This is a genomic window from Microbispora bryophytorum, from assembly GCF_043197435.1.
Classification (GTDB): Bacteria; Actinomycetota; Actinomycetes; order Streptosporangiales; family Streptosporangiaceae; genus Microbispora; species Microbispora bryophytorum.
Map to the genome: position 1 here is coordinate 1 of NZ_JBICTF010000010.1, position 57226 is coordinate 57226.

Below are 57226 nucleotides of genomic sequence, written 5' to 3' on the forward strand. Positions count from 1 at the left end.
TTAAGCCTGCCAGCGCCGATGGTACTGCACCGGGGACGGTGTGGGAGAGTAGGACGCCGCCGGACAATCTTTGTGAAGGGCCGCCCCTGTTGGGGCGGCCCTTCCGCGTTTCTGAGGCCATGTCCCTCATCACGCCGAAGCCCACGTTGGCGGGGTGCGAAAGCCCCTGTCGAGGCCCAGGCGGTGATGAGGCGCGCTAGGCTGGAAGTGCCGGGCCACCTCACGGGTGGCCTTCGTCGCATCGGACGAGAAACCAAGGCTGCGGCGGACGCGATCCCAGCGGACCTGCGGCGCAAACAACATGTCTTCCCTGGAACTCATCAGGTGTGGGGCGGATCCCCAATAGCGACATAAGCGGAAGACAGAGCCCTGCGGCCGGCGAACCGGACGCGGTGAGCAAGCAACAGAGGACAGAAGTGAACAGAGAAGACGGGCGCGACGGCGCGGGCCGTGGCGAAGACAACCGCGACGAGACCAGAAACCGGGCTGAGCGCACCGGAGGATCCCGCGGTAACGGAGGAAGCGGCGGCTTCGGCGGTCGCTATGGAGAGCGGCGAGAAGGCTCCCGCAGCGACCGGAGCGACCGCAGCGATCGAGGCGGCGAACGCCCGTTCCAGTCCGACAGGCGTGGCTACCGCGACCAGGGCGGATCGCCCGGGGCACGCTTCGGTGCGCGTGATCGCGGCGACAGGCCTTCCGGCTCCTACGGGGATCGGGACAGGCGCGACGGCTATCGTGACCGGGACGACCGCGGTCCCCGTCCCTTCGGTGGTGGGGATCGCGCGGGTGGCCGTACCGACGATCGCGGCGGATTCCGCGGCCGCGACGGGGGGCGGAGCTTCGAGCGCGGTGCTGAACGGCCGCGCGGAGCCGGCGGCTTCGAGGGACGCAGGGAAGCCGGGGCCTCCGAGGGACCTAAGGAGCGCGTCTATCAGGACCGGGACACCTTCCGCTCCGATCGGCCGCGCCGCCCCTACGGGGACCGTGACAGCTCCCGAGGCGGACAGGGCTCTCGGGATCGCGAGGAACGGGGCGGACGCCCGTTCCGCTCCGACGACCGCGGCGGTCGGCCGTCCGGCGACCGACGCACGGATCGTCGGGAAGGCGGGGGGTACGGAGATCGCCCGCAGCGGCGGGAAGGTGCCGGGTTCGGTGATCGCCCGCAGCGGCGGGAAGGCGGCGGGTACGGAGACCGCCCGCAGCGGCAGGGTGGCGGTTTCGGCGGGCGCTACGGCTCCCGCGAGCGCGACGGCCGTGAGGGCAGGGAGAATCGGGAGAGCCGGGAAGGGCGCTTTTCCGCGCCTCGGTACGATCGCGGCGATCGTGACGGGTCTGCGAGTCGCCCGCCGCGACCTGCGGACCAGGAGCGCGGCTACGGCCGCGACGACAGAGGCGGAAGCGGCTCCGAGCGCCAGGACCGTCCCCGGCGGCCGTACGGCGACCGAGGCGCCGACCGAGGTAGCGACAGGGGCGGCGATCGAGGCTTCCGCGGTGAGGAGCGGCCGCGGCGTTCGTTCGGCGACCGCGATGGCAGAGGCGACCGCGACGGCAGGAGCGGCGGGGACGACAGGCCCAGGCGCACTTACGGGGACCGGCAGAACGCTGGTGGCGACCGGGTCCGCGACCGGGACTCGTTCCGCGACGGGCCGAGCCGTACGTCGGGAGACCGGCCCGGGGGGTCTTTCCGGGACCGTGACGACAGGCGTCCGGGGCGCGACCGTGAAGAGGGAACTCGGACGTTCCGTGGGCGTGAGTCGGGCTCCGGCGACCGGCCGCGGCGCCAGTTCGGCAGCGATCGCGGTGCCCGGCCGTTCGGAAGGGACCGTGACGAGTCCAGGCCGTTCGGCGGCGACCGCGACGCGGCGCGTCCCTTCAGCCGCGACGAGCGGGGCGGCAGCCGTAGCCGCTACGGCAGGCCGGACGAGCCGAGCAGGCCGAGGCAGGAGGAGATTCCTCCGCTCGACCCGGACATCACGCCGGACGAACTGGACCGTGAGGCGCGTGCGGAGCTTCGCTCGTTGCCGAACGACCTGGCGGACCTCGTGGCCGGTCACCTCGTGGCGGCCGCCCGTGCGCTGAGCGCGGAGGATCCGGAGAAGGCCTACGAGCACGCCAAGGTGGCCCGCCGCTTCGCGGGCAGGATCGGCGTGGTCCGCGAGGCCACCGGGATCGCCGCCTATCACGCCGGTGAGTACGCCGAGGCGCTGGGCGACCTCCGGGCAGCGCGGCGGATCAGCGGCTCGGACGAGTACCTGCCGATCATGGCGGACTGCGAGCGCGGGCTCGGGCGGCCCGAGAAGGCTCTCGACCTCGTCCGGTCGCGGGAGGCCGAACGGCTGGACCGCGCGGGCAAGATCGAGCTGGCCATCGTGGAGTCCGGTGCCCGTCGCGACCTCGGCCAGCACGACGCCGCCGTGATCACGCTGCAGCGGGTCCCGGAGTTGCGCGACCCTCAGCCGAAGCCGTGGTCGGCACGCCTCGCCTTCGCGTACGCGGACGCCCTGGCCGACGCGGGGCACGAGGAAGCGGCGACCGACTGGTTCGCCCGTGCCATGGCGTTCGACGAGGACGGCGAGACCGATGCGGCCGAACGCTACGCCGAACTGACCGGCGGACTCATCGAGGATCTGGAGGAGAACTACGACGAGTCCGATGACGAGTCCAGTGACCTTCTGGACGACCTTCCCGACGACGACGAGGAAATCGACGACAAGGGCACTGTCGAGACGGCCAAGGACGAGACGGCCAAGGACGAGGACCAGGCGGACCTCTCCGGCGCCGCCCGCGATGAGGATCTCGCCGACGAGGATTTCTCTGACGCCGACCTCTCTGACGAGGACGATCTGACCGGGGATCGGGCGGACGGCGACGACGTGGGTGACGATGCCGTGGGTGACGACGCCGCGGGCGACGATGCGGCCGTGACGCCCTCGGCTGGTGAGGTGGCCGCACCAGCGGCACCTGTGGCAACGCCGGCATCGGGTCGCGAGGAGACACGCGACGCCGATGCGGGGGCCGAGCGACCTGCCGCCAAGAGCGCGCCGTCCTATGGCCCCGCGTTCATCGAGCCGAACTTCGGCGACGTGCTCGACGACCCCGAGGACGCCGAGGACACCGAGGATCCGGCGAAGCGCCAGCCCTGATGTCCCGGACGGGCGCCGCTTCGGCGGCGCCCGTTCACTTTTCCCGGGAGAAGCCGCGCCTCAGCACCGGGTCTTTCCGAGCGCTGGAAGTCAGCGCGGGGTGCGATCGAGCCAGTGCATGATGCCCGCGACGTTCGACGGCGCGCCGCTCAGCAGCTCGAACTGCTCGGCGGTGGCCTCGTCGGCACGTAGCGCGGCGTACCGCTCCCGCGTCCGGTCGCGCACCATGGCGACTGCGTGATCGAGGTCGAGTCCCTCGTCTCTGGCCCGTCTGGTGAGGTCCACCCAGATCCGGAGTTCCTCGGCCGACCGTTCGAGGGTCGAGGGCACGTCCTCCACCGGTCCGTAGTGGCTGAACAGCAGTCGCTGCGGTTTCAGGGCCGCGAACAGCCCGATCGAGTCGAGGGCGACGTCGAGGTCGAAGTCCGGCGGCGGCGTGGCGGGCCGCAGGTCTCCCGTCTCGGGCCGATACACGCCGGCGGCGTCGCCCACGTAAAGGTCGCCGGTGAGCGAGTCCAGCAGGCCGACGTGGTGTTTGGCGTGGCCGGGGGAGTAGTGGCTCGCCAGGGTGCGGCCGTTGCCCAAGGTGATCGTCCCGGTGTCGCCGAGGGCCCTGATGCGGGCCGCGTCGGTGGGCGCCAGAGCGCCGAACAGCACGTCGAGCTTGTCGCCCCAGACCATCTTGGCGCTCGCCATGAGCCGGGAGGGATCGGCGAGATGACGGGCGCCCTTCTCATGAACGACGATCTCCGCGGAGGGATAGAAGCTCGCGATGTCCCCCACGCCGCCGGCGTGATCCAGGTGGATGTGGGTGACCACGACGGTCGCGAGGTCGTCCGGTCCCACCCCGAGGGAGGACAGGGCGTCCCTGACCACGGGAGCCGAGGTCGAGGTGCCCGTCTCGACGAGGCAGGGGCGGTCGCCGAGGATCAGGTAGCCCGCGGTGATGCCGGAATAGCCCGCCATCCGCGTGTCGATCTCGTAGACGTCGCCCCCGAGTGGAGTCACGTTGTCCACAGCCCACCCCTGAAACTAGAACCGGTATTCACAGAATGGCATTCAGAGCCGCGCCGGCCCAACCCGGTCACGGATAGTGATCTCCACGGCAGAGAGGAGATCACATGCACTGCAACGAGGTGGTGCTGGCCGGGCGGCTGTCCATGGAGCCGGCACACCGGGAGCTGCCGAGCGGAGCCCTGCTGACGCGGTGGCGTCTCGCGGTCCGCCGGCCGGGAGGCCGCTCGGCCCGTCAGCGGTCGGACGCGATCGAGTGCGCGACGCTCGACGACGGCGTGCGCGACATGCTGGCCGGCTGGCGACTCGATGATCTGGTCCAGGTGGAAGGCGCGCTGCGCCGCCGCTGGTGGCGCGGTGGGAGCCGCTACGAGATCGAGGTCCGTACGGCACGCCGCGTCGAACCGGCCGCGCCTCGCGGCAGGCCGCGCAGGACAACGCCCCACGCCGGGGACGGCCCCGCCGCCGAGACCGGTCCGGCCGGTGACGCCGGTGAGGTCGCCGACGCTTGTTCGATCGACGAGAAGCCCTCCGGCGGTGAGGCGTCGTCCTGCGACCACCAGGACGACGCAGGCTCGACAGAGCCGGCGACGAGGTGATCAGACGAGGTGATCAGTCGAGGTGATCAGTCGGTGGCGAAGGTCCGCATGACCAGGCCCGTACGGGGCTTGGGGCCGAACGAGGTCGACTTGCGCGGCACCCGCTCACCCTGCGCGGCGACCGTGAGGACGTCCTCCGTGGACAGCGGATTCAGCAGCACCGCCGTCCCGCCGAGCCGGCGCGCCATGTCCACGGCGGCGAGCGGGTCGTGGTGCACGACCATCACCGACTGCTCGCTGTCGGTGATCCCCCATACCTTGGGCAGGAGGAACGTCGTGAGGACCGAGGTGTCGAGCATCCGCCACCGCGGGGACTGCCCGGCCGGCATGGCGCGCTCGACCTGCAGCGGGTCCGGATCCGTCAGCAGATGGGCGGGTCCCTCGCCGGCGAGCACGAAGGCGGGGCCGGTCGCGGTGGCGAGCCCCGCGAGGGCGTCCTCGACTAGGGGGAACTCCTGGGCCTGCCAGGCGCCCTTGGCCCGGGCGACGGCCTCCTGCAGGGGCAGCCCCGGGATGACGCGGTGGATGGCCCTGAGGTCGGGCGGGTAGACCGTGGAGTCGACCAGGTACGCCAGGCCGTAGTCCCAGGGGCCGGGACCCATGTGGTCCTTCCGCAGCGCCTCGTAGGTGGCGTAACGGTGGTGACCGTCGGCGATCAGCGCATGACGATCACGCAGGTCCTCCGCGACGGCTTCGATCTCGTGGGGGTCGGTCACCGCCCAGAGCCGGTGGTGCACGCCCTCACGGGTGCGGATGTCCACGAGCGGGAAACGCTGTGTCGCCACGTCGTCGACGAGCCGGGAGGCGGTGCCCCCGCCCTCGTACAACAGGAAGATCGGCTCGAAGTTGGCCTGCGTCGCCCTCATCAGAGCGAGCCGGTCGGCGACGGGCTCCGGCAGGACGTTTTCATGCGGAAGGATCGCGGGCGACCCGACCCCGACACCTCCGATCAGGCCCCGCTGCAGGAAGCCGACGCCGCTCTGCTCGTACACGTACAGGCCGGGCTGGGAGTCGACTGTCAGCACTCCGTCGGCGAGCCACTCGTGCAACGTGGCGCTCGCCTCGCCGTAGTGGCTGGTTCCGGGAAGGATCAGGCGCACCACGTTGTTCGGATGACGACTGAGCAGTTCCCGCAGTTCGTCAGGGAAGATGAGATCGTACGGCGGGGAGGTGACAGCGGCCAGATTGTCCACCGCGTAACGAACACCGTGGAACGGACGTATCACCAGTCCCGCCCGTTCAGAACTCTCCATACCGGGCATGTTGCCATAAGTGCCCGGACTCCCCGACGCTGCGGTGCCCGGTTGCTTGTGAAATCGGAGTGCAGGAGGGCTTACCCAATGATCGAAGGACGAAACGAGGCCTCTGCTTTTTCCAATGACCCGGGCGGTACGCCTTCCGGTGGCGTCTACGAGTGGTTCAAGCGTGGCACGAAGCTCCTTGAGGAGGGCAGTCCGGCCGCGGCGGCGGCGATCCTGGAGCATGCCGTACAGGCCGAGCCCGACTCGCCCAGCATCCGCGAGGCCCTCGCCCGGGCGCAGTTCAACTCGAAGCGCTACGACGAGGCCGCGGGCAGCTTCCGCTGGATCGTCGACGCCAATCCCGCCGAGGACTACGCCTACTTCGGTCTCGGCTTGTCACTGTGGCGCAGCGGAGACATCGAGGGAGCGCAGGAGCCCCTCGCGGTGGCGGTGGCGATGCGCCCCGACCTGCGGCACTACGTGTCCGCGCTGAAGCAGGTCAGGGCCACGCTACGGGCGAGGCAGGCGTGACCGTAGGTCATACTTCCGACATGCCAGAAACCACCGGCGTGCTCGTGGACGCCTACGACACGCTGCTGCTCGACCTCGACGGTGTCGTCTACCTCGGCAGACACGCGGTCCCCGGCGCGCCCGAGGCGCTGGTGAAAGCCGGGGACCAGGGCGTGCGGCTCGCGTTCGTGACGAACAACGCGTCCCGCACGCCGGGGGCGATCGCCCAGCACCTCCGCCACCTGGGCATTCCCGCCGCCCCGCAGGACGTGGTGACGTCCGCGCAGGCGGCGGCCCGGCTGGTCGCCGAGCACGTGCCGGGGGGCTCGGCCGTCCTCGTGGTGGGAGGCATGGGACTGCGGATGGCCCTGCGCGAGCACGGCCTGCGACCTGTGACCACGGCTCTGGACGCGCCGGCCGCCGTGGTGCAGGGCATCGCCGACAACCTGTCCTACGGGCTGTTGTGCGAAGGGGCGCTCGCCGTACGTCAGGGGGCATGGTTCGTCGCGGCCAACGCCGACACGACCATGCCCACGGGCCGGGGCGAGCAGCCCGGGAACGGGTCGATGAGCCGCGTGATCGCCACCGCGACCGGCGTCGAGCCCGTGGTCGCGGGCAAGCCCGAGCCGCCGCTGCACCGCGAGTCGATGATCCGCACCCGCGCCGAGAGGCCGCTGATCGTCGGTGACCGGCTCGACACCGACATCGAGGGCGCGACCCGGGCCGGTGTCGACAGCCTGCTCGTGCTGACCGGCGTCGCCACTCCTGCGGACGTGCTCACCGCCGCGCCCCATCACCGCCCCACCCACATCGCCGCCGACCTGTCCGGTCTGCACGTCCCCGTGATCCCCGTACGGCGTGGTTCGGGCGGCTGGACCTGCGGCGGGTGGACGGCAGCATGGCGGGACGGCGAACTCGTGCTCTCCGGGGAGGGCGACCCCGTCGAAGGGCTGCGCGCGGCGTGCGCAGCCACCTGGGAGGCGGCGGGGGACGGCCACGCGGACGAGGACGCGGTGAAGGGCGCTCTGGCGGCGCTCGGCCGCTGACCGGCGTGGTGGCAGCGTGACCGGGGCATTCGCGTCACCGTGCCGGACGGCGTCAGAGGCGGTGGGAAGCAGGCCCTCTTTCACGGCGCCGGACGGCTGCCGCGGCACCGGTGTCGTCCGCTCTCAGGGCTCGTTCGCCGATGCCCTTCGGCGCAGGTGAGCGTCCACCTGCTCGCGCACCGGAGCGTGATACCGGACCGTGAAACCGGACCGTGACGCTGGGACGGCGACACCGGCGTGACATCGGGACGGTGACACCGGTGTGACACCGGGACGGCCGCGACCGCCCGGTGACCGAGTTTCACCGTTTCGGGGCCCCGCCCACCGCGCGGCGGGTGGTCTCGCGCGGGTGCGTCGCGGATCCGGCGCGGCGGTCAGAGGAGCTTGCGAAGGCGCAGCAGATCGCCGAGGCTCGCGTCGATCTTGATCCGGCCGCTCAGGAGCGCGCGGCCCATGTCGAGTTCGCCGTTGACCATCGAGACCAGGTCCTCGCTCTTCAGCGTCAGCTTGACCTCGGCGGGCCGGCCGTCCTCCGGAGGCACCTCCTTGAAGGGGTCGAGCCCGCCCCGGTGGATGCGACCATAGAAGGTCGCGCCGAGATCGGAGATCCGGCAGGCCAGCCGGCGCTCGACCACGTGCTTGGCACGGTCCTCCTCGCTTATCTCGTCGAAGTGCTCGACGAGTTTGTCCAGCGCCGCCCGGCATTCCTCGACGGTCGCCATGCGCCTGCCCTTCTTCTCGCGGACCGTGTGCTCTCGCCGACCATGGGTGCTTGTGAACCGCGCCCGGACCACGGTCGGCGATGTGATTCCCCTCTAGCTACCGACAGTAGCTTTCCACGGGGGGGCTGCGCGAAATCCGCGTCGGGTCATGGAATGGTCACGGCACGCGTCCGGTGGTCCGCGAGTCGTAGATTTCGCAACAGATGGGACGGCGAGGGGCCATGGCCTCCCTCAGGCACCTGAAACGAGATCATGCGGGGGGCAAGGGCCGCGGTCCCCTGCGGAACGGCCAGGACCGCGCACGACCGTCGGTGGGGTCCGATAGCGTCGAGGCGACCGGCGTCGCAGGGGCTCGTGCGGGACCCGCGGCCCGGCCGCGTGTCGCCCGGCGACGCCCGGGACCCGGTCCGGCGACGCCCGGGACCCGGTCCGGCGAGAGCCGGGCCGAAGCCCCGGGCGAGCGTGCGCCCGCGCACGAGGAATCGTGGCAGGCAGGCAGGCGGCGCGGCAGGCAGGCGTGACGGGGCAGTTGATCGGAGCAGGAAGAGATCATGACGGACAGCGGGATCGCGGCCGGGGAACACCTCGCCTCGGGGGCCGGCGGCGTGCAGACCGTGTTGTCGCCTCTCGGACGGCTGGCTCATACGCCGGTGTCCGACCACGTGGACGTCTTCGAACAGGTCCTCGCCGGCCTCGAAGCGGTGCTCGCCTCCGTGGAGGATGCCGGCGGGCGGCAGCCCGAAGCCCACGGCGGCCAGGAGAGTGGCCGGTGAGCGTCACGGGAGCGGTCGCGGACGCCCCGAGCCGGGGGTCCGCGCAGCGCGGGACGGTGCGGGACGACGCGATGGTGCGGGGCGGCGCGATGGTGCGGGGCGGCGCGATGGTGCGGGGCGGCGCGATGTTGCAGGGCGGTGCGGCGGTGCAGGACGGCGTGGCGGTGCGGGCCCGATGAAGCGTGTCCGGCTGGACAGCGAGCTCGTGCGCCGCGGGCTCGCCCGGTCCAGAGAGCAGGCGGTCCAGCTCATCGAGGCGGGCCGGGTCAGCGTCGGAGGCCGGCTGGCGGGCAAGGCGGCCACGCAGGTGGACACGGCCGCCCCCATCGTGATCGCCGAGACGGCCGAGGGCCCCGACTACGTGTCCAGGGGCGCCCACAAGCTGCTCGGCGCGCTGCGCGCGTTCGAAGGGCTCCGCGTCGAGGGACGCCGGTGTCTCGACGCGGGCGCCTCGACCGGCGGCTTCACCGACGTGCTGCTCAGGAACGGCGCCGCCCACGTGCTCGCGGTCGACGTGGGATACGGCCAGCTCGCCTGGTCCCTGCGCACGGACGAGCGGGTCACGGTGATGGAGCGGGTCAACGTCCGCGACCTGACCCCGGAGATGGTGGGCGAGCCGCCGACGCTGATCGTCGGGGATCTGTCCTTCATCTCCCTCCGGCTCGTCCTCCCCTCGCTGGTGCGCTGCGCCGCCGAGACGGCCGAGTTCGCGATGCTGGTCAAGCCGCAGTTCGAGGTCGGCAGGGAGCGTGTGGGCGCGGGAGGCGTCGTCCGCGACCCGGTCCTGCGGGCGCAGGCGGTGCGGGACGTCGCGGCGGCGGCGGGCTCGCTGGGCCTGACGGTGAAGGGTGTGACGGCGAGCCCGCTGCCGGGGCCGTCGGGCAACGTGGAATACGTTGTGTGGCTCGGGAAGGGGCCGGGACACGATCCCGTTCCCGATGTGGACGCGGCCATCGACACGGCGGTCGCGCAGGGACCCCGGTGAGCGCGGGCGGCGAGGCGTGGAGACGATGAGCGCGATGAGCACGGGCGGCGCGGCGGGCGGCCGGGCGGACGCCAAGAGGACCGTCCTGGTGACGGCGCACACGGGCCGGGAGGCGGCGGTGCGCAGCGCCCGCCTGGTCATGGAACGGCTGATCGGGGAGGGCATCAACGTCCGGGTGCTCGACGAGGAGGCGGAGGAGCTCGGCTGCGCCCATGTCGAGGTGGTCCCGGAGCACGGGGCGGCGCTGGAGGAGGCCGAGCTGATCATCGTGCTGGGCGGTGACGGCACGTTGCTGCGCGCCGCCGAGCTGGCCCGCCAGGCCGCGGTGCCGCTCCTCGGCGTGAACCTGGGGCATGTGGGCTTCCTCGCCGAGGCGGAGGTGGAGGATCTGGCGTCCGTGGTGGACCTGGTGGTCGAGGGCCGCTACGAGGTCGAGGAGCGCATGACGATCGAGGTCATCGTGCGGCTGAACGGGTCGGTTCTCGCGCGGACCTGGGCGCTCAACGAGGCGTCGGTCGAGAAGAAGGACCGCATGCTGGAGGTCGTCGCGGAGATCGACGGCCGCCCGTTGTCGCGCTGGGGATGCGACGGCGTGATCTGCGCGACCCCCACCGGATCGACGGCGTACGCCTTCTCGGCCGGCGGGCCCGTCGTCTGGCCAGAGGTCGAGGCGCTGCTCCTGGTGCCCAACAGCGCCCACGCCCTGTTCGCCCGGCCGATGGTGGTGTCGCCGAAGTCCACGCTCGCGCTGGAGATCCTCCCCGACACCAGCGCCGGTGTGCTGTGGTGCGACGGCCGCCGCCGCTTCGACATCCCGCCCGGTGCCCGGGTGGAGGTCCGCAGGGGTGAGGTGCCCGTACGGCTGGCCCGCCTGCTCGGTGTGGAGACCACCGGGGCGCCCTTCACCGACCGCCTGGTCGCGAAGTTCGGCCTGCCGGTGCAGGGCTGGCGGGGCCGCGTACGCTCCGGCTGACCGGGTGCGGCGTCGCGATCCACAGCGGGTTGTGGCGGTTGGTGATGATATGCCGGATGAGCAGGGCTTTCGTGTCCACAGATTCTCGTTCGGGTCGCGATCCGGACACGCAGTCCTCGAAAATCTTGACGAGTTACGCGTAGGATCTCTGGCGAGTTCGGTCGGCAAACGGGAGGGACCAGTGCGGCCACGGGTCGAGGAGGTCCGCATCCAGGGGCTCGGCGTGATCGACGAGGCCGTGCTGGAGCTGTCGCCGGGATTCACCGTCGTCACGGGTGAGACGGGGGCCGGCAAGACGATGGTCGTCACCGGTCTCGGCCTGCTGTTCGGGGGGCGGGCCGACCCCGCCAGGGTCCGGCCGGGCGCCGACAAGGCGCTGATCGAGGGCACGCTCGTGATCGAGCCCGGGGGGCGCGTGGCCCAGCAGGTCGCCGACGTCGGTGGCGAGGTCGAGGACGGACAGCTCATCATCTCCCGGTCGGTCTCGGCGGAGGGCCGCTCCCGCGCCTGGCTGGGCGGCCGTGCCGTGCCGGTGGGCACGTTGACGTACATCGCCGACGACCTTGTGGCCGTGCATGGGCAGATGGACCAGCAGCGGCTGCTGCAGCCCGGCAGGCAGCGCGCGGCGCTCGACCGTTACGCCGGCGACGAGCTGGTCAAACCCCTGCGGGCCTACGAGCAGGCCTACAAGCGGCACAAGCAGGTGGGAGATCTGCTCCATGAGCTGACCGTCAAGGCCAGGGAGCGGGCGCAGGAGGCCGACGTGCTGCGGTTCGGCCTTGAGGAGATCGAGAAGGTCGAGCCCAGGCCGGGGGAGGATGCCGAGCTGAAGGAGGAGGCCGAGCGGCTCTCCCACGCCGACGCGCTGCGCACCGCCGCCACGACCGCGCACGCCGCGCTGCTCGGGGATCCGATGTCGAGCGCGCAGGACATGCAGGACGCCGTGTCGTTGCTCGGTCAGGCCAAGGCGGCCGTGGAGTCAGCACGCGACTTCGATCCCACGCTCGCCGGGCTCGCCGGCCGCCTGGCCGAAGCCGGTTACCTGGTCTCCGACGTGGCGACCGAGTTGGCCGCGTATGCCGAGTCGGTCGAGGCCGACCCGGCGCGGCTCGCCGCGGTGCAGGAGCGCAGGGCGGCGCTGAACGGGCTCATGCGCAAGTACGGCGAGGATGTCACGGCCGTCCTCGGCTGGGCGCAGCGGGCCGCCGAGAGGCTGTCGGAGCTCGACGGCGACGACGAGCGGATCGAGGAGCTGACGCGGGAACACGGCGAGCTCACCGAGCGGGTGGGTGAGCTGGCCGGTGAGGTGACGGCCATCCGCACCGTCGCCGCCGACCGGTTCGGCCAGGCGGTGACCGAGGAGATGACCGCGCTCGCCATGCCGCACGCGCGGGTCAGCGTGGCGATCACCGCCACCGACGGCTTCGGCCCGCACGGCGTGGACGAGGTCGAGCTTCGGCTGGCGTCCCACCCCGGCGCGCCGCCGCTGCCGCTGACCAAGGGCGCCTCCGGCGGTGAGCTGAGCCGGGTGATGCTGGCCATCGAGGTGGTCTTCGCCGGGGCCGACCCCGTTCCGACGTTCGTGTTCGACGAGGTCGACGCGGGCGTGGGCGGAAAGGCGGCCGTGGAGATCGGCAGGCGGCTGGCCAAGCTCGCGAGGACGGCGCAGGTCATCGTGGTCACCCACCTGCCGCAGGTGGCGGCCTTCGCCGACCAGCACCTCGTGGTCGAGAAGGCGAGCGACGGCAGGGTGGTCCGCAGCGGCGTCGTGACGCTCGACCAGGAGGGCCGCGAGCGGGAGTTGTCGCGGATGCTCGCGGGCCTGGAGGACTCCGAGCTCGGCCGGGCGCACGCCGCCGAGCTGCTGTCGATCGCCGCCGCCGACAAGGCCGCCTGGGAGAGGGCGTCCTCGGGAGCGGCCAAACGCCCGGGCCGCCGCGCGGCAGGCTGAGGGCCGCCCTGCGCCGCCGTGGAGTGCCCTGCGGGTCCGCACGCGCACGTACACTCGGCGGGGCGCGCGGGGGTGACGTTTGGAGCAGGGCGCGCCGGGAAGCAGTCAAGCCCTGGCATGCGGGGGCGGAGGAACGGGGGCGGACGGCGTCGCGGAAGATGTGCGTTGGCTCGGCTGCCCCCGGTCGTCGCACCTCGGCAACATCCCTGACTTGCAGTGACAAATCAGACGAGCCGTGGGGTGTGGAAGCGTGGCGGTCGCCGCCTCTGGCAGGATGGTCATGATGAAGGTCCCGAGCTTGAATGTTCCGGGCCTCCGCCGCAGGAAGGCCGACGGCCTTCCCGGGGTGACGGCAGTGGCGAGAATCGACAGGCGGACGAAGAGGCTGACCAAGCGCCTCAAGCCCGGGGAAATCGCGATTATCGATCACGTCGACATCGACCGGGTCAGCGGGGAGGCTCTCGTCGCGTGCGGCGTGGCGGCCGTGGTCAACGCCGCCGCGAGCATCAGCGGCCGCTATCCCAACCTCGGGCCGCAGATCCTGATCGACGCGGGCGTCCCCCTGATAGACAACGCGTCATCGGAGCTGTTCGAGCGGATCGCCGACGGTGACGTGATCCGCGTCCACGACGGCATGGTCTATCTCGACGAGGAACTGGTCGGCAAGGGGCAGCCGCAGGACGCCGAGAGCGTCGAGGCGGCGATGACCGAGGCCCGCGCGGGCCTCGCCGTCCAGATCGAGGCCTTCGCCGCGAACACCATGGAGTACGTCCGGCGCGAGCGGGATCTCCTGATCGACGGGGTCGGCGTGCCCGACATCCGCATCTCCCTGGAGAACCGCCATGTTCTCATCGTGGTGCGGGGTTACCACTACAAGGAGGACATCGCCACGCTCCGGCCGTACATCCGGGAGTACCGCCCTGTGCTGATCGGCGTGGACGGCGGTGCGGACGCGCTCCTGGAGGCCGGGTATGCGCCCGACATCATCGTGGGCGACTTCGACTCCGTCTCGGAGAAGGCGCTGTGCTGCGGCGCCGAACTGGTCGTCCACGCCTACCGCGACGGGCGGGCGCCGGGGCTCGAGCGGGTGCGCAAGCTGGGCCAGGAGGCGGTCGTGTTCCCCGCGACCGGGACGAGCGAGGACATCGCGATGCTCCTGGCGGACGACAAGGGCGCCACGCTGATCGTCGCGGTGGGCACCCACTGGACGCTCGACGAGTTCCTGGACAAGGGCAGGTCGGGCGCGGCGAGCACCTTCCTCACCCGCCTGCGAGTGGGCAGCAAGCTCGTGGACGCCAAGGGCGTGAGCAGGCTCTACCGCAGCCGGATCTCCACGCCTTCCCTGTTGCTGCTCGTGGCCACCACGCTGGTCACGATCGGCGTGGTCCTCTCGGTATCGCCGATCGGCCAGGTGTGGCTCAACGGCCTGCGCGTGGCCTGGAACGGCTTCATCTTCTGGCTGGTCGGACTCTTCTCGTGATCGATTTCCGTTATCACCTCGTCTCGATCGTGGCGATCTTCCTCGCGCTCACGGTCGGCATCGTGCTGGGCAGCACCGTGCTCGAGCCCACGTTCTTCAAGTCGGCCGAGGAGATGACCGCGTCGCTGCGGCAGGCCAACGAGAAGTACCTGACGCAGATCTCGGACCTGCGCACGCGGGAGGAGGGCGGCGACTCGCTTGTCACGAGCCACCTGCCCGACCTCGTGCGCGGCCAGCTCGCGGGGGAGCGCGTCGTGCTCGTCGAGGCTCCCGGCGCGTCGGCCGCCCTGCGCGACCCGGTCGAGAAGCTCGTCACGAGCGCGGGAGCCGCCTACACCGGCAGGATCAGCCTGACCGAGAAGTTCATCGACGGCGAGCAGGCGAGCGTGGTGGACGGGCTCGCCACCAACCTCGCCCCGGCCGGCGTCACCTTTCCCGACGGGGCCTCGCCGTACGACAAGGCCGCCGCGATGCTCGCCGGCGCGATCGTGACCAACGACCGCGCACAGGCGGGCCGGGCCAACCCCGCGGCCGCCGGCGTGCTGGAGGCGTTCCAGGCCGGCGACTTCCTGACCCTGAACGGCAACCCCGAGCAGCGCGCGACGATGGCCATCGTGCTCGCGCCGGCCCAGCCCTACGAGGGGGAGGACGCCGAACGTCAGACGAACGCGCTCGTCTCGGTCGCGGCCGGCCTCGACAGCGGCGCTCTCGGCACCGTCCTGGCCGGCACCGTCACCGCCTCCGCCAACGGCGGAGTCATCGGGGCGCTGCACGACACCGGCGGTGTGGCCTCGGCGGTCTCGACGGTCGACACCGTCGATTTCGCCGCGGGCCGTATCGTGGTGGTCTACGCTCTGCGGGAGCAACTGGCCGGCCGTTCGGGCGCGTACGGCGTCGGCAGCGGCGCGACGGCGTTCGAGCCCACGGTGACCGCGCCCAGCCAGACTCCCACTCCGGCGGCGAGCCGGGGCTGAGCCGCCGGTCGCCACCTCACGCCTGACGATTACGGAGAGAAGGGCAACAGCCGTGGCCAGACGTCCCCAGGCCGGCACCCGTGCCGCCGCGGCGCTCGGGGCCGCCGTCGGCGCCGCGCTCGGTGCGGCCGCCGCGCGTGCCGCCTTCGCCGCCTTCCGGCGCCGCCCGCCGATCGGCGACGAGAAGACCGCCGACGAGTACTGGACCCGGGTCAACCACCGGGGCGAGCCGGTCACGCTGCTGGAGGGCCCCGCGTTCGCCGCGGGCGCCGTCGCCGCCTCCGCCCTCGCCCCCGGCCTCCCGGTGCGCGCCCGCGCGGCCGCCGTGCTCGCCGGTGCGGGCAGCGGCGTCCTCGGCGCGTACGACGACCTGTTCGGCACGACCTCGTCCAAGGGGTTCAAGGGCCATCTGGCCGCGCTCGCGCGCGGCGAGGTGACCAGCGGTGCGGTCAAGATCCTCGGCATCGGCGCGACCGGGCTCGCCGCGGCGGCGCTCGCCCCCCATGAGGCTCGGAGCGGGAGTGTGGCGGCGCGGTCCTTCGACACGCTCGTCGACGGTGCGCTGATCGCCGGCAGCGCCAACCTGGCCAACCTGTTCGACCTGCGGCCCGGCCGCGCGATCAAGGTGGGGCTGCTGGCCGGGGTTCCCCTGCTGGCCGCCTCGATCGCCGCGCCGTACGGCCCGCGCTCCCGCCAGGCCGCCGCGCTGACCGCCGTCCCGCTGGGCGCGGCGGCGGCGCTGCTGCCCGAGGATCTGGGCGAGCGGGCGATGCTCGGCGACTCCGGGGCGAACGCGCTCGGCGCGCTGCTCGGCCTGGCGGCCACGGCCCGGCTGGGCAGGCCCGGCCGGATCGCCGCCCTCGGCGTCGTCGCGGCTCTCACCGCCGCCTCGGAGAAGGTCAGCTTCACCAAGGTCATCGCCGGGAACCCGGTGCTCAACCGCCTGGACATGCTCGGCCGCCGCGCTCCGCAGACCGTCCCCGGCACGCCGGGGTCGCGCGGGTGACCTGGACGACCAGGGCCGTGCGCGGAGGCGTACGGCACCCGCATGGATAAGCGTTATGGATAGGCGGCATGGTTAGACGGCTCGGGGCGGGGATCGCGGGGGCGGCGGTCCTCATCGGAGTCATCACGGTCCTGGCGCGGGTGACGGGCTTCGCCAAGCAGCTGGCGTTCGCCCGCACGGTCGGCACGAACTGCCTGGCGACCGCCTACTACACGGCCAACAACGTGCCGAACATCGTCTTCGAGGTCGTGGCGGGCGGCGCGCTCGCCGGGATGGTCGTCCCGGTGCTCGCCGGCGTAGCCGCCAGAGGGGACGGCGGGGCGCGCGCGGAGGTCGGCCGGATCGCCTCCGCGCTGCTGACCTGGATGGTCGTGCTGCTGGTGCCGCTCGCGGCGCTGACCGCGCTGGTCGCGGGGCCGCTCGCCCGGCTGCTCGTCGTCTTCGGGGCCGGAGAATGCGACGTCGGGCAGGTCGCCGCCGTCGCCGCGCGCATGCTGGTCGTCTTCGCGCCGCAGATCCCGTTGTATGGAATGGCCGTGGTGCTCTACGGCGTGCTGCAGGCCCATCGCCGCTTCTCGGGACCGGCGCTGGCGCCGCTGGTGTCGAGCGTGGTGGTCATCATCGCCTACCTGGCCTTCGGGCCGCTCAGCGGCGGTCACAAGGATCCTGCCACCGTGCCCGGACCGGCCGAGATCGCGCTGTCGGCGGGAACGACGCTCGGCGTGCTGGCTCTGGTCGTCACCGTGGTCGGGCCGGCCTTACGGCTCGGCCTGCGGTGGCGGCCCACGCTCCGCTTTCCGGAAGGCGTCGCCGTACAGGTGCGGCGGCTCGCCCTGGCCGGGCTGAGCGCGCTGGTCGCCCAGCAGGCCGCCGCGGCGATCCTGATCCCCGTCGCCAACCGCGTCGGCGGGGGCGTGCTGCCCGCCTACAACTACGCCTGGGCGATCTACCAGGTGCCGTACGCGGTGCTCGCGGTGCCCATCGCGACCAGCGCGTTCCCCGCGCTCGCCGCGCGGGCGCAGACCGAGGACGCGGGCGGGGACGAGGGCGGGGACGAGGGTGGGGACGAGGGTGGGGCCTTCGCGGCGCTGGCGGCGCGGACGACGCGCGCGGTCGTGCTGGTCTGCGGCCTGGCGGCCGGCGCGCTCGCCGCGGTCGCGGCGCCGGTCGCGCACGTCTTCCTCGCCCAGGCCGACACCGCGGTCGCCGCGGCGGAGTTCGCCCGGGGGATCGCGCTGTTCGCGCCGGGGCTCATCGGATACGGCCTGGTGGCCCACCTCAGCCGGGTGCTGTACGCCGCGGGACAGGGCAGGGCGGCGGCCCGGGGGCAGGTCGCCGGGTGGCTGGTCGTGGCTGTCGCCCAGGTGGCGCTCGCCCTCGTGCTGCCGGACGGCTGGGGTCTGGGCGGGCTCGCGCTCGGCCAGGCGGCCGGCATGACGGTGGGGGCCGGGCTGCTGCTGGCCTCGGTCGTGCGGGCACGAGGCGCGCGGGCCGCCCACGGCGTCTCGCGGGCCGCTCTGGCCGCCCTGCTGGGCGGGGGCGCGGGCTTCCTCGCGGGCGCGGCGGTCGCCCGGCTTCCCCTGTCGGGCGAGGGCCCGTGGGGCGGCCTCCTGACGGCCGCGCTGGCCGGTCTGGCGGCCCTGGTCGCGGGGGTCCTCGTCGCCGCACTCGTGGACCGCGGGGACCTGGCCGCCGCCCTGTCAGGAGTGCGGCGAGGGAGAGGTGCGAGCCCGGCGGACCCGCCGGCCGAGGAGGCGGTATGAGCGAGCGGATCGGTAGGAACTGCGGCTGGAGCGGCGCCGGATCGCCTGCCTCCGGCACGGCCGGACGCCGAGCCGGTGGCGAGGAGCAGGCATGAGTCGAATCGTGCTCGTGCTGGGGTCGAGCATGGGGGGCGTGGGGCGGCATGTGCGGATGCTCGCCGGCGGGCTCGTCACGCGGGGACACCGCGTGCTGGTCGCGGGTCCCGGTGGCACCGAGGAGGCTTTCTCCTTCACCGGCACCGGTGCGGGCTTCGCCGAGGTCGAGATCGCCGACCGGCCGCACCCCGCGCACGACCTGCGGACCGCACTGCGCCTGCGCGGGCTCGCCCGCGGCGCGGACGTCGTCCACGCCCACGGCCTGCGAGCCGGCGCGCTGGCCGCGCTCGCTCTCACGGGGTCGCGGGGCTGGCCGCGCCTCGTGGTCACTCTGCACAACGCGGTCACGGCGGGCGGCGCGATCGGCGTGGTCTACCGGCTGCTGGAGCGGATCGTCGCCCGGCGCGCGGACCGTGTCCTGGCCATCTCGCCGGACGTCGCGCAGCGCATGCGGGGCAGGGGCGCCCGGCGGGTGGACCTCGCGGTGGTGCCCGCGCCGCCGCTCGCCGAACCCGCCCGCCCGGCCGAGGACGTACGGGCCGAGATCGCCGCGCGGCTGTCCGGCACGGGGTGGTCCGGCGCGGGGTTGTCCAGCACGGGGTTGTCCAGCCCGGGGTTGTCCAGCACGGGACACGCGCCGCAGGCCGCGCAGGAGCGGCCGATCCTGCTGACGGTCGCCCGGCTGGCCCAGCAGAAGGGCCTGGAGACGCTGCTCGACGCGGCGGCCGGGCCCTACAAGGGGGATCCGGTCTTCGTGATCGCGGGCGACGGGCCGCTGCGCGAGGAGCTTCAGGCGCGCGTCGACGCCGAGGAACTGCCCGTGGTCCTGTACGGATGGGCCGAGCCGGCCGACCTGCTCCAGGTCGCGACGGCGGTGATCGTGCCCAGCAGATGGGAAGGGCAGCCGCTGAGCGTCCAGGAGGCGCTGCGGGCGGGCAGGCCGATCATCGCGACCCGGGTGGGCGGTGTGCCCGCGATGGTGGGCGAGGCGGCCCTGCTGGTGCCGCCGCAGGATCCCGGCGCGCTGAGCCGGGAGATCGGCCGTCTGCTCGGCGAGCCCGCCCTGGCCGCCCGCCTGGCGCAGGCGTCCGAACGCCGGGGCCGTGAGCTGCCCGACGAGGACGCGGCGCTGCGGGCGGTGCTCGCGGCGTACGGACTGGCGTCCTAGCGGCGCCCGGGGAGTGGCGGCGACAGGGGGTGGCGGCGGCAGGGGTGGCGGGAGGGTGCGACTGCCCTCCCGAGCCGGTGACACAAGGCCGTCGAGCCGGTGAGCCGTCGCCTGTTCTCGCCGATCAGCGCCGACGTTCCGGCAAGGATTAGGTGAGGCTAAGTCTGATCCATATACTGGACGGGTTGGGGGGGAGTATCCCTTCGCGGCGGTTCCGTCATCACGGTGTCAGCACCCGGGGCCGTCGGTCCGCCGTGCGCGTACGGGCGGGAGAGACCTCCGGCAGTGTGTTCAGCGCGCGCCGGAGGTAGTCGTGGTACATGCGCCCTTGTGGTTGTGGGCCCTGGTCATCGTGGGTCTCGTCGTTGTGGTCGCCATCGACCTGTTGATCGTCGATCGTGGTGAACCACGCGAGTTCTCCATGCGGCAGGCAGGCATCTGGGTGGGCTTCTACGTCTGCCTGGCCGTGTTGTTCGGCATCGGGTTAACGGTCTGGGCCGGTGCCGGAACAGGTGGCGAGTTCTTCGCGGGCTATCTGACGGAATACAGCCTCAGCGTCGACAACCTGTTCATCTTCTACATCATCATGACCCGCTTCGGGGTGCCCCGGATCTACCAGCACAAGGTCCTGCTGGTCGGTATCGTCCTCGCGCTCGTCATGCGCGGGATCTTCATCGCGATCGGGGCCGCCGCGCTGAGCCGCTTCGGCTGGCTGCTGTACGCGTTCGGGGCCTTCCTGGTCTACACGGCGTACACGCTGGTCCGGGACCACAACAGGCAGGACGAGGAGTTCAACGAGAACATCCTCCTGCGCTGGGCCCGGCGGGTCTTCCCGACCACCCCCGACTACGTCGGCTCCCGGGTGACCGTTCGGGTGGACGGCAAGCGCATGGTGACGCCCATGCTGATCGTGATGATCGCGATCGGCACCACGGATCTGCTGTTCGCCCTCGATTCGATCCCGGCCATCTTCGGCCTCACGAAGGCGGCCTTCATCGTGTTCTCCGCCAACGCGTTCGCCCTGATGGGGCTGCGTCAGCTCTACTTCCTGCTCGGCGGACTGCTGCAGCGGCTGGTCTACATCAGCTACGGATTGGCGTTCATCCTCGGTTTCATCGGGGTTAAGCTGATTCTTGAAGCACTTCATGAGAACGAGGTCTCCTGGGCCCCTCAGATCCCCATCTGGGTGTCGCTGGCGGTCATCGGCGTGACCATGGCCGTGACCACCGTCGCCAGTCTCATCAAGGCTCGTCGCGACGAGAGAACCATTAGTCCGGTGGAACCCTCCCAGACGGAGGCGTCTCAGGCCGAAGCCCCCCAGGGCTAGCAAAACGGGAACTCACCCTGTTTGCTTGTTCTCGTTGTGCCACGCATTGACTGCCGGATCGGTAATATCGATCGTTAGCTCGCATGCCGCTCCATAGTCGCCCGAAGAGTACAAAGGTCATCTGTGTCCAACGAATCGTTGCCCCGCGGCCCCGAATCCGGGCTCGCGGGAAGTGCCCGGGGCCGAGTCAGGCTCGCACGCGGCGTGTCCCCGTGGCTGGCTCCGACCGCCGCGGCGGCAGCCGCCACCGCCGTTCTCACCCGCAGGTCGCCCCGTTGGGCGCTGGCCGCGGCGCCGCTCGCCGCCCTCACCGGCGGGATGCTGTGGTTCTTCCGCGACCCCGAGCGGACGCTCGGCGAGGGCAGGCTCATCTCGCCCGCAGACGGTGTCGTGCAGAGCATCGACCCGTGGCCGGACGGCCGCACCCGGGTCGCGATCTTCATGAGCCCGCTGAACGTGCACGTCAACCGGGCGCCCGCGGCCGGCACGGTCACCGCGGTCGAGCACGTGCCCGGCGGCTTCGTGCCCGCGTTCAACAAGGACAGCGACAAGAACGAGCGCGTCGTGTGGCATTTCGACACCGCGCTCGGGGACATCGAGATGGTGCAGATCGCCGGCGCCGTCGCGCGCCGCATCGTGCCGTACCTGTTCGCGGGCGCGAAGGTCGTCCAGGGCGAGCGGGTGGGACTGATCCGTTTCGGCTCCCGGGTGGACGTCTACCTGCCCGAGGGCATCAGGCCGGCGGTCACCGTCGGCACCCGGACCGTCGCGGGGGTGACACGCCTTGACCACATCTGACCTCGGCGCCGAAGCCGCCTGGCCGGTGGAGGAGGTGGATGAGGAACCACGCGGGCCCGTCGGCAAGGCGTTCCGCCTGTCGGCCGCCGACTCCCTCTCGCTGGGCAACGCCCTCAGCGGCTTCCTCGCCGTCTGCGTGCTCGCCTGGTCGGCGATCAGCGACCTGCAGGCCAGCGGTAAGTTCGCCCCCGACCCGCGCTTCTTCGGCACGGCCGTGGTGCTGCTGCTCATCGGCGCGACCTGCGACCTGTTCGACGGCCTGGTGGCCAGGAAGTTCCGCGCGTCCGCGATGGGCGCCGAGCTGGACAACCTCGCCGACGTGATCAGCTTCGGCTTCGCGCCCGCCTTCATGGTGGTGATCTGGGCCGGCTTCTCCGGCAAGCTCCCGCTGTGGCTGGTGCTGTGCGCGGCCGGGTCCGTGCTGCTCGCCGGCGTCGTACGGCTGGCCCGGTTCGCCTGCGTGAAGACCAAGAGCGGCGACTTCATGGGCCTGCCGATCCCCATGGGCGCGATGACCGTGGTGTCGATCGTGCTGCTCTTCCAGCCGAACTACGTCACGCTCGCCGCCGTCTTCGCCGTGGCCTGGCTCATGGTCAGCCGGATCGAATACCCCAAGCCCAAGGGCAACCTGGCCGCCGTCGTGCTGGGCTGGATGCTGATCAACGTGGCCTGCCTGACGATCTGGGCGGCCGGTCTCGCGGGCGGTGACCAGCTCATCAAGGTGGGCGCCACGATGCAGATCGCGATCGTGTCCGCGATTCCGCTTCGCGTTCTCATGTTCAAAAAGCAGCAGCGCAGGGAACGACGCTCGGAGAACGCGGGCTGACGTCGTCGAACGGACAGGGCCCCGGTCGGCTGGGGCCCGTCATCTTGGGCCCGGCCAATGACGTGGAGAAAACGCCTAGTCCAATGGAGCCCTGGTCGCCATGCCTCGTGAGCACACCCGGACGTACTTCCTCGGCAAACTCGCCCGGGAGCTTGAGCTACGAGGGCTGGAGGCGTCCCTGCGCCCCGACCCGCCGTCGCTGAAGGTCCGCGACCCGGACGCGGCGCTGTTCACCGAGACCGTGGACTGCGTCGCGATGTCGGACGGCTGGTTCTACCGGTGGTCCTGGGGCGATGTGGTGGAGAGCGCGGAGGAGCCCGCTCTCGCGGCCGACCGCATCGTGAAGGTCTTCACCACCGGCGAGCCCCGGCCGCACCCTGCACTCGGCGACGCCTGACGGGTCGCACCCTGCACTTGGCGACGTCTGACGGGTCGCATCCTGCACTCGGCGACGCCTGACGCGTCGCACCTGCTCTCAGCGCCGTCTGACCGGTTCGGGTGTCACAGCCGGATCCACTCCGTCGCCGTGGTGACCTCGTCCAGAACGTCCGGGAGGGGGTCCACGCCCAGCCCCGGGCCGTCCGGCACGTCGAGGTGCCCGCCGTCCAGTTCGAACGGCGGGGTCACGTCGGTGTGGAAGTAGCGCCGGGAGGCGGAGGTGTCGCCCGGCAGCGTGAAGCCGGGCAGCGCGGCCAGCGCGACGTTGGCCGCCCGGCCGATCCCGGTCTCCAGCATGCCGCCGCACCACACCGCGACGCCGTGGGCGCGGCACAGGTCGTGGATGCGCCGGGCCTCCAGGTAACCGCCCACCCGCCCCGGCTTGATGTTGATCACGGAGCACGCGCCGAGGCTGATCGCCGCAGCCGCGTGGGCGGCGGACTCGATCGACTCGTCGAGGCAGATCGGCGTGCGGATCGACCGGGCGAGCCGGGCGTGCTGCACGAGGTCGTCGTCGGCGAGCGGCTGCTCGATCAGCAGCAGGTCGAAGTCGTCGAGCCGGGCCAGATGACGGGCGTCCGCGAAGGTGTAGGCCGCGTTGGCGTCCACCTGGAGCAGCAGGTCCTCCCCGAACCGCTCCCGGACCGCGCGCACCGGCGTCACGTCCCACCCCGGCTCGATCTTCAGCTTGACCCGTACGTACCCCTCCTCGACGTACGCACCGACCGTGTCGAGCAGCTCGGCCACCGAGCCCATGATGCCGACCGAGACGCCGCAGGGGACGCGGTCGCGGGTGGCGCCGAGGTAGCGGGCGAAGGACTCGCCGGTGGTCCGGAGTGACGCGTCGAGCACCGCGGCCTCCAACGCCGCCTTCGCCATCCGGTGGCCCTTGAACGGCGCGAGGGCGGGACCGACGGCCTGCGGGTTCGGCTCGCGGGGCAGCGCGGGGATCAGGAAGCGCCGCAGCACGTCGGCCGCCGCGTCCACGTACTCGGAGGAGTACAGGGGCTCGGCCATTGCCACGCACTCGCCCCAGCCCTCGGCCTGCGGCGTCACCACCCGCACCAGCAGGACGTCGCGGGTGGTCTCGGTGCCGAACGACGTCCGGAACGGCGCGACGAGCGGCATCGCGATCCGGCGCAGTTCGATTCCAGTGATCTCCATGAGGTGCCAGGGCTCCAGGGGAAGGACGATGTGCGCCGACCACTATACGGACGAAGTGCCGCGGTCCTCAGACCACCAGCCCGAGCAGGAGCACGCAGCAGAACGACACCACCGAGATGACCGCCTCCATGACCGACCAGCTCCTGATCGTCTCGCCGACGGACATCCCGAGATACTCCTTGACCAGCCAGAACCCGGCGTCGTTCACATGGGAGAAGAACAGCGACCCGGCGCCGATGGCGAGCACGAGCAGGGCGACGTGGGCGGGGGAGAGCCCGGCCGCCAGCGGCGCGGCGATCCCGGCGGCGGAGATCGTGGCCACCGTGGCGGAACCGGTGGCCAGCCGGATCCCGACGGCGATCAGCCAGCCAAGCACGAGCACGGGCACGTTCGCGCCCTGCGCGGCCTCGCCGATGACCTTCCCGACGCCCGAGTCGACCAGGGTCTGCTTGAATCCGCCGCCCGCGCCCACGATGAGCAGGATGCCGGCGATCGGCGGCAGCGAATCGGCGATCGCCGAGGAGATCCGGGCCCGGCCGAAGCCCGCGGCGCGGCCCAGCGTGAACATCGCGACGATCACGGCGATCAGCAGGGCGATCAGGGGAGTGCCGAGGACCTCGAACGCGGTGCGCACCGCGTGGCCCTCCGGCAGGACGATCTCCGCGACGGCCCGGCCCAGCATCAGCACGACCGGCAGCAGGATCGTGGCCACCGTGACGCCGAACCCCGGCCTGGGGTGGTCCGCGTCCCCCGGTTCCGCGTTCTCGGACTCTGGGGTCTGCTCGCGTTCGGGCCGCTCCGGCGGCGCCGGCCGCACCCACCGGGCGGCGAACCGGGCGAACAGCGGGCCGGACACGATCACGGTCGGGATGGCCACCAGCAGGCCCAGCCCGAGCGTGAGCCCGAGGTCCGCCTTGAGCGTGTCGATCGCGACCAGCGGCCCGGGATGCGGGGGCACCAGGCCGTGCAGGACGGACAGTCCCGCCAGTGCGGGGATGGCGATCAGCAGCAGCGGACGGCCGCCGCGCCGGGCCACCAGCAGGATGACGGGGATCAGCAGGACCAGCCCGATCTCGAAGAACATCGGCAGTCCGATGAGCACCGCGATGAGCGTCATCGCCCATGGCAGAGCCCGGTCGCCGCTGCGGCGCAGGATGCCGTCCACGATCTCCTCGGCCCCGCCCGAGTCGGCCAGCAGCTTGCCCAGCATCGCCCCGAGGGCGATGAGCACGCCGACGCCGGCCACGGTCGAGCCGAGCCCGGCGGAGAAGCTGTCGATCAGCTTCTCGGGGGCCATGCCGGCCCCCAGACCGAGCACGCCCGAGCCGAGCGCGAGGGCGAGGAACGGGTGGGTCCGCAGCTTCGTGATCAGCAGCACGATGACCGCGATGCCGGCCAGGGCGGCCACGATGAGGCGGGTGTCGTCGCCGCTCCACGCGGTCGTGCTCGCGAGGTGGGTCACGAGGGGGGTCATTCGGGGCTCCTCCGACGGTCCGTGCGGTAGCCGCTGCCCGGCAGGAGCTCCCCGAATCACGTGCGCCCGCCCACCGGATCAAGCGCCCCGGGGGGCGGGACACCGTCCGGGCGTGCGTCACGTCACCAGCCGCGGGCCTTCCACTCGGGCAGGTGCGGCCGCTCGGCGCCGAGCGTGGTGTCACGGCCGTGACCGGGATAGACCCACGTCTCGTCGGGAAGACGGTCGAAGATCCGGTCCACCACGTCCGTGAACAGCTGCTCGAACCGCGCCGGGTCCTTCTGGGTGTTGCCGACGCCGCCGGGGAACAGGGAGTCGCCGGTGAACAGGTGGCGGTCCTGATAGAGCAGCGCGATCGAGCCGGGGGTGTGGCCGCGCAGGTGGATGACGTCCAGCGTCACCACGCCGACCGTCACCCGGTCGCCGTGCCCGACCTCCCGTGTGATCGTCACCGGCAGCTCGGGGGCGTCGAGGGGATGGGCGAGGGTCTGCGCGCCGGTGGCGCGGGCGACTTCCACCAGAGCCCCCCAGTGGTCGCGGTGCCGGTGGGTGGTCACGATCGAGCTGATCGGCATGTCGCCGATGAGATCGAGGAGCCGCTCGGGCTCGGCCGCCGCGTCGATCAGCAGCCCATCGCCGGTCTCGGTGCAGCGGAGCAGGTAGGCGTTGTTGCCGAAGTCGCCGACCTCGATCTTCGAGATCGTCAAGCCCGGGACCTCGCGTACGTCGGCGGGCCCGCCCTTGGCGACGTTTCCGGTGTAGGTCATGATCGTTCCTCTCTAGTTGTCGGCGGGCGGCCAGGACGAGGGTGGTTCGGCGGGCAGCCCCGCCGGGGACGGCTTCGGCCAGGGCGGCGGGGACGGCAGTGTCCCGGCCTGCTGGAGGCGGCCCCGTGGGGAGGTGAGGCGCAGGCCCGCGCCGTCGGTCCTGCCCGCGAGCCAGGCGAGCAGCTCGCGCGGCGTGCCCTCCACGGCCGGGCCGTCGCTGAGGCCGGTCCACGTCCTCAGGACCCGGCCGGTGCCCGGGTCGAGGGCGACGACCTCGCCCACCGGGCACTCGTCGCCGAGCCAGAGCATCGTGTCGTACAGCTCTCGTCTCACGTACGTCTCGGGCCAGTCGGCCCATCCGTAGCCTGCCCCGAGGTCGGCGTGGTGCACCTCGACCTCCCTGAGCCGGCGGATCGGAACGTACCAGGCGGGGTGGTCGGGCGGGTTCATCCCCGAGACCGGCGCGGTCCATGCCTCGGCGGGCATCCGCCCGGCCGCCGCCGCGAACCGCTCCGCGCTGTCGCGCAGGTCGGCGAGCTGTTCGCCCGGCCGGCGGCCGGCGCCCGCCTCGATGCCGGCCTCGCGGGCCTGTGCCGACGCGTACTGCGGGGTGCGCACCCCCGTACGCGCCCAGGTCAGCAGGTTGACGTAGCTGTCGGCGTTGCGGGCGACGTGCGCGAGCACGTGTCCCCTCGTCCACCCGGGCAGCAGGGACGGCGCGCGGAGATCCTCGTCGGTGAGGCGGGCGGCGGTCGCGAGCAGGCGCTCGGTCGCCTCGGCCAGCTCCCGCTCGATCTCGTCGATGAAGGACATGGGAAGAATCATGGACCCTGAAGGCCCCGGCCGCCGTCCCCGTCACCCCGTGGGAAGAGGACGGTCCCCCCGGCGGTTGTATGAGCAGGGGTTTCGCGCGGATGCCGGGCGCGGGTTTGACGAAGCTCATACTCTGGTTCACGGAGCGTGTCCCACGATGCACGCGGGGCCGCCCTCTCCGGCCGCCGGACGATGCCCCCCGAAATTGTCGGTGGCTCTGGATAGCCTGCCCGTGCACCTCCATTCACCTCATCGACCTATCGGGACCACCGTGGCTGACCGCCTGATCGTGCGTGGCGCACGCGAACACAACCTCAAGGACGTCTCGCTCGACCTACCGCGAGACGCTCTGATCGTTTTCACCGGGCTCTCGGGCTCCGGCAAGTCCAGCCTGGCCTTCGACACGATCTTCGCCGAGGGACAGCGGCGATACGTGGAGTCCCTGTCCGCGTACGCCCGGCAGTTCCTGGGTCAGATGGACAAGCCCGACGTGGACTTCATCGAGGGCCTTTCCCCGGCCGTCTCCATCGACCAGAAGTCCACCAGCCGCAACCCCCGTTCGACCGTCGGCACGATCACCGAGGTCTACGACTACCTGCGTCTGCTCTGGGCGCGTATCGGCAAGCCGCACTGCCCGCAGTGCGGTCGCCCGATCGCCCGCCAGACACCGCAGCAGATCGTGGACCGTGTGCTCGAACTTGAGGAGGGCACCCGCTTCCAGGTGCTCGCCCCGATCATCCGCGGCCGCAAGGGCGAGTACGCCGAGCTGTTCCGCGAGCTGCAGACCAAGGGATACGCCCGCGCCCGGGTGGACGGCACGATCGTGCGGCTGGAGGAGCCGCCCACCCTCAAGAAGTACGAGAAGCACGACATCGAGGTGATCGTCGACCGGTTGTCGGTGAAGGAGAGCGCGCGGCGCAGGCTCACCGACTCGGTGGAGACCGCGCTGCAGCTGTCCGGCGGCACGATCACACTCGACTTCGTCGACCTTCCCGACGACGACCCCAACCGTGAGCGTTTCTACTCCGAGCACCTCTACTGCCCCTACGACGACCTGTCGTTCGAGGAGCTGGAGCCCCGGTCGTTCTCGTTCAACTCGCCCTTCGGCGCCTGCCCCGAGTGCACCGGCCTCGGCACCCGCATGGAGGTCGACCCCGACCTCCTCGTGCCCGACCCCGAGCGCACGCTGGGCGACGGCGCGATCAGCCCGTGGGCGAACGGCCACACCAGCGACTACTTCGTGCGGCTGCTGGAGGCGCTGGGCCATGCGCTCGGCTTCGACCTCGACACCCCGTGGGAGCGGCTGCCGAAGAAGGCGCAGAAGGCGATCCTGCACGGCCACGACGAGCAGGTCCACATCCGCTACAGCAACCGGTACGGCAGGCAGCGGTCCTACTACACCGAGTTCGAGGGTGTGATCCCCTGGGTCCAGCGCCGGCACGCCGAGTCGGAGAGCGACGCCAGCCGGGAGCGGTTCGAGGGCTTCATGCGCGAGGTGCCCTGCCCGGCCTGCAAGGGCCGCCGCCTCAAGCCGGTCTCGCTGGCCGTGACCGTCGGAGACGCCTCGATCGCCGAAATCTCGGGCATGTCGATCGCCGACTGCGCGAAGTTCCTGTCCGGCCTGCGGCTGTCCGAGCGGGACATGCACATCGCCGAGCGGGTGGTCAAGGAGATCAACGCCCGGCTGGGCTTCCTGCTCGACGTCGGCCTCGACTACCTCACGCTCGACCGCGCCGCCGGCACGCTGGCGGGCGGCGAGGCGCAGCGGATCCGGCTGGCCACCCAGATCGGCTCCGGCCTGGTCGGAGTGCTGTACGTGCTGGACGAGCCGTCGATCGGCCTGCACCAGCGCGACAACCAGCGCCTGCTGGAGACGCTGGTCCGGCTGCGCGACATGGGCAACACGCTGATCGTGGTCGAGCACGACGAGGACACGATCGCCGCCGCCGACTGGGTGGTCGACATCGGCCCCGGCGCGGGCGAGCACGGCGGCCAGGTCGTCGTGTCCGGCACCGTGCAGGACCTGCTCGCCAGCGAGGAGTCGCTGACCGGCGCGTACCTGTCGGGCCGCAAGGCGATCACCGCGCCGGAGGTCCGGCGCCCGCGGGACAAGAAGCGGCAGCTCGTCGTCAAGGGCGCCCGTGAGCACAACCTCAAGGGAGTGGACGTCGAGTTCCCGCTCGGCGTCTTCACGGCGGTCACCGGCGTTTCGGGGTCCGGCAAGTCGACGCTGGTCAACGACATCCTGTACGCCGCGCTGGCCAAGGAACTGAACGGCGCGAAGACCGTGCCAGGACGGCACTCCCGGGTCGTCGGCACCGACCTGGTGGACAAGGTCGTCCACGTCGACCAGTCGCCGATCGGCCGCACGCCGAGGTCCAACCCCGCGACGTACACGGGCGTCTTCGACCATGTGCGCAAGCTGTTCGCCGCCACGGCCGAGGCGAAGGTCCGCGGTTACCTGCAGGGCCGGTTCAGCTTCAACGTCAAGGGCGGGCGCTGCGAGGCGTGCTCCGGCGACGGCACCATCAAGATCGAGATGAACTTCCTCCCGGACGTCTACGTCCCCTGTGAGGTCTGCCACGGCGCCCGATACAACCGGGAGACGCTGGAGGTCCACTACAAGGGCAAGACGATCGCCGAGGTCCTCGACATGCCGATCGAGGAGGCGCTGGAGTTCTTCGAGGCGATCCCCGCCATCCGCCGTCACCTGCAGACCCTCAACGACGTCGGTCTCGGCTACGTACGGCTCGGCCAGCCCGCGACCACGCTGTCCGGCGGCGAGGCGCAGCGGGTGAAGCTCGCCTCCGAGCTGCAGCGGCGCTCGACCGGCCGCACCGTGTACGTGCTGGACGAGCCCACCACCGGCCTGCACTTCGAGGACATCAGGCGGCTTCTCGGCGTGCTCAACCGGCTCGTGGACGCAGGCAACACGGTGATCGTGATCGAGCACAACCTCGACGTCGTCAAGACCGCCGACTGGATCGTCGACATGGGGCCCGAGGGCGGGTCCGGAGGTGGCAGGGTCATCGCCACCGGCACGCCCGAGCAGGTCGCCCGGGTCGAGGAGAGCCACACCGGCGCGTTCCTGCGCAAGATCTTGGGTGTATGAGTATTCGTCTCATTATTTCTCCCTACTCTTCTGCTTCCGACCGCGTCACCCCCGACCGGCCACGGGGTGATGGCCGTACCTGAGGACACACAGGGTGACGCGTCGCGCAGGGGAAGGACCCGGGACCGTGGACGTCCTGGGCCGTCGCATCAGGGAAGGATGAGCATGACGGATACGACACGCCGGGCCGTGATCTTCAGCGCGGGAGGCGCCGGGCTGGCGGCGGCGCTGAGCGCGTGCGGCGCCTCCGGGGGGGACGACACGACGGCGTCGGCGGACCAGGGCGGCCAGTCCCAGGGGGCACAGGGCGGGGGCGAGCTCGCGAAGACCTCCGACATCCCCGAGGGTGGCGGCAAGGTCTTCAAGGATCAGGACGTCGTCGTCACGCAGCCGGCGGCCGGCGAGTTCAAGGCGTTCAGCGCGACCTGCACCCACCAGGGCTGCCCGGTCGGCAGCGTCTCGAACAACGAGATCGTCTGCCCGTGTCACGGCAGCAGGTTCAGTGCGAAGGACGGCTCCGTGGTCAACGGCCCGGCGGCCAGGCCACTGGCCGAGAAGAAGATCACGGTGAGCGGCGAGAGCATCACCCTCGCCTGACGGCGGCTGCCGGGTCCGGCGCCGGCTCGGGCTCGATGGCTGGTGGCCATGGCGGTGATGTCCACGGCCGCGGGCGGGCGAACCCCCGCGCCTGAGGGGTGACACGAGGCGCCGCCGCCCTACATCGTGTGCGAGCCGGCGCGATGGCGGGCGGCTCGCCCGGCGGCGAGGCGCTGGCGGTTCTCGCCGTCGCCGGGCCCGCCGGATCTGCCCGGTCCGCCGGGGACGGCGGGGACGGCGGGAATGTCGGCGGGGGCCAGTAGTCTTTTGAACGTGGCGGATCCGGCAACTTATCGACCGGCGCCCGGATCGATTCCCGAGTCGCCAGGCGTCTATCGCTTCCGCGACCCGGGCGGCCGGGTGATCTACGTGGGCAAGGCGAAGAGCCTGCGGCAGCGGCTCAACTCGTACTTCGCGGACTTCGCCGGTCTGCACCCGCGGACGCAGACCATGCTGACGACCGCGGCGTCCGTGGACTGGACGGTGGTCGGCACCGAGGTCGAGGCGCTCCAGCTCGAATACTCCTGGATCAAGGAGTTCGACCCCCGGTTCAACGTCAAGTACCGCGACGACAAGTCGTATCCGTACCTGGCCGTGACCATGGGGGAGGACTTCCCCCGGGTGCAGGTGATGCGGGGGGCCAAGCGGAAGGGCACGCGTTACTTCGGCCCCTACTCGCACGCCTGGGCCATCCGGGAGACCGTCGACCTGCTGCTGCGTGTCTTCCCCGTGCGGACGTGCTCGGCGGGGGTCTTCAGGCGGGCGGGCCAGATCGGGCGGCCCTGCCTGCTGGGATACATCGACAAGTGCTCGGCGCCCTGCGTCGGCCGGGTCACCCCCGAGGAGCATCGCGCCCTCGCCGAGGACTTCTGCGACTTCGTGGCCGGCAACACCGGCCGCTTCATCAAGCGGCTGGAGCGCGAGATGCGCGAGGCGGCGGCCGTGGAGGAGTACGAGCGGGCCGCGCGGCTGCGCGACGACGTCCAGGCGCTGCAACGCGCCCTTGAGAAGCAGACGGTCGTGCTCGGCGACGACACCGACTGCGACGTGATCGCCCTCGCCGAGGACCCGCTCGAGGCGGCGGTCCAGGTCTTCTACGTGCGCGGCGGCAGGATCCGCGGGCAGCGCGGCTGGGTGGTCGACAAGGTCGAGGAGGCCGGCCCCGGCGAGCTGGTGGAGCAGTTCCTGCTCCAGATGTACGGCGAGGCGACGATTCCCCGCGAGATCCTCGTGCCGGCGCGGCCCCCGGACGAGGCGGCGCTGATCGAGCTGCTGAGCGAGCAGCGGGGTTCCCGCGTCGACCTGCGCGTTCCCCAGCGCGGCGACAAGAAGAGCCTCATGGAGACCGTGGAGCGCAACGCGAAGGAGTCGCTCGCCCAGCACAAGCTGCGCCGCGCGAGCGACCTGACCACTCGCAGCCGCGCCCTGCAGGAGATCGCGGACGCTCTCGACCTGGACCAGGCGCCGCTGCGGATCGAGTGCTACGACGTGTCGCACATCCAGGGCGAGAACGTCGTGGCCTCGATGGTGGTCTTCGAGGACGGCCTGGCCCGCAAGAGCGAGTACCGCCGCTTCTCCATCAGGACCGGGGAAGGCGACGTCGCCTCGATATACGAGGTCATCTGCCGGCGGTTCAAGCGCTACCTGGAAGAGCGGGCGGCGACGGGCGAGCTGGACGCGGGGACGGAGGACGCGGCGGCGCACGGCGAGGCGGCTCCCGACGGGACGGCGAACGGCGGGGCAGGGCGCGATGCGGCGGCGAACGGCGAGGCGGCTCCCGACGGGACGGTGAACGACGGGACTGTGAACGGCGGGGCGGTGCACGACGAGGACGGGTACGGCGCGGCCGAGCGCGGCGGCGCCGGGACGCCGATCGACCCGGAGACCGGCCGTCCCCGCAAGTTCGCCTACCCGCCCAACCTCGTGGTGGTGGACGGCGGCCCTGCTCAGGCGGCGGCGGCCCAGCGCGCCCTGGACGAGCTCGGGATCGACGACATCGCGGTGTGCGGGCTGGCCAAGCGGCTGGAGGAGGTCTGGCTGCCCGGCGACGACCAGCCGGTGATCCTGCCGCGCAGCAGCGAGGGCCTCTATCTGTTACAGCGCGTCCGCGATGAAGCACACAGGTTCGCTATCACCTACCATCGGACGAAGAGGTCGAAATCGCTTAAAGAGAGCGCGCTCGACCACGTGCCGGGTCTGGGCCCGGCACGCCGTCAGGCCCTGCTGCGCCACTTCGGCTCGGTGAAGCGGCTGCGGGAGGCAAGCGCGGAGGAGATCCGTGAGGTCCCCGGCATCGGCCGTGCGACCGCCGAGGCCATCGTCGCGGCGCTCCGCGGTGAGAGCCCGTCCCCGGCGGAGCAGGGGTCGTGAGGTGCTCGCGCGAGCACCTCGGCGTGTCCCGTCCCGGGGAGGACTTCGGGGAGGGCGCCGCCGGAGCCGCGCGGCGTGGCGGTGGCGCGATCAGGTGAAGAGGTGTCATGCTCCGGCACCAGATGGTCCCTCCCGCGTGGAGCGGGCCCCGTCCCGGCGGGCGGGGCGGCCACCCCGGCATGGGGGTGGACGGGGCTGACGTTGGGCGGGCTGACATGGGCGGCAAGGCGGTGAGCGGGCGATGAGCACGACTGAGCCGGCATTCGTGGTGATCACCGGAATGTCGGGGGCGGGGCGCAGCACCGCCGCGAAGGCTCTGGAGGACCTCGGCTGGTTCGTGATCGACAATCTGCCGCCGGGGCTGCTGTCCTCGCTCGCCGAGGAGGCGGGCCGGGTGAACATGGCGACCGACCGCGTCGCCGCGGTCGTCGACGTGCGCAGCCTCGCCTTCACCACCGACCTGAACGCGGCGATCGAGGAACTCGTCGGGCGCGGCGTCGGCGTCCGGGTGATGTTCCTGGAGGCGAGCGACGAGGAACTGGTCCGCAGGTTCGAGAACGTCCGGCGTCCCCACCCCCTCCAGGGTGACGGGCGGCTCGTCGACGGGATCGACCGCGAGCGCGGCATCCTGCGCGAGGTCCGCGCCAACGCCGACCTCGTCGTCGACACGTCCCTGCTGAACGTCCACGAGCTCCGCAAGAAGATCGTGTCGTTCTTCGGCGGCGAGGACCGCCCGGGGCTGAAGGTGAACGTGGTGTCCTTCGGCTACAAGTACGGCCTGCCGGTCGACGCCGACCTCGTCGTGGACTGCCGGTTCCTGCCCAACCCCCACTGGGTGCCGGAACTGCGGCCCATGAACGGGCTCGACGCCCCCGTGCGCGACTACGTGCTCGGCCAGCCCGGGGCCAAGGAGTTCCTCGACGGCTACGAGGAGGTCTTCGGCATCGTGGCCGCCGGATACGCGCGCGAGGGCAAGGGCTACGCCACCCTCGCCGTGGGCTGCACCGGAGGCAAGCACCGCAGTGTCGCGATGGCCGAGCAGCTCGGCGCCCGCCTGCGCGAGCGCGGCATGGACGTCCAGGTCAGCCACCGGGACACGGGCCGAGAGTGACGGCCCCCGCCCGGTCCGCGGGCGGGTCCGCGGGCGGTATCCCGTACGGCCGGCCCCGGCGGGCCCCGGGGCCGGGCCGATCGGCACGACATGAGCGCCACGGCTCCGCAGGGCGGTGCTCGTGGCGAGGCGAGGAGGACGATGAAGGACCCCGCCCCGGAAAGACCCGCGGACCCCTCCGCCCCCGATCCCCTGAAGTCCCCCACCCCCGGCAGCCCGATGCTTTCCCCGCGCCCCGCCGCCCCCGCGAGCGGTCCCAAGGTCGTCGCGCTCGGCGGCGGCCACGGCCTGTACGCCTCCCTGTCGGCCCTCAGGACCGTCACGGACGATCTGACGGCCGTGGTGACGGTCGCCGACGACGGCGGCTCCAGTGGGCGTCTCAGGCGCGAGCTGGGGGTTCTGCCGCCCGGTGACCTGCGGATGGCGCTCGCGGCCCTGTGCGGCGACGACGAGTGGGGCCAGACCTGGAGCGAAGTCGTCCAGCACCGTTTCAGAAGCGAGGGCGATCTGCACGGCCACGCCGTCGGCAACCTCCTCATCGTCGCGCTCTGGGAGCTGCTGGAGGACCCCGTCGTGGGCCTGGAATGGGTGGGCCGGCTACTCGGCGCGCACGGCCGGGTGCTCCCCATGGCCTCCGTGCCGCTCGACATCCAGGCGGAGGTCGAGCTGGACGGGACGGTCACGACGGTGCGCGGGCAGGTCGCCTGCGCGCTGACGCCGGGGCGGGTGCGCTCCATCTCGCTGGTGCCGTCCGATCCGCCCGCCTGCCCCCAGGCGATTGAGGCGATCGAGGCGGCCGACTGGGTGGTGTTCGGGCCGGGCTCCTGGTTCACCAGCGTGCTGCCGCACCTGAAGGTGCCCGGACTCGCGCGGGCGCTGCACGAGACGAGCGCCAGGCGGCTGGTGATCCTCAACCTCGCGCCGCAGGCGGGGGAGACCGACGGCTTCTCGCCCGAACGGCACCTGGAGGTGCTCAGGGAGCACGCCCCCGCGCTGGTCGTCGACGCGGTGATCGCCGACGGCGGTGTGGTCGCCGACCCGAAGGCGCTGGAGAAGGCGGCCTGGTCGATGGGCGGCCGGGTCGTTTTGGCCGATGTGGCCGCCCCTGACGGATCTGTGCGGCACGACGGACCACGTCTTGCCACTGTCCTGGATGAGATTTTCCGTGAGAAGCGGTGATTGCGTGCTCGCCTGGTGCGAGAGACTGACGGGCAGAGTCTGTCTGGGGGAGGACACGAGCTGATGGCCATGACGGGTGTGGTGAAAGACGAGCTGAGCCGCCTTCCGGTGCTCAAGCCCTGCTGCCGAAAGGCGGAGGTCTCGACGCTGCTGCGGTTCGCCAGCGGGCTGCACCTGGTGGGCGGGCGCATCGTGATCGAGGCCGAGCTCGACACCAACGCCACCGCCCGCAGGCTGATCAAGGACATCGGCGAGGTGTTCGGCCACAAGGCCGAGGTGCTGGTCCTGGCCCCCGCCGGGCTGCGCAAGGGCTCGCGCTACGTCGTGCGCGTCTACAAGGACGGCGAGGCGCTGGCCCGGCAGACCGGCCTGATCGACAACCACGGGCGTCCCGTGCGCGGGCTGCCCCGGCAGGTCGTCTCCGGGGCCACCTGCGACGCCGAGGCGGCCTGGCGGGGCGCGTTCCTCGCGCACGGCTCGCTGACCGAGCCCGGCCGGTCGATGTCGCTGGAGGTGACCTGCCCCGGTCCGGAGGCGGCGCTGGCCCTGGTCGGCTCGGCCCGGCGGCTCAAGATCCACGCCAAGGCCCGCGAGGTGCGCGGCGTCGACCGCGTGGTCGTGCGCGACGGCGACGCGATCAGCGCGCTGCTGACCCGGCTCGGCGCCCACGACAGCGTGCTGGCCTGGGAGGAGCGGCGGATGCGCCGCGAGGTGCGGGCCACCGCCAACCGCCTGGCCAACTTCGACGACGCCAACCTCCGCAGGTCGGCCAGGGCGGCCGTCGCCGCGGGCGCGCGGGTGCAGCGGGCGCTGGAGATCCTCGGCGACGACGCTCCCGAGCACCTGGTGATCGCCGGTCGGCTGCGGGTCGAGCACAAGCAGGCGTCCTTGGAGGAGCTCGGCCAGATCTCCGACCCGCCGCTGACCAAGGACGCCATCGCCGGGCGCATCCGGCGGCTGCTCGCGATGGCCGACAAGCGCGCCCAGGATCTCGGCATCGCCAACACCGAGGCCAACCTCACCGCGGACATGCTCGTGCAGTAGCGCCGCCACCGCGGTTCCGTCGCGATCCCGTCCCGGGGGCGAGGGCGCGGTGGAACGGTGCGACGGGGGCGTCGTCGTGCGGGAAGGGCCCGCTCACCGGCTCGGCCGGGCTGACACGCCGTCAAAGCGCGGCCCGGTGGTCTACACCAATTTGGGTCCGATAAGGTCTGTCATTGAGGTTTAACACAGCCCTGGCGCCGGTACTCCGGCGCACGACGTACGAGGAGATCGGATCCGTGAGCATCCGCGTAGGCGTCAACGGCTTCGGCCGTATCGGCCGTAACTTCTGGCGCGCTGTGGCGGCCAGCGGCAAGGACATCGAGGTCGTCGCCGTCAACGACCTCACCGACAACGCCACGCTGGCCCACCTGCTGAAGTACGACAGCATCCTGGGCCGCCTGCCGTACGAGGTGAAGGCCTCTGCGGACGAGATCACCGTTGACGGCAAGGCGATCAAGGCGTTCGCCGAGCGCGACCCCGCCAAGCTGCCCTGGGGCGACCTCGGCGTGGACGTCGTCGTCGAGTCGACCGGCCTGTTCACCGACGCCACCAAGGCCAAGGTGCACGCCGACAACGGCGCGAAGAAGGTCATCATCTCCGCGCCGGCGAAGAACGAAGACGTGACGATCGTCATGGGCGTGAACCACGAGAAGTACGACCCCGCCGCTCACACGATCATCTCCAACGCCTCCTGCACCACCAACTGCCTGGCCCCGATGGCCAAGGTCATCAACGACACCTTCGGTATCGAGAAGGGCCTGATGACCACCATCCACGCCTACACGCAGGACCAGAACCTGCAGGACGGCCCGCACAAGGACCTGCGCCGCGCCCGCGCCGCCGCGCTGAACATCGTCCCGACCTCCACCGGCGCCGCCAAGGCGATCGGCCTGGTCCTGCCGGAGCTGAAGGGCAAGCTCGACGGCTACGCGCTGCGTGTGCCGATCCCGACGGGCTCGGCCACCGACCTCACGGTCGAGGTCGGCCGCGAGACCACCGTCGAGGAGGTCAACGCCGCGCTCAAGGCCGCCGCCGAGGGCTACCTCAAGGGCTACCTCAGCTACACCGAGGACGAGATCGTCTCCAGCGACATCGTCACCGACCCGTCGTCCTGCATCTTCGACGCCGGCCTGACCAAGGTCATCGGCAACCAGGTGAAGGTCGTCGGCTGGTACGACAACGAGTGGGGCTACTCCAACCGCCTCGTGGACCTCATCGAGTACGTGGGCGCCTCCCTCTGATGATCGGAATCGACGAGCTCGACGTGAAGGGCCGGCGCGTGTTCGTGCGCGCCGACCTCAACGTCCCCCTCGACGGGGAGACGATCACCGACGACGGTCGCATCCGGGCGTCGGTGCCGACGATCAGGAAGCTGATCGAGCGCGGCGCGAAGGTCGTCGTCGCGGCCCACCTCGGCCGTCCCAAGGGCTCCGTCACGCCGAAGTACTCGCTCGCCCCGGTCTCCCGGCGGCTGGCCGAGCTGCTCGGCGAGGACGTGGCCTTCGCCACCGACGTGGTCGGCGAGTCCGCGCAGAGCGTGGTGGCGGGCCTGCAGGACGGGCAGGTCGCCCTCCTGGAGAACCTGCGCTTCGAGCCCGGCGAGGAGTCCAAGGACGACGCGGTCAGGGGCGAGTTCGCCGGTAAGCTGGCCGACCTCGCCGAGCTCTACGTCGGCGACGGCTTCGGCGCGGTGCACCGCAAGCACGCCAGCGTCTACGACCTGCCCAAGCGGCTGCCGCACGCGGCGGGCGACCTGGTCCTCGCCGAGGTCGAGGTGCTGCGCAAGCTCACCGAGGACCCGGCCAGGCCGTACGTCGTCGTGCTGGGCGGCGCGAAGGTCTCCGACAAGCTCGGCGTGATCGCGAACCTGCTGTCCAAGGTGGACCGCCTGCTTATCGGCGGCGGCATGGCCTACACGTTCCTGAAGTCGCAGGGCTACGAAGTGGGCAAGTCGCTGCTGCAGGAGGACCAGATCGACCAGGTCAGGGGCTTCCTCGACGAGGCGGCCTCCCGCGGGGTCGAGCTGGTGCTGCCGGTGGACGTGCTGGCCGCCACGGAGTTCGGCGCCGACGCGCCGCACGAGGTCGTGGACGCCACCGCGATCCCGGCCGACCGCGAGGGCCTCGACATCGGCCCCCGCACCCGGGAGCTGTTCGCCTCGAAGCTGGCCGACGCCCAGACCGTGTTCTGGAACGGCCCGATGGGCGTGTTCGAGTTCGACGCGTTCTCCGGCGGCACCCGCGCGGTGGCCGAGGCGCTCGTCAACTCCAAGGCGTTCACCGTGGTCGGCGGCGGCGACTCGGCCGCGGCCGTGCGCAGGCTCGGCCTGCCCGAGGACGGCTTCTCGCATATTTCCACCGGTGGCGGCGCGAGCCTCGAGTACCTCGAAGGCAAGACGCTGCCCGGACTCGCGGCGCTGGAGGAGTAGATGGCTCGCAAGCCGCTGTTCGCCGGCAACTGGAAGATGAACCTCAACCACCTTGAGGCCATCAACCTGGTGCAGAAGCTGGCGTTCACGTTGACCGACCGCGACTACGACAAGGCGGACGTCGCGGTCATGCCGCCGTTCACCGACCTGCGCAGCGTGCAGACGCTCGTGGACGCCGACAAGCTCCGCATCACCTACGGCGCCCAGGACCTGTCCGCGCAGGACTCCGGGGCGTACACCGGGGAGATCTGCGGGAGCATGCTGAGCAAGCTCGGCTGCACGTACGTGCTGGTGGGGCACTCGGAGCGGCGGGAGTACCACGGCGAGGCCGAGATGCTGTGCAACGCCAAGGTCAAGGCCGCCTACCGGCACTCGCTGACGCCCATCCTGTGCGTGGGCGAGGGGCTGCCGGTGCGCCAGGAGGGCCGCCACGTCGAGCACACGCTGGCGCAGCTCGACGGCGCGCTGGAGGGCGTGACCGCCGAGCAGGTGAAGTCCATCGTGATCGCGTACGAGCCGGTCTGGGCGATCGGCACCGGCGAGGTCGCCACGCCGAAGGACGCCCAGGAGGTGTGCGGCGCAATCAGGACGCGACTCGCCGAGCTCTACGGTGACGATGTAGCCTCCGTTGTCCGTATCCTTTACGGTGGCTCGGTGAAGTCGGGCAACGTCGCCGGCATCATGGCGGAGGCCGACATCGACGGCGCCCTCGTGGGAGGGGCCAGCCTCGACGCGGGAGAGTTCGCCAAGATCTGCCGACTCGGCGAGACCGCCGGCTAGCTGAGCCGTTTGGGGGGTACGACTTGACATGACGTCGTACCCTCAAAGAACACAATTGAATCGTCACGCCGATGGCATCGTGCACAACCCGTCGTGCACGCCCGGACATAGGAACAGGTCTACGGTGACAATCGGAATCTCCATCGCCCTCATCCTGTCGAGCGCTCTGATGGTGCTGCTCGTCCTGCTCCACAAGGGCAAGGGCGGCGGCCTGTCCGACCTGTTCGGCGGCGGGTTCACGTCTTCTTTCGGCGGTTCGTCGGTGGTGGAGCGTAACCTGGACCGTCTCACCGTCATCACCGGCGTCGTCTGGTTCGTCTGCATCATCGCGCTGGGCCTGCTGCTCAAGCCGTAGCGGACGGCCTCCGGCCACGCGTGGCAGAGATTCACCTCCCCCCGTCCGCGGGGCGATCGAGCAAGGAGTTCATCGGTGGGTAGTGGCAACGCGATCCGTGGTAGCCGAGTCGGCGCCGGCCCCATGGGAGAGGCCGAACGCGGCGAGGCCGCCCCCCGTGTGCGGGTCTCGTTCTGGTGCGCGAACATGCACGAGACGCGCCCGAGCTTCGCCAGTGACGCGGCCGTCCCCGAGTTCTGGGACTGCCCGCGGTGTGGGCTGCCGGCCGGGCAGGACCAGTCGAGCCCGCCTGCTCCGCCGAAGAACGAGCCGTACAAGACGCACCTCGCATACGTGAAGGAGCGCCGTAGCGACAAGGACGGCGCGCAGATTCTCGCCGAGGCGCTGGAGCGGCTGCGCTCCTCCTCCCGCCCGATCTACTGATCCGGACTCCCGGTTCATCGATCCGGACAACCGTGCAGGCCCTTTCCGCTCAGGCGGGGAGGGCCTTTCACGTATCCGCATGCCCCCGCTCGGCGGCGCGGTAAACGCTCGTGGCGATGTGGGCGAACGAGCGGATCAGCGGGCCGGCGTCGGCGCTGTTCCAGGCCAAAACGAGGCGGCTGGGCGGCATGTCCGCCAGCGGCACCGACGCGAGCCCCTCGGGGAGCGGATGGGATGCCGGCGCGAGCCCGACCGTGCCGTTCCACAGAACCGCCTGCAGGCACTCGTGGACCGTGCGCACCACCGGGCCGTCCCTGAGCTCGCCGCCCGGTGTGGTGGCGTTCCAGTAGGCGCGCCAGACGGGATCGGTGCCGTCGGGCAGCCGGAACCACGGGCGGCCGGCGAGATCGCTCAGCCGCAGGGTCTCGCGACAGGCGAGCGGATCGTCGGCACGCAGGACCACGCCCATGGGGTCGGAGCGCAGCAGGCGGGTGGTGATCCCGGCGTCGTCGAACGGCTCCCTGGTGATGGCGACGTCGACGAGTCCGGCGCGAAGGCCCGTGGTCGGGTCGGTGAAGTCGGCTTCGCGGACGCGTACCTGGACTCCCGGGTGACGCCGGCGGAAGGCCGCGGCGAGCCGGGCCCCGGCCTGCTCGGCGCTGTCCGCGAGAGTGCCGATGGTCAGGGTGGCGGCGCCGGCCGCGGCGGCGACCCGGGCGCGCACCCGCTCGGCCTGCTCCAGCAGCGCGCGTGCCTCTTCGTAGAGCGCGGCCCCGGCGGGGGTCGGCGTGACGCCGGTGGGCGATCGGTGCAGCAGGAGAGTGCCGAGATCGGCCTCCAGCTGCCGGACGGCGCGGCTCAGCGGCGGCTGGGTCATGTGCAGGCGCGCGGCGGCCCGCCCGAAGTGGCGCTCCTCGGCGACCGCCACGAAGTAGCGCAGCGAGCGTAGGTCCATCACCGGCGACGATACCGGGACGGTATCGGGCGTGCGCAACCGGTGTTGGACGCGGCACAGCATCCGGTAATGGACTGGAGCGGCCAGATTGCCAGGCTCTCCGGAAAGTGGATGTCATGTCGAAATTCGTGCTGCCCGAGCCCGTCGTGCGGATCGAGGACGTGCGGGAGCTCGCCCGCGACCTGCTGGTGATCCCCAATCGCCGGGTGCCGCTGGTGCCCAACATCGGCGTCGTCGGCGGCGCCCATTCCGTGCTGGTCGTCGAGACCGGCATGGGCCCGCGGAACGCCGAGGCCGTCCTCGCGTTCGCGGCGGAGTACGCGGCAGGTCGCAGGCTCTATCTGACCACGACGCATTTCCACCCGGAGCATGCGTTCGGGGCGCAGGTGTTCGCCGGGAAGGCGACATTCCTGGTCAACCGGGCGCAGGCCGAGGACTTGGCCGCGAAGGGCGCCGCCTACCTCGAAATGTTCCGGGGGCTCGGCGAGCCGGTCGCCCGGCAGCTGGAGGGCGTCGAGATCGCCAGTCCGGACGTCGTCTACGACGACGCGTACGACCTCGACCTGGGAGGGCGGGTGGTGCGGCTGCGGGCCGCCGGCCGGGCGCACAGCAGGGGCGACCAGGTGATCACGGTCCCCGACGCCGGGGTGATGTTCACCGGCGATCTCGTGGAGGCTGGGCAGTTCGCCATCTTCCCGTGGTTCCCGCCGTACGACACCGACGTCTCCGGCATCCGCTGGATCAGCGTGATGAGGCGGCTGGCCGACGCGTCGCCGCAGGTCGTGGTGCCCGGTCACGGCGACGTCGGCGGCCCGCAGCTGCTCGCCGACGTCCGCGACTACCTCGAGCTGCTGCGCGACGAGACCTGGGCGCGCCGGGACTCGGCCGTGAGCGAGCAGACGATCGTCGAGGAGGTCAGGGCGCTCATGATCGAGCGGCACCCGGAGTGGGCCGGCCGGGAATGGATCGATAAGGGCGTCGGCTGCCTGTGCGCCGAGCACCCCGTATGAGCGCGCGGGCCGTCGGCGTCACCCCCTGCGTCCGGCCGCGGGCGCCGGCAACGGTCATCCGCCGTGCACGGGCTCGCCGTCGAGGAACGTCATGACGACTCCGGTCGTCCAGATGTCCTTCGGATCGAGGGCGAAGGGGTCGCGGTCGAGCACGACGAGGTCGGCCGGGCGGCCCTCCTCGATCACCCCGGCGGGGGAGCGGTTGATCCAGGCCGAGCCCTCGGTGTAGGCCGTCATGATGGCACGCAGGTCGAGGCTCTGCTCCGGCAGGAACGGGGTCTGGGCCGTGGGGTACGTCGCGTGGACGGAGCTGCCCGGCTCGGTGCGGTTGACCGCCACGTGCATGGCCTCCAGTGGGTTGGCCGAGGAGACCGGCCAGTCCGAGCCGCCGGCGAAGCGGGTGCCGTGCCGCAGGAGGTCGGCGAAGGGATACTGCCAGGAGGTGCGCTCCTCGCCGAGGTAGGGGATGCACAGCTCGTCCATCTGCAGGTGGTGGGTGGCCCACAGCGCCTGCAGGTTGGCCGTCACACCGAGCTCGGCGAAGCGCGGCACGTCCTGCGGCGTGATGATCTGGACGTGCGCGATGTGGTGCCGGTTGGCGGGGTCGGTGCCGGTGAGCGCGTCGAGCGCCTCGCGCACGGCACGCTCCCCGATCGCGTGGAAGTGCACCTGGAAGCCCAGGGCGTCGAGCTCCTTGACGTACCCGCCGAGCAGCGCGGGGTCGATGTACGACAGGCCGGTGCCGCCGCAGCGGCAGTAGGGCTCGATGACGGCGGCGGTGAAGTTCTCCGGGATGCCGTCCTGCATGATCTTGACCGAGTTCGCCCGGAACCGGTCCAGGCCCTCGGTCGCCGCGCGCCGCTCGATCAGGCTCGGAATCTGCTCCGCCCCCTGCGCGCGGTCCCACCACAGGGCGCCGACCACGCGCGCCTTCAGCCGCCCGGAGGCGGCCGTGCGGACATAGGCGGGCAGCGGGTCGTCCGACCCGGCGTACGACCCGACGATGGCGTCCTGCCAGCCGGTGATGCCCAACGAGAACAGGTGGGCCTGTGCGTCCATCAGGGCGGCGTCGACGTCGGCCGGGGTCGGGCGCGTGGTGAGCAGGCCGACGAGGTCCATGGCGCCCTCGTGCAGCACGCCGCTCGGCGTGCCGTCCGGGTCGCGCTCGATGCGGCCGTCCGCGGGGTCGGGGGTGTCCTTCGTGATGCCGGCGAGCTCCAGAGCCCGCGTGTTGACCCAGGCGGCGTGGTGGTCGCGCTGCACGAAGTACGCCGGGCGGTCGAGGAAGTCGAGCTGGGAGCGGTGGGGGAGGCCGCCGGGGAAGGCCGACATGTCCCAGCCGCCGCCGTCGATCCACGCCTTGTCCGGATTGCTCACGGCGTAGCCGCCGATCTCCGCCGTGTAAGCGTCGAGCCCGTACACCTCGGCCAGGTCGCACTTGGCCCGCTCCAGCCCGGCCTGCACGGGGTGGATGTGGGCGTCGGTGAATCCCGGGGTCAGCAGGCCGCCGCCGAGGTCCACCGGCTCGGCGTCCCGCGCCAGCCGTACGAGGTCGGACTCGGCGCCGACGGCGGCGATGACGCCGTCACGGACGAGCACCGCCTCGGCGAACCCGCCGGGGACGAAGACGCGGCCGCCGCGGAACAGGAGGGAGGAACTCACAAATCAGCCTTTCAGTGCCCGGTGATCTTGTCGGCGATCCTGGCCAGTACGGACGTCCTGGCCATGCCCCTGTTCTCGCGGGCGTCGGCCAGGCGGTAGAGACGGTACATCGAGTGGACGCCGAGCCAGCGCAGCGGCTCGGGCTCCCAGGCGCGCACCCGCCGGTCCACCCACGGCATCCGGGTCAGGTCGGTGTCGCGGCGCAGCACCAGGTCGCACAGCGTGCGCCCGGCCAGGTTGGTGGTGGTCACGCCGTGGCCCGTGTAGCCGCCCGCCCAGCCGAGGCCGGTCACGGGGTCCAGGTGGACGGCCGAGCACCAGTCGCGCGGCACGCCGAGCACGCCCGACCAGGCGTGCTCCACCCGCGACCCGGCGACGGCGGGGAAGAATGCGACCAGCAGGTCCCACAGGGCGTCCACGGTCCAGTCGTGCGTGTGCCCCCGCTCGTCGATCCTCGATCCGTACAGGTAGGGCCTGCCACGCCCGCCGAAGGCGATGCGGTCGTCGGCCGTGCGCTGGGCGTACATGTAGTAGTGCGCCATGTCGCCGAGCAGCTCATGGCTCTGCCAGCCGATCTCCGCCCAGACCCGCTCGGGCAGCGGCTCGGTGACGATCATGGAGCTGTTCATGGGCAGCCAGTCGCGGTGGTGACCGGTGATGGTGGCGGTGAACCCCTCGGTGCAGCGCAGCACGTGGTCCGCCCGCACGGTCCCGTACGGCGTGACCGCCGCCGCCGGGTGTGTCCTTCCACCCGGCGTGATCGCGGTCACCGGGGTCTGCTCGTAGATCTCGACGCCCAGGTCCCGTACGGCCCGCGCCAGACCGCGGACGAGCTTGGCCGGCTGGATCCTGGCGCAGTGCGGGCTCCAGGTGGCCCCGGTGGCGCCCGCCACGCGCAGCCGGTCGTTCATCTCGTCGGTGGTCAGCAACCGGACGTCGTCGGCGTCCCAGCCCCAGGCGCGCTGGCCCGCCAGCTCCTCGCGCAGCCGCAGGTCCTGCGCCGGGCCGCGGGCGACGGTGAGCAGGCCGCCCTTGACGATGTCCGCGTCGATGCCCTCCCCGCGGGCGACGCGGATGACCTCGTCGACAGCCTCGAACATCGCGCGCTGCAGCCGCCGGGCCCCGTCCCGTCCGTGGGTCTTGGCGTACCGCTCGGGTGAGCCGGCCAGCGCGCCGGTCAGCCAGCCGCCGTTGCGTCCCGACGCGCCGAACCCGGCGAACTCCTTGTCCAGCACGACGATCCGCAGCGACGGGTCGGCCTTCTTCAGGTAGTAGGCGGTCCACAGTCCGGTGTAGCCGGCGCCGACCACGGCCACGTCGGCCCGCAGGTCGCCGCCGAGCGGCTCTCCGGGCGCGGGCATCCCCCGCGACCGGTACCAGAAGGACACCTCGCCGTTGACGAAACCGGGGGACAGAGGAGCGGTCATGGTGCACATCCTGCTGTATCCGTACTCATCCCGCCATTCGGCGACGGATGTCGTGGAGATTCACGAGGACACATGCGGATAACAGTATTCGTAACGTCCTCCATCGGAAGGAAACCATCGGCTCACCGCCGTGTAGCAGGCGCGTAACAGCGCTCCGGCACGCTGAAGGCCGGCACAACGGAGGGAGCGGGTAGCGATGGGGTTCTTCCGGATCCGTACGACCGTGGACGAGCGGCCCGGGCGCCTGGCGTCGCTGGCGACCGCCCTGGCCGGCAAGGGCGGCAACATCCTGGGCCTGTCGGTGCAGCCCGACACGGACGGCACGGTCGACGAGTTCGTCACGGACATCCCCGCCTCCCCCGAGGCCGTACGCGAGGCGCTGGAGGCCGCGGGCGGGAGGCGGGTGCGGATCGTGCCGGCCACCGCGCACGAACTGACCGACGAGCCGACCCGCACGCTGCTGCTGGCCGCCCGGCTGCGCTCGGCTCCCTGGCGCCTGCCGGAGATCCTGGGCGAGCTGCTGCGCGCCGACGACGCCCGCTGGGTGTACGGCGCGAACGCCGTGCGCTCGCGGGAGGAGGACGGCGAGCGGGCCGAGGGAGAGGCACTGGAGCTGCCCGACCCGACCCTGCTCGTAGTGCCAGTGGCGCCGCGGCGGTCCATCCGGCTGCGCCGCTCCGGGCTCCCGTTCACCCTGACCGAGGCGGCCCGCGCCGCGGCGATGGTGCGGCTGACGCAGCCGCCGGCGGAACCGTCCGCGGCCGAGGGGCCGGTGCGGCTCGCCGACGGCGCGGAGGTTCAGGTCAAGCCGCTGACCTCGCTCTACCGCGAGGCGCTGCGCGACCTGCACGAGCGCTGCTCACCAGAGACGCGCAGGTTCCGCTACTTCACCGCCAACCCCACCCTGCCGCCGCGCGTCTTCGACCGGCTGTGCGATCGGGCCCGCGGCCAGTCGCTCGTCGTCGGGCACGACGGCCAGGTGGTGGCGCTCGCGTCGCTGACGTTCTCCGCGGACCCCGGCATCGCGGAGATCGCCTTCCTCGTGGAGGACCGCTGGCAGGGCCGGGGGCTCGGCGGCCGGTTGGCGCGGATGCTCCTCGCCCAGGCAAGGGACCTCGGTTTCGCCGAGGTGCGGGCGACCCTTCTGCACGACAACACGCGCATGCGCAGGCTGCTCGGCTCCCTCGGCGCGACGCTCACCCACACCGAGGATCCCGGTGTGATGGAGGCGCGGATCGCCGTGGGCGTGATGGCGACGGCTTCCCCGAGCTGACGTCATCACAGGTGATCCTCCTGGTCCGGTGTTGCTCAGGGCACCGGACCAGGACGGGTCGCCGTGCTTGGTCGCCGCGGTGCGTCAGCGCCGCCCGCCGAACTCCCAGTCGTGCACCTCGATGTCGGCGTACCGGCCCTGGGTCAGGACGGCGCGTGCCGCGTCCGGGTCAGGCGCCCGGACCAGCACCGCCGTACCCAGCCAGGTGGCGCCGTCATCGGACAGCAGCGGCCCATAGGCGATCAGCTCGTCCCGGCCGGGCGGCGGGACGAGGTCGGCGGCCTCCCCGGAGCCCAGGCCCAGCACCAGGTATCGGTTGCCGCCGTCCCTGCCGCCGGGGAAGTCCCACATGGTGCGACCCAGCACGTTGCGCCAACGCCGTACCATCACGTCCCGATACACACCGGCCTGGTAGTTGGGCTCGTCGAAGGCGAACGCACGCGCCGCGGCGGGATCCGGTAGGTCCACGATGTGCACGCTGCCGGTGGCGACGTCGGTGACGCAGTCGAAGGTCGGGCCACGGGCGATCAGCTCCGCGTCGTACCGGTCCATGTAGGACCAATGCTCTTCCAGCAGTTCGTCGCGCAGCGCCCCCGAGCCGGGCCGGTCGCGGTGATAACAGAAGAACTCCATGGGAGGAGTACCTACCATGGTGGAACGCGGCGGAGAAGTCGGGTACACGTGGTCTGTGGACGTCGACGAGGCCGCCGACCGGCTCTACGGCATGGTGCCCGATGAGTTCACCTCGGCCCGCGACGCGCTGGCCAAGGAGGCGAAGGCGGCGGGCGACGCGGCGCTGGCCAAGCGGATCAAGGCGCTGCGCAAGCCGACCGTCGTGGCCTGGGCCGTCAACCGGACCGCCCGGGAGCGGAGCGAGGAACTCGGCCGGCTGCTCGACCTCGGCCGGCGGCTGCGGGACGCGTGGCGGGCCCAGGACGCCGACGCCCTGGCCGAGGCGGGCCGCGAACGGACCCCGCTCATCGCCCGTCTCGTCCGGTCCGTGCGCGAGACGGCGGAGGAGGCCGGGCGTCCGCTGGCCCCGGCCGCCGACCTGGAGATCGAGCAGACCCTCGACGCCGCCGTGGTGGACGAGGACGCGGCCGAGCAGGTGCGTCTGGGCCGGCTGACCCGCCCTCTGGGCTACAGCGGCTTCACACCCGCGCCGATCGTACGGCCCGCACCCGAACCGGCAGCGCGGAAGAAGCCCGGACGCCGGGAAGCCGAGCAGGAACGGCACACAGCGGAGCGGGAAAAGCGCAGTGCGGAGCGGGAAAAGCGCAGTGCGGAGCGGGAAAAGCACAGTGCGGAGCGGGAACAGCACAGTGCGGAGCGGGAACGCCGGATCAAGGAGCTGGAAGGCGCCCTCGCCGAGGCCGAGCGGGCCGCGCTGGAGGCGGAGCGTGGCCGCGCCGACTGGGAAGCCGAGCGAGCAGAGGCCGCGCGCGAGCGCGAGCGGCGGACGGCCAGGGTCGAGACGCTCAACGCGAAGCTGGCCAAGGCCAAGGACAAGCTGAACGCGGCCGAGCACCGGCTGGAGGTCGCCCACCGCGAGGAGACGACCGCCGAACGCGCCGCGCGGTCCGCCCGCCGGCGCGCCGACCAGGCCCGCGCCGCCCTGGACGAGGCCCGCTCAGGCCACGAATGAAGGCACGGCGGGAAGGAGCGGGCAGGAGGGAGGGAGGCCCACAGCGAAGGCCCTGCGCATTGGGCTTCGCGAAGGCCGGACCTTACGCCCGGCGCGGCGGGCTTCGCGAGGACCGGACCTTACGCCCGGCGCGGCGGGTTTCGCGAGGACCGGACCTTCTGCCTGTGCGGCGGGCTTCGCGAGGGCCGGACCTCACGCCCGGCGCAACACCCGGCGCAGTGACGTCGGTCAGCGGGCGGTGCTGCCTCACCTTGGTGACGTCTCACATCGGAACGGCCGGGCAGGGGCGTGTGCCCCGGCCCGGCCGTTCCGGTGATCTCCCGTCAGGGGGAGGCGATCCGCCCCAGCGATGGTGGGATCTTGTGTGCGGCGGCGCGGTCGAGCAGGAACAGCGTGCGCTGCCGCCCGCGCGCCCCGGCGGCCGGAATCTGGAACGGCCCGGCGTCGGACAGCGCCATCCTGACCGCCTGCGCCTTCTCCTCGCCCGCCGCGACGACCCAGACCTCCCTGGCGGCCCGCAGCGCGGGGAACGTCAGCGACAGCCGGGTCGGCGGCGGCTTGGGGGAGCCGTGCACGGACACGACCGGCCGCTCCTCCTCGTAGACGGCCGGTTGGCCGGGGAACAGCGAGGCCACGTGGCCGTCGGGGCCCATGCCGAGCATCAGCACGTCGAACGACGGCACCGGCCCGTGGTCCTCCGGCCTGGCCGCCTTGGCCAGCTCCACCGCGTACGCGTCGGCGGCCTCCTCGGCGGTCATCCCCGAGTCGGGGCCGGGCATCGGGTGCACCCGCGCGGGGTCCACGTCGACGTGGTCGAGCAGGGCCTGACGCGCCCCGGTCTCGTTGCGCTCGGGATGACCGGTCGGCAGGAACCGCTCGTCGCCCCACCAGACGTCGAGCGTCCGCCAGTCGATGGCGTCGTGCGCCGCCGTCCCCGCGAGGGCGGCCAGCGTCGCGATGCCCACGGTGCCGCCGGTCAGCACCAGGTGCGCGGAACCGCGGGCCGCCTGCGTGTCCACCAGCCGCGTGATGAGGCGGGCGGCCACGGCCTGGGCCAGCACTTCGGCGTCGCGGTGGACGAGGACGGTGGGAACGCCGGTCACGCCCGTCCCCGCCCCTTCATCTCCGCCAGCCGGCGGATCGCGGCGGCGTAGATGTCGTCGGGGTCGAGCCTGCGCAGCTCCTCGGACAGCAGCTCCGAGGTCGGCCTGCGGGCCAGGGCGACCCGCCGGTCGGGGTTGCCGGGCCGCGACAGCGTGGCGAGCCTGGCGTCGGTCCTGCTCACCGTCAGCTCGCCACCGCCCTCGATGGACAGCCGCACGCCCGTCAGGCCGGGGCCGGCGGAGTCGGCGATCTCGATCGGCGCCTCCAGCCGGTCGCACAGCCAGGCGGCCAGCAGCGGCGCGCTGGGGTTGCCCGCCGCGGCCTCGACCACGCCCCCGGTGATCTTCCCCATGGGCTGGTCGAAGGCGGCGGCCAGCAGGCTGCGCCACGGCGTGAGCCGGGTCCAGGCCAGGTCGGTGTCGCCGGGGACGTAGCTGCCGGCCCGCGAGGAGATGGCGGCGACCGCCTCCCCGGCCGATCTGGCGTCCAAGATCCGGCGGCTGCCCAGGTGCCCGATCGGGTGCTTGGCGGGAATCTCCGGGCACTCGCCCGGCCACCACACCACCACCGGCGTGTCGGTGAGCAGCAACGGCGTGATCACCGAATCGGCGTGCTCGGTCAGCTCGCCGTACAGGCGCAGCAGCACGACCTCGCCCGGTGCCGACTCGCCCACGCGGATCTCCGCGTCCAGCCGGTTGGGCTCGGCCGGGTCGCGGATGATCACCATGAGGATGCGCGAGGGGTGCTCGCGCGCCGCGTCGGTGGCCGCGCGCAGGGCGTCGTACTGTCCCGCCTCGTCCACCACCACGACGAGGGTCAGCACCATGCCGACGGCGGGCGCGCCCATCTGGTGCCGCAGCCGGGTGAGCGTCGAGGAGATCCTCGACGCGGTCGTCTCGGTCAGGTTGAAGGTCGTCACACCGCTCTCCGCTCGCTTGACCCCAGATGCGCCGTGCTGACAGCCGCGTTCACAGCCGCCTCCAGGCGCGTCCGTCCCTGGCCAGCATCGCGTCGGCCGAGGCGGGACCCCAGGAGCCGGACGCATACCCCTCGGGCTGGCCCTGGGAGGCCCAGAACTCCTCGATCGGGTCGAGGATGTTCCACGACAGCTCCACCTCCCGCTGGTGCGGGAACAGCGGCGGATCGCCGATGAGCACGTCGAGCAGCAGCCGCTCGTAGGCCTCGGGGGAGGACTCCATGAACGACTCGCCGTAGGCGAAGTCCATGTTGACGTCCCTGACCTCCATGGCCGTGCCCGGCACCTTGGAGCCGAAGCGCACCGTGATGCCCTCGTCCGGCTGGACGCGGATGACCAGCGCGTTGTGCCCGAGGATCTCGGTGTCGTCCTTGCTGAACGGCAGGTGCGGCGCCCGCTGGAAGACGATGGCCACCTCGGTCATGCGGCGGCTGAGCCGCTTGCCCGTACGCAGGTAGAACGGCACTCCGGCCCACCGGCGGTTGGCCACCTCCAGCTTGACCGCGGCGTACGTCTCCGTGGCGGAGTCCGAGGAGATGCCCTGCTCCTCCAGGTAGCCGACGACGGGCTCACCGCCCTGCCAGCCCCGGACGTACTGACCGCGGGCGGTGCCGGTGGCCAGGTCGGCGGGCAGCTTGACGGCCCGCAGCACCTTCTCCTTCTCCCGGCGCAGCGCGTCGGCGTCGAAGGAGGTCGGGTCCTCCATCGCGACCAGCGCGAGGAGCTGGAGCAGGTGGTTCTGGATCACGTCACGGGCGGCGCCGATGCCGTCGTAGTAGCCGGCCCGGCCGCCGATGCCGATGTCCTCGGCCATCGTGATCTGGACGTGGTCGACGTACCCGCGGTTCCAGATCGGCTCGTACAGCGTGTTGGCGAAGCGGAGCGCCAGGATGTTCTGGACGGTCTCCTTGCCGAGGTAGTGGTCGATCCGGAAGACCGAGCTCTCCGGGAACACCGCGCTGGTGATCGCGTTGAGCTCCTGGGCGCTCTTCAGGTCGTGCCCGAACGGCTTCTCGATGACGACCCGGCGCCAGGAGCCGTCGGGGCCCTTGGCCAGGTTCGTCCGCTTGAGCTGCTCGATCACGAGCGGGAAGAACTTCGGCGGCACCGACAGGTAGAACGCGTAGTTGCCGCCGGTGCCCCGGGTCTCGTCGATCTCCCTGAGCATCATCGCGAGCACGTCGAAGGCGCCGTCGTCGCCGAACTCGCCCGGGCAGAAGTGGATGCCCTCGCTGAGCTGCTTCCAGACCTCCTCGCGGAACGGCGTCCGCGCGTGCTCCTTGACCGCCTCGTACGTGACCTGGGCGAAGTCCTCGTGTGCCCAGTCGCGGCGGGCGAAGCCGACCAGGGAGAAGCCCGGGGGCAGCAGCCCCCGGTTCCCCAGGTCGTAGATCGCCGGCAGCAGCTTGCGCTTGGCGAGGTCGCCGGTGACGCCGAACAGCACGAGCACGCACGGCCCGGCGACCCGGGGCAGGCGCCGGTCGCGCGGGTCGCGCAGCGGGTTGGCGGCCATGGTCAGCTCGGTGGTCGCGGTCGTGGCCGCCTGAGCGGCGGCCAGGATCACCCGCTCCGCGTTCGTCAGCTCGTCCCCCGCCTCCTGCGCGGCGCCGGACGAGTCCGGCGCCTGCAGAGCGTCGTCGGCGGGGGCCTGCGGCTCCTGTTGCTCCGTCATGTGTCCTCCCTGCGGACGGGCCCTTCGCCAGTAACGCATCGCATGGTCAGAGCTCCTCCGCCACGGAGAGCAAATGCCTGATCCCGGCGACGCGGTCGGTGAGGTGCAGGCGCACGGCCGGCCGGCCGCGGGAGGTCAGGGCTCCCAGGTCGCCCAGCGCCTGCGCGAGTTGCAGCCGGCCCAGCGTGTAGGGCTTGCCGGGGACCTCGACGTCGTCGGTCACCACCCCGGTGATCTGCAGGAACACCCCGGCCTCCGGCCCGCCCTTGTGGTACTGGCCGGTGGAGTGCAGGAAGCGCGGGCCCCAGCCGAACGTGATCGCGTGGTCGGTGCGGTAGTCGAGCAGCGCCCGCAGGGTGGCGACGTCGGCGCTCGCCCAGGTCTCGGTCATCTCCTCGAAGGACGCATCGCCGATGACCGCCGCGTCGAACGCCGCCTCGCGGTCGAGGTACGCCATGATCGCCAGGTAGCCGCGCTCGGGAATCGCGCGCAGCAGCCAGGTGAGGACGTCGGCCAGGTTCTTGAGGTCGCCGGGCAGGTCGCCGTACACCTCGACCGGGCCGTCGGTGAGCACCGGGGTGCCGGTCGGCAGCGGGCCGTCCCCGGCCTCCTGCAGGATCCGGGTGGTGTTCTCCTTCGACTCGGCGACGTTGGGCTGGTCGAACGGGTTGATCCCGAGCACCCGGCCCGCGATCGCCGTCGCGTACTCCCAGACGAGGAACTGCGCGCCGAGCGGGCCGTCGACGGTCGTGCCGCTGTCGGGCCCGATGGTGACGAGGAACTGGTCGCGGGCCTCGGCGGCCTCGGCGCCGACGACGGGCAGGATGCCCTTGCCCTCCTTGCCGGTCGACTCGGCGATGAGCTGCTCGATCCAGTCGGGCAGGCCGGTGATTTCGGAGGGCGCGTCGCGCAGGATGAGCTTGTCGCGCCCCTGCAGCGCCCGCGCGCCGAGCAGCGCGCCGAGCTCCAGGCCCGGGTTGCCCTCGTCCTGCGCGAGCAGCGGCGCCACCGCGGCGGCGTCGTCGAGCAGCCCCGCCACGTCGGCGCCCGCCAGGGCGCTCGGGACCAGGCCGAACGCGGTGAGCGCGCTGTAGCGGCCGCCCACGTTCGGGTCGGCGAGCACCACCGGATATCCGGCCTCGATGGCCGTCCGCTCCAGCGGCGAGCCGGGGTCGGTGACGACCACGATCCGCTCGGCAGGGTCGATCCCCGCGTCGCGGAACGCCTGCTCGTAGATGCGCCGGTGGCTGTCGGTCTCGATCGTGCCGCCGCTCTTGCTCGCCACCACGACGATCGTGCGGTCGAGCCGGTCGGCGAGCGCGCGCCGCACCTGGTGCGGGTCGGTCGTGTCGAGGACGGTCAGCGGCACGTCCCCGGTTGCGCAGATCACCTCGGGAGCGAGGGAGGAGCCGCCCATGCCGGCGAGCACCACGTGGTCAAGGCCCTCGGCGCGGGCCCGCTCCACCAGCGTGGCGATCTCCGGGAGCAGCTCCCGGCTGCTGCCGGGCAGGCCGAGCCAGCCCAGCCGGATCGCGGCCTCCGGCTGCGCCTGCGGGCCCCACAGCGCGGAGTCGCCCGCGGCGAGAGCCGCGGGCACCCCCTCGGCCACGAGCTTGTCCTTGACCGCCGCGACGGCGTCCGCCTCGTCGCCGAGGGTCACCTCGATTGACATATGCAGCTCAGGCCTTCCGCAACTCGCTGTCGACGGTTTCGAGAAGCTCGGTCCAGGACGCCTCGAACTTCTCGACGCCCTCCTCCTCCAGCGCGCGGACGACGTCGTCGTAGTCGATGCCGGCCTGCTTCAGCGAGGCCATGACGTCCCACGCCTGCTGGTAGAAGGGGCGGATCGTGTCGCCCGAGATCCGGGCGTGGTCGGCCGAGGAGTCCAGCGTCTTCTCCGGCATGGTGTTGACGATCCCGGCCGTGACCAGCTGCTCCACGTACAGCGTGTCGGGGTAGTCGGGGTTCTTCACACCGGTGGAGGCCCACAGCGGGCGCTGCGGGCGCGCGCCGGCCGCGCGCAGCGTCTGCCAGCGCGGCGAGTTCACGATCTCCTCGTACGCGGCGAACGCGAGGCGGGCGTTGGCCACGGCGGCCTTGCCCTTCAGCTCGGCGGCCTCCGGCGAGCCGATCTTGTCGAGGCGCTTGTCGATCTCGGTGTCGACGCGGCTGACGAAGAACGACGCGACCGACTCGATCGTGGCCAGGTTGAGGCCGTTGGCCTTCGCCTTCTCCAGGCCGCTCAGCCAGGCGTCCATCACCTGGCGGTACCGCTCCAGCGAGAAGATCAGCGTGACGTTGACGCTGATGCCCTCGGAGATGGCCTGGGTGATCGCCGGCAGGCCCTCGACGGTCGCCGGGATCTTGATGTGCAGGTTGGGCCGGTCGACCAGCCACCACAGCGCACGGGCCTCGGCGATCGTCGCCTCGGTCCTGCGGGCCAGGCGCGGGTCCACCTCGATCGACACGCGCCCGTCGACGCCGCGGGTGGCGTCGAAGACCGGCCGCAGCACGTCGGCCGCCCAGCGGATGTCGAACGTGGTGATCGCGCGTACGGCCTCCTCGACCGTCACGCCGCGGGTGGCGAGGTCGCGCAGCTGCGCGTCGTAGGCGTCGCCCTTGCTCAGCGCGGAGGCGAAGATCGTGGGGTTGGAAGTGACTCCGGTCACGTTCTTGTCGCGGATCAGGGCGGCGAGGTTGCCGGAGCGCAGGCGCTCCCGGCTGATGTCGTCGAGCCAGATGGAGACTCCGGCGTCAGTCAGCCGCTTCAGATTCTCATTCATCCTTCGTCCCTCAGTTTCCGGTCGTCTCGCCCTTGTCGGCGCCCGTCTTGGCCAGGCTGGCCTTGGCGGCGGCGACGACGCGGTCGGCGGTGAGGCCGAACTGCTCGTAGATCGTCTTGTACGGTGCGGACGCGCCGAAGTGCTCGAGACCCAGGACCTCGCCCGCATCTCCCACGAACTCGCGCCAGCCCAGCGTGATTCCCGCCTCGACCGCGACCCGGGCCTTGACGGCGGGGGGCAGCACGGTCTGCTTGTAGGCGGCGTCCTGCTCCCGGAACCACTCCACGCACGGCATCGAGACCACGCGGGTCGCGATGCCCTGCGACTCCAGGATCGTGCGGGCCTCGACGGCGAGCTGGACCTCGCTGCCGGTGCCGATGATCACGACGTCGGGCTGGCCGTTGGACGCGTCCTGCAGGACGTAGCCGCCGCGCGCGACGGCGTCGGGGTCGCCCGCGCCGTCCAGGGTGGGAACGTTCTGCCGGGTCAGCGCGAGGCCGGCCGGGCGGTCGTTGTGCTCAAGGACGGCCTTCCACGCGGCCGCCGTCTCGTTGGCGTCGGCGGGGCGGACGACGTCCAGGCCGGGGATCGCGCGCAGCGCCCACAGGTGCTCGATCGGCTGGTGGGTCGGGCCGTCCTCGCCGAGGCCGATCGAGTCGTGCGTCCAGACGTAGGTCACCGGCAGCTTCATCAGCGCGGCCAGCCGCACCGACGGACGCATGTAGTCGCTGAACACCAGGAACGTGCCGCCGTACGGACGGGTGCCGTTGTGTAGCGCGATGCCGTTCAGGATCGCGCCCATGCCGTGCTCCCGGATGCCGAAGTGCAGCGTCCGGCCGTACCGGTTCCCGGGGAACTCCTTGGTCTGGTACTCGTCCGGGATGAAGGACGGCTCGCCCTTCATCGTGGTGTTGTTGGACTCCGCGAGGTCGGCCGAGCCGCCCCACAGCTCCGGCAGCACCGGCGCGAGCGCGCTCAGCACCTCGCCGGACGCCTTCCGGGTCGCGACCTGCGAGCCGATCTCGAACGACGGCAGCGCCTTGTCCCAGCCCTCCGGCAGCCTGCGCTTGGAGATCCGGTCGAACAGCTCCGCCCGCTCGGGGTTGGCCTCGCGCCAGCTCTGGTAGCCCTTGTCCCATTCGGCGCGCAGGGCCCGGCCGCGCGCGACGACCTCACGCGCATGGTCGAGCACGTCGGCGGGCACCTCGAAGCTCTTGTCGGGGTCCATGCCGAGGACGCGCTTGGTCGCGGCGACCTCGTCGGCGCCCAGGGCCGAGCCGTGGATCTTGCCGGTGTTCTGCTTGTTCGGCGCGGGCCAGCCGATGATGGTGCGGAGCTTGATGAACGTCGGCCGCTCGGTCTCCGCGCGGGCCGCCTCCAGCGCGTCGTACAGCGCCTGGACGTCCTCCTTGTACTCCCCGGTCGCGGTCCAGTCGACCTCCAGGACGTGCCAGCCGTACGCCTCGTACCGCTTCGCGATGTCCTCGGACAGGGCGATCTGGGTGTCGTCCTCGATGGAGATGTGGTTGGAGTCGAAGACCACGGCCAGGTTGCCGAGCTTCTGGTGGCCGGCCAGAGCGCTGACCTCGTGGCTGATGCCCTCCTCCAGGTCGCCCTCGGAGGCGAAGCACCAGATCATGTGGTCGAACGGCGAGGCGCCGGGCGCGGCGTCCGCGTCGAACAGGCCGCGCTCGCGGCGGGCCGCCATGGCCATGCCGACCGCGTTGCCGAGGCCCTGGCCGAGCGGGCCGGTCGTGGTCTCCACGCCGGCCGTGTGGCCGTGCTCGGGGTGGCCCGGGGTGAGGCTGTCCCACTGCCGGAGCGCCTTGAGATCGTCCAATGTCAGGCCGTAGCCGGACAGGTAGAGCTGAATGTAGAGCGTGAGGCTCGAATGCCCACAGGAAAGGACGAACCTGTCTCGTCCCGCCCACTTGGGATCCGAGGGGTCGTGACGCAGGATCCGCTGGAACAGAAGGTAGGCGGCGGGCGCGAGGCTCATCGCGGTGCCGGGGTGACCCGATCCCGCCTTCTCCACGGCGTCCATCGCCAGGGCCCGCACGACGTCGACCGCCTGCCGGTCAAGATCACTCCACTCAAGGCTTGCGCTGCTCAACTGCTCGATCCCCTCTTGTTTTTCGCGCCGGTTCTGGCATTTCCCGCCCACAGGGGACCCTAACGGGTTCCTCGTAATACCGTTTGGTAGCCACCTCGGTAACAGCGCCTGCGGCTTCGGCCCCGGTTCGGGGACCACCTGCGGTGGCGACTACAG

Annotated in this window: 49 protein-coding genes; 32 read left to right on the forward strand and 17 right to left on the reverse strand. The window is 71.8% G+C overall.

Annotated features, from left to right (window positions below):
* Positions 1-2018: 2018 nt before the first annotated feature.
* Entirely contained in the window at positions 2019-3143 is a 1125-nt protein-coding gene (locus ACGFIB_RS28865) for a tetratricopeptide repeat protein (protein WP_393376286.1), read from the forward strand.
* Positions 3144-3233: 90 nt separating this feature from the next.
* On the opposite strand, the gene ACGFIB_RS28870 is transcribed toward ACGFIB_RS28865, so the two are convergent.
* Positions 3234-4160, reverse strand: a complete 927-nt coding sequence (locus tag ACGFIB_RS28870; RefSeq protein WP_393376287.1) for an MBL fold metallo-hydrolase — start codon at positions 4158-4160, stop codon at positions 3234-3236.
* Positions 4161-4264: 104 nt separating this feature from the next.
* On the opposite strand from ACGFIB_RS28870, the gene ACGFIB_RS28875 reads away from it, so the two are divergent.
* The gene (locus tag ACGFIB_RS28875; protein WP_393376289.1) at positions 4265-4756 is read left to right on the forward strand and encodes a single-stranded DNA-binding protein; all 492 of its coding nucleotides are present in this window, start codon (positions 4265-4267) and stop codon (positions 4754-4756) included.
* Between the two features lie 26 nt (positions 4757-4782).
* On the opposite strand, the gene ACGFIB_RS28880 is transcribed toward ACGFIB_RS28875, so the two are convergent.
* Positions 4783-6009 carry a DUF1015 family protein gene (locus ACGFIB_RS28880; protein WP_223854375.1) on the reverse strand — a complete coding sequence of 409 codons (1227 nt, stop codon included), beginning with the start codon at positions 6007-6009 and terminating at the stop codon, positions 4783-4785.
* An 87-nt stretch (positions 6010-6096) separates the two neighbouring features.
* On the opposite strand from ACGFIB_RS28880, the gene ACGFIB_RS28885 reads away from it, so the two are divergent.
* On the forward strand, positions 6097-6528 hold the full coding sequence (locus tag ACGFIB_RS28885) for a tetratricopeptide repeat protein (RefSeq protein ID WP_142572516.1): 432 nt from the start codon (positions 6097-6099) through the stop codon (positions 6526-6528).
* Positions 6529-6548: 20 nt separating this feature from the next.
* Positions 6549-7553 (forward strand): HAD-IIA family hydrolase, encoded by a 1005-nt coding sequence (locus ACGFIB_RS28890; protein ID WP_357261804.1) that lies wholly within the window; start codon positions 6549-6551, stop codon positions 7551-7553.
* A gap of 374 nt (positions 7554-7927) precedes the next feature.
* On the opposite strand, the gene ACGFIB_RS28895 is transcribed toward ACGFIB_RS28890, so the two are convergent.
* Entirely contained in the window at positions 7928-8275 is a 348-nt protein-coding gene (locus ACGFIB_RS28895) for an SCP2 sterol-binding domain-containing protein (RefSeq protein WP_142572514.1), read from the reverse strand.
* A gap of 551 nt (positions 8276-8826) precedes the next feature.
* Here ACGFIB_RS28895 and ACGFIB_RS28900 point away from each other — a divergent pair.
* The 14 genes from ACGFIB_RS28900 (at position 8827) to ACGFIB_RS28965 (ending at position 22792) form a co-directional block, all read left to right on the forward strand.
* Positions 8827-9048 carry a hypothetical protein gene (locus ACGFIB_RS28900; protein WP_357248104.1) on the forward strand — a complete coding sequence of 74 codons (222 nt, stop codon included), beginning with the start codon at positions 8827-8829 and terminating at the stop codon, positions 9046-9048.
* Positions 9045-9227 carry a hypothetical protein gene (locus ACGFIB_RS28905; protein ID WP_393376291.1) on the forward strand — a complete coding sequence of 61 codons (183 nt, stop codon included), beginning with the start codon at positions 9045-9047 and terminating at the stop codon, positions 9225-9227. The genes ACGFIB_RS28900 and ACGFIB_RS28905 overlap by 4 nt, the downstream gene beginning before the upstream one ends.
* Positions 9224-10033, forward strand: a complete 810-nt coding sequence (locus ACGFIB_RS28910; RefSeq protein WP_191053013.1) for a TlyA family RNA methyltransferase — start codon at positions 9224-9226, stop codon at positions 10031-10033. The genes ACGFIB_RS28905 and ACGFIB_RS28910 overlap by 4 nt, the downstream gene beginning before the upstream one ends.
* 25 nt (positions 10034-10058) lie before the next feature.
* Positions 10059-11006: an NAD kinase gene (locus ACGFIB_RS28915; protein WP_393376292.1), complete on the forward strand. Its 948-nt coding sequence runs from the start codon at positions 10059-10061 to the stop codon at positions 11004-11006.
* A gap of 181 nt (positions 11007-11187) precedes the next feature.
* Positions 11188-12957, forward strand: coding sequence for a DNA repair protein RecN (recN, locus tag ACGFIB_RS28920; RefSeq protein WP_357248108.1), 1770 nt, complete (start codon positions 11188-11190; stop codon positions 12955-12957).
* Positions 12958-13240: 283 nt separating this feature from the next.
* Positions 13241-14437, forward strand: coding sequence for a putative cytokinetic ring protein SteA (gene steA / locus ACGFIB_RS28925; RefSeq protein ID WP_167748329.1), 1197 nt, complete (start codon positions 13241-13243; stop codon positions 14435-14437).
* Entirely contained in the window at positions 14434-15411 is a 978-nt protein-coding gene (locus ACGFIB_RS28930; RefSeq protein WP_393376294.1) for a copper transporter, read from the forward strand. The genes steA and ACGFIB_RS28930 overlap by 4 nt, the downstream gene beginning before the upstream one ends.
* 52 nt (positions 15412-15463) lie before the next feature.
* Positions 15464-16417: a hypothetical protein gene (locus ACGFIB_RS28935; RefSeq protein WP_393376296.1), complete on the forward strand. Its 954-nt coding sequence runs from the start codon at positions 15464-15466 to the stop codon at positions 16415-16417.
* A 68-nt stretch (positions 16418-16485) separates the two neighbouring features.
* Positions 16486-18180: a murein biosynthesis integral membrane protein MurJ gene (murJ, locus tag ACGFIB_RS28940; protein ID WP_393376298.1), complete on the forward strand. Its 1695-nt coding sequence runs from the start codon at positions 16486-16488 to the stop codon at positions 18178-18180.
* 91 nt (positions 18181-18271) lie between these two features.
* Positions 18272-19444 carry a glycosyltransferase family 4 protein gene (locus ACGFIB_RS28945; protein ID WP_393376299.1) on the forward strand — a complete coding sequence of 391 codons (1173 nt, stop codon included), beginning with the start codon at positions 18272-18274 and terminating at the stop codon, positions 19442-19444.
* Between the two features lie 313 nt (positions 19445-19757).
* Positions 19758-20771, forward strand: coding sequence for a TerC family protein (locus tag ACGFIB_RS28950; RefSeq protein WP_142572504.1), 1014 nt, complete (start codon positions 19758-19760; stop codon positions 20769-20771).
* A 138-nt stretch (positions 20772-20909) separates the two neighbouring features.
* A complete protein-coding gene (locus ACGFIB_RS28955) occupies positions 20910-21569 on the forward strand; it encodes a phosphatidylserine decarboxylase (RefSeq protein ID WP_142572546.1) in 660 nt (219 codons plus the stop codon).
* Positions 21556-22395 carry a CDP-diacylglycerol--serine O-phosphatidyltransferase gene (gene pssA / locus ACGFIB_RS28960; protein ID WP_142572503.1) on the forward strand — a complete coding sequence of 280 codons (840 nt, stop codon included), beginning with the start codon at positions 21556-21558 and terminating at the stop codon, positions 22393-22395. The genes ACGFIB_RS28955 and pssA overlap by 14 nt, the downstream gene beginning before the upstream one ends.
* A 100-nt stretch (positions 22396-22495) precedes the next feature.
* Complete coding sequence (locus ACGFIB_RS28965) at positions 22496-22792, forward strand: hypothetical protein (RefSeq protein ID WP_030507339.1); 297 nt, start codon at positions 22496-22498, stop codon at positions 22790-22792.
* Between the two features lie 104 nt (positions 22793-22896).
* Here ACGFIB_RS28965 and menC read toward each other — a convergent pair whose 3' ends face one another.
* The 4 genes from menC to ACGFIB_RS28985 form a co-directional block, all read right to left on the reverse strand.
* Positions 22897-23997, reverse strand: a complete 1101-nt coding sequence (gene menC, locus ACGFIB_RS28970; protein WP_393376301.1) for an o-succinylbenzoate synthase — start codon at positions 23995-23997, stop codon at positions 22897-22899.
* Between the two features lie 67 nt (positions 23998-24064).
* A complete protein-coding gene (locus ACGFIB_RS28975; protein WP_393376302.1) occupies positions 24065-25471 on the reverse strand; it encodes a GntT/GntP/DsdX family permease in 1407 nt (468 codons plus the stop codon).
* A 122-nt stretch (positions 25472-25593) separates the two neighbouring features.
* Positions 25594-26238, reverse strand: a complete 645-nt coding sequence (locus tag ACGFIB_RS28980; protein ID WP_393376304.1) for an MBL fold metallo-hydrolase — start codon at positions 26236-26238, stop codon at positions 25594-25596.
* A gap of 12 nt (positions 26239-26250) precedes the next feature.
* On the reverse strand, positions 26251-27051 hold the full coding sequence (locus ACGFIB_RS28985) for a maleylpyruvate isomerase N-terminal domain-containing protein (protein WP_393376306.1): 801 nt from the start codon (positions 27049-27051) through the stop codon (positions 26251-26253).
* 271 nt (positions 27052-27322) lie between these two features.
* Between ACGFIB_RS28985 and uvrA the strand changes: the two genes are divergently transcribed.
* The 11 genes from uvrA (at position 27323) to ACGFIB_RS29040 (ending at position 40450) form a co-directional block, all read left to right on the forward strand.
* Positions 27323-30163, forward strand: coding sequence for an excinuclease ABC subunit UvrA (gene uvrA / locus ACGFIB_RS28990; RefSeq protein WP_393376307.1), 2841 nt, complete (start codon positions 27323-27325; stop codon positions 30161-30163).
* A 165-nt stretch (positions 30164-30328) separates the two neighbouring features.
* Positions 30329-30760 (forward strand): Rieske (2Fe-2S) protein, encoded by a 432-nt coding sequence (locus ACGFIB_RS28995; RefSeq protein WP_191053002.1) that lies wholly within the window; start codon positions 30329-30331, stop codon positions 30758-30760.
* A 273-nt stretch (positions 30761-31033) separates the two neighbouring features.
* Positions 31034-33130, forward strand: coding sequence for an excinuclease ABC subunit UvrC (gene uvrC, locus ACGFIB_RS29000; protein WP_357261771.1), 2097 nt, complete (start codon positions 31034-31036; stop codon positions 33128-33130).
* A 241-nt stretch (positions 33131-33371) separates the two neighbouring features.
* Complete coding sequence (gene rapZ / locus ACGFIB_RS29005) at positions 33372-34241, forward strand: RNase adapter RapZ (RefSeq protein ID WP_142572495.1); 870 nt, start codon at positions 33372-33374, stop codon at positions 34239-34241.
* Between the two features lie 219 nt (positions 34242-34460).
* The gene (locus ACGFIB_RS29010; protein ID WP_142572545.1) at positions 34461-35420 is read left to right on the forward strand and encodes a gluconeogenesis factor YvcK family protein; all 960 of its coding nucleotides are present in this window, start codon (positions 34461-34463) and stop codon (positions 35418-35420) included.
* Between the two features lie 63 nt (positions 35421-35483).
* Entirely contained in the window at positions 35484-36464 is a 981-nt protein-coding gene (gene whiA / locus ACGFIB_RS29015; RefSeq protein ID WP_142572494.1) for a DNA-binding protein WhiA, read from the forward strand.
* A 236-nt stretch (positions 36465-36700) separates the two neighbouring features.
* Positions 36701-37705: a type I glyceraldehyde-3-phosphate dehydrogenase gene (gene gap, locus ACGFIB_RS29020; protein WP_142572493.1), complete on the forward strand. Its 1005-nt coding sequence runs from the start codon at positions 36701-36703 to the stop codon at positions 37703-37705.
* Positions 37705-38892 (forward strand): phosphoglycerate kinase, encoded by a 1188-nt coding sequence (locus tag ACGFIB_RS29025; protein ID WP_357248138.1) that lies wholly within the window; start codon positions 37705-37707, stop codon positions 38890-38892. The genes gap and ACGFIB_RS29025 overlap by 1 nt, the downstream gene beginning before the upstream one ends.
* The gene (gene tpiA / locus ACGFIB_RS29030; protein WP_142572491.1) at positions 38893-39672 is read left to right on the forward strand and encodes a triose-phosphate isomerase; all 780 of its coding nucleotides are present in this window, start codon (positions 38893-38895) and stop codon (positions 39670-39672) included.
* A gap of 124 nt (positions 39673-39796) precedes the next feature.
* Positions 39797-40027 (forward strand): preprotein translocase subunit SecG, encoded by a 231-nt coding sequence (gene secG / locus ACGFIB_RS29035; protein WP_142572490.1) that lies wholly within the window; start codon positions 39797-39799, stop codon positions 40025-40027.
* Between the two features lie 75 nt (positions 40028-40102).
* Positions 40103-40450, forward strand: coding sequence for an RNA polymerase-binding protein RbpA (locus ACGFIB_RS29040; RefSeq protein ID WP_076441469.1), 348 nt, complete (start codon positions 40103-40105; stop codon positions 40448-40450).
* A 67-nt stretch (positions 40451-40517) separates the two neighbouring features.
* Here the strand turns inward: ACGFIB_RS29040 and ACGFIB_RS29045 are convergent, their stop codons facing one another.
* On the reverse strand, positions 40518-41405 hold the full coding sequence (locus ACGFIB_RS29045) for a LysR family transcriptional regulator (protein WP_393376309.1): 888 nt from the start codon (positions 41403-41405) through the stop codon (positions 40518-40520).
* Positions 41406-41521: 116 nt separating this feature from the next.
* On the opposite strand from ACGFIB_RS29045, the gene ACGFIB_RS29050 reads away from it, so the two are divergent.
* Positions 41522-42415 (forward strand): MBL fold metallo-hydrolase, encoded by an 894-nt coding sequence (locus ACGFIB_RS29050; RefSeq protein ID WP_357248144.1) that lies wholly within the window; start codon positions 41522-41524, stop codon positions 42413-42415.
* Between the two features lie 54 nt (positions 42416-42469).
* On the opposite strand, the gene ACGFIB_RS29055 is transcribed toward ACGFIB_RS29050, so the two are convergent.
* Both ACGFIB_RS29055 and ACGFIB_RS29060 read right to left on the reverse strand, forming a co-directional pair.
* On the reverse strand, positions 42470-44077 hold the full coding sequence (locus ACGFIB_RS29055) for an amidohydrolase (protein ID WP_393376311.1): 1608 nt from the start codon (positions 44075-44077) through the stop codon (positions 42470-42472).
* A gap of 11 nt (positions 44078-44088) precedes the next feature.
* Positions 44089-45504 carry an NAD(P)/FAD-dependent oxidoreductase gene (locus tag ACGFIB_RS29060; RefSeq protein ID WP_393376312.1) on the reverse strand — a complete coding sequence of 472 codons (1416 nt, stop codon included), beginning with the start codon at positions 45502-45504 and terminating at the stop codon, positions 44089-44091.
* Between the two features lie 196 nt (positions 45505-45700).
* Here ACGFIB_RS29060 and ACGFIB_RS29065 point away from each other — a divergent pair, with 196 nt between their 5' ends.
* A complete protein-coding gene (locus ACGFIB_RS29065; RefSeq protein WP_357261760.1) occupies positions 45701-46777 on the forward strand; it encodes a GNAT family N-acetyltransferase in 1077 nt (358 codons plus the stop codon).
* Between the two features lie 84 nt (positions 46778-46861).
* Here the strand turns inward: ACGFIB_RS29065 and ACGFIB_RS29070 are convergent, their stop codons facing one another.
* On the reverse strand, positions 46862-47410 hold the full coding sequence (locus ACGFIB_RS29070) for a YciI family protein (RefSeq protein WP_357288218.1): 549 nt from the start codon (positions 47408-47410) through the stop codon (positions 46862-46864).
* A gap of 55 nt (positions 47411-47465) precedes the next feature.
* Here ACGFIB_RS29070 and ACGFIB_RS29075 point away from each other — a divergent pair, with 55 nt between their 5' ends.
* Complete coding sequence (locus ACGFIB_RS29075) at positions 47466-48422, forward strand: hypothetical protein (protein ID WP_393376314.1); 957 nt, start codon at positions 47466-47468, stop codon at positions 48420-48422.
* Positions 48423-48745: 323 nt separating this feature from the next.
* On the opposite strand, the gene pgl is transcribed toward ACGFIB_RS29075, so the two are convergent.
* The 6 genes from pgl to tkt form a co-directional block, all read right to left on the reverse strand.
* Positions 48746-49525 carry a 6-phosphogluconolactonase gene (gene pgl / locus ACGFIB_RS29080; protein ID WP_357248162.1) on the reverse strand — a complete coding sequence of 260 codons (780 nt, stop codon included), beginning with the start codon at positions 49523-49525 and terminating at the stop codon, positions 48746-48748.
* Positions 49522-50445 (reverse strand): glucose-6-phosphate dehydrogenase assembly protein OpcA, encoded by a 924-nt coding sequence (locus tag ACGFIB_RS29085; protein WP_142572481.1) that lies wholly within the window; start codon positions 50443-50445, stop codon positions 49522-49524. Before ACGFIB_RS29085 ends, pgl begins: the two co-directional genes overlap by 4 nt.
* A 49-nt stretch (positions 50446-50494) precedes the next feature.
* Positions 50495-52015, reverse strand: a complete 1521-nt coding sequence (zwf, locus tag ACGFIB_RS29090; RefSeq protein WP_142572544.1) for a glucose-6-phosphate dehydrogenase — start codon at positions 52013-52015, stop codon at positions 50495-50497.
* Between the two features lie 205 nt (positions 52016-52220).
* The gene (locus tag ACGFIB_RS29095; protein ID WP_142572480.1) at positions 52221-53846 is read right to left on the reverse strand and encodes a glucose-6-phosphate isomerase; all 1626 of its coding nucleotides are present in this window, start codon (positions 53844-53846) and stop codon (positions 52221-52223) included.
* 7 nt (positions 53847-53853) lie between these two features.
* Entirely contained in the window at positions 53854-54957 is a 1104-nt protein-coding gene (gene tal / locus ACGFIB_RS29100; protein ID WP_357248165.1) for a transaldolase, read from the reverse strand.
* Positions 54958-54967: 10 nt separating this feature from the next.
* Positions 54968-57070, reverse strand: coding sequence for a transketolase (tkt, locus tag ACGFIB_RS29105; RefSeq protein ID WP_393376316.1), 2103 nt, complete (start codon positions 57068-57070; stop codon positions 54968-54970).
* Positions 57071-57226 lie beyond the last annotated feature (156 nt).

Bases quoted from the DNA above. Each gene is read 5' to 3' on its own strand.
- ACGFIB_RS28875 (WP_393376289.1), top strand. From the start codon at position 4,265: ATGCACTGCAACGAGGTGGTGCTGGCCGGGCGGCTGTCCATGGAGCCG.
- ACGFIB_RS28880 (WP_223854375.1), bottom strand. From the start codon at position 6,009: ATGGAGAGTTCTGAACGGGCGGGACTGGTGATACGTCCGTTCCACGGT.
- ACGFIB_RS28885 (WP_142572516.1), top strand. From the start codon at position 6,097: ATGATCGAAGGACGAAACGAGGCCTCTGCTTTTTCCAATGACCCGGGC.
- ACGFIB_RS28890 (WP_357261804.1), top strand. From the start codon at position 6,549: ATGCCAGAAACCACCGGCGTGCTCGTGGACGCCTACGACACGCTGCTG.
- ACGFIB_RS28895 (WP_142572514.1), bottom strand. From the start codon at position 8,275: ATGGCGACCGTCGAGGAATGCCGGGCGGCGCTGGACAAACTCGTCGAG.
- ACGFIB_RS28900 (WP_357248104.1), top strand. From the start codon at position 8,827: ATGACGGACAGCGGGATCGCGGCCGGGGAACACCTCGCCTCGGGGGCC.
- ACGFIB_RS28910 (WP_191053013.1), top strand. From the start codon at position 9,224: ATGAAGCGTGTCCGGCTGGACAGCGAGCTCGTGCGCCGCGGGCTCGCC.
- ACGFIB_RS28915 (WP_393376292.1), top strand. From the start codon at position 10,059: ATGAGCGCGATGAGCACGGGCGGCGCGGCGGGCGGCCGGGCGGACGCC.
- steA (WP_167748329.1), top strand. From the start codon at position 13,241: ATGAAGGTCCCGAGCTTGAATGTTCCGGGCCTCCGCCGCAGGAAGGCC.
- murJ (WP_393376298.1), top strand. From the start codon at position 16,486: ATGGTTAGACGGCTCGGGGCGGGGATCGCGGGGGCGGCGGTCCTCATC.
- ACGFIB_RS28945 (WP_393376299.1), top strand. From the start codon at position 18,272: ATGAGTCGAATCGTGCTCGTGCTGGGGTCGAGCATGGGGGGCGTGGGG.
- ACGFIB_RS28965 (WP_030507339.1), top strand. From the start codon at position 22,496: ATGCCTCGTGAGCACACCCGGACGTACTTCCTCGGCAAACTCGCCCGG.
- menC (WP_393376301.1), bottom strand. From the start codon at position 23,997: ATGGAGATCACTGGAATCGAACTGCGCCGGATCGCGATGCCGCTCGTC.
- ACGFIB_RS28975 (WP_393376302.1), bottom strand. From the start codon at position 25,471: ATGACCCCCCTCGTGACCCACCTCGCGAGCACGACCGCGTGGAGCGGC.
- ACGFIB_RS28980 (WP_393376304.1), bottom strand. From the start codon at position 26,238: ATGACCTACACCGGAAACGTCGCCAAGGGCGGGCCCGCCGACGTACGC.
- ACGFIB_RS28985 (WP_393376306.1), bottom strand. From the start codon at position 27,051: ATGTCCTTCATCGACGAGATCGAGCGGGAGCTGGCCGAGGCGACCGAG.
- ACGFIB_RS28995 (WP_191053002.1), top strand. From the start codon at position 30,329: ATGACGGATACGACACGCCGGGCCGTGATCTTCAGCGCGGGAGGCGCC.
- rapZ (WP_142572495.1), top strand. From the start codon at position 33,372: ATGAGCACGACTGAGCCGGCATTCGTGGTGATCACCGGAATGTCGGGG.
- ACGFIB_RS29010 (WP_142572545.1), top strand. From the start codon at position 34,461: ATGCTTTCCCCGCGCCCCGCCGCCCCCGCGAGCGGTCCCAAGGTCGTC.
- whiA (WP_142572494.1), top strand. From the start codon at position 35,484: ATGGCCATGACGGGTGTGGTGAAAGACGAGCTGAGCCGCCTTCCGGTG.
- ACGFIB_RS29025 (WP_357248138.1), top strand. From the start codon at position 37,705: ATGATCGGAATCGACGAGCTCGACGTGAAGGGCCGGCGCGTGTTCGTG.
- tpiA (WP_142572491.1), top strand. From the start codon at position 38,893: ATGGCTCGCAAGCCGCTGTTCGCCGGCAACTGGAAGATGAACCTCAAC.
- ACGFIB_RS29045 (WP_393376309.1), bottom strand. From the start codon at position 41,405: ATGGACCTACGCTCGCTGCGCTACTTCGTGGCGGTCGCCGAGGAGCGC.
- ACGFIB_RS29050 (WP_357248144.1), top strand. From the start codon at position 41,522: ATGTCGAAATTCGTGCTGCCCGAGCCCGTCGTGCGGATCGAGGACGTG.
- ACGFIB_RS29060 (WP_393376312.1), bottom strand. From the start codon at position 45,504: ATGACCGCTCCTCTGTCCCCCGGTTTCGTCAACGGCGAGGTGTCCTTC.
- ACGFIB_RS29065 (WP_357261760.1), top strand. From the start codon at position 45,701: ATGGGGTTCTTCCGGATCCGTACGACCGTGGACGAGCGGCCCGGGCGC.
- ACGFIB_RS29070 (WP_357288218.1), bottom strand. From the start codon at position 47,410: ATGGAGTTCTTCTGTTATCACCGCGACCGGCCCGGCTCGGGGGCGCTG.
- zwf (WP_142572544.1), bottom strand. From the start codon at position 52,015: ATGGCCGCCAACCCGCTGCGCGACCCGCGCGACCGGCGCCTGCCCCGG.
- ACGFIB_RS29095 (WP_142572480.1), bottom strand. From the start codon at position 53,846: ATGTCAATCGAGGTGACCCTCGGCGACGAGGCGGACGCCGTCGCGGCG.
- tal (WP_357248165.1), bottom strand. From the start codon at position 54,957: ATGAATGAGAATCTGAAGCGGCTGACTGACGCCGGAGTCTCCATCTGG.